Source organism: Thalassolituus sp. (genome assembly GCF_984348125.1).
In genome coordinates, this window is sequence record NZ_CFHJLR010000008.1 from 1 (window position 1) to 57539 (window position 57539).

Consider the following 57539-nt stretch of genomic DNA (forward strand, 5'->3'; position numbering starts at 1 on the left):
TCTTCCAGAATTCTCAGCACTTTCGCGGATGGCGTATGACTGGCGTCAGCGATCTTAAGGCGTTGCTGACCAAGAGTATCTATGTGGAAGCTGTGATGGTTGGCTTCGTCGAGCAAGGCTGCCACGGGCTGCATGCTGTCGAGAAGTTCGCTTGCCCAGTCTGCCAGAGTGGTTTCGCCGCTGGCGCTTTCGAGCATTAATCCCGGGCGACGACCTTCGTAAACCACTTTACTGAAGTTGCGCTGAATACGTTCGTATTCGGCATCATCAATCTCACCACTGTCCTGCAGAGCACACCAGGTCAGGAATATATCCATAAAGTGCATCTGTGGAACGTCGATACCCAGTGGCAGGAACGGATTCACATCCGTGCTGCGGACTTCAATATACTGAATACCGGCACGAGCCAATGACTCCAGCGGCTTCTCGCCGGACTCGCCTACCCGCTTAGGACGGATATTGCTGTAGTACTCGTTCTCGATCTGAAGCAGGTTGGTATTGAGCTGCTTATACTGGCCGTTCTCTTCCTGCATACCAATGGCTTCGTATTCAGCGACAGGAATGGTCAGCGCTTTACTCAGCGTGTCGATGTACGACTCAAGGGAATTGTGACAGATCACTAAGCCCGATTGAGCATTATTCTGGTAACCCAGATCACTCATCCGCAGCGAGGTCGCGTACGGGGCGTATAAGGTGTGCTTGTGAAGCTTCTGCAAAGAGTGCTTACGGCCATCAAGAAATGTGCTGCATACCGCCGGTGATGCCCCGAACAGATACATCAGCAGCCAGCCATAGCGGCGGAAGTTACGGATCATGCCGAGATAGCGGCGGGATACGAAGTCTTTGTCTGCTTTCTGACCTTCCTGCTCCGCCAGCAATTGCAGCAATTCATCTGGCAGCGAGAAGTTATAGTGGATACCTGAAATTGCCTGCATCACACGACCGTAGCGGTGCCAGAGGCCATGGCGATAGGCATGCTTCAGACGTCCGATATTGGAGCTGCCATACTCGGCAATAGGGATGCTCATTTCGCCTTTCAGGATACAGGGCATCGACGCTGGCCAGATCAGCTCTCCTTCCATTTGCTGGTAGGCAAAGCGATGGGCGGTTTCGAGGTAAGCCGACGCCTCATGGGCGCTGGTAAAAACCGGCGTAATGAACTCAAGTAAGGCTTCGGAGTAGTCGGTCGTAATAGCCGGGTGCGTCAGCGCAGAGCCCATTCCCTTAGGGTGAGGTGTCTGAGCGATTAGTCCGTCATTGCCGCAGCGCAGGCCTTCCTTCTCAATTCCCCGTTGCAGTCGGGAAAGCATGGGTAGGTGCCGGGAGTCGGCCAGTAGCGCCAGCAGTGAATTGTAGGAAGCCAAGAGCACCTCTGCATCAGGTTGGAAGTCAGCGGATTATAGGAGGAATCGACAGGATCTTATACATGCTTGTATCAGAAATTGGTCTCAGATTATTCGCTCATAATGAACAGTGTTGTGTATAGGCCTACTAATTGTTCGTCAGATCGATTATCAGAATGCAACACTGGCACTTAACTGAACGCGTACAGCCTGCTCGTAGGGTTCTGAGTCCGGCTTGAAGGTATTTGACGTAAAGTCTCTCTGTGCTCTGAAACCTAACCGGGTTGTTGTCTCTGCCGAGGCAAAGTCACGGTATATATTCAGTTCCAGTGTATGCAGATCATCGCCGTCATCGCCACGGTTCACCCGGCGTCCGTCTTCAATAACAAACGCACTGAGATGAGTGAAAATCTGCGCTGGCCATGGCTGGAACCACGAGGCAGAGTGCGAGCGTGGCGAATACAGGGCGACCAGATCGCTGTCGCTGAGATCCTCTGTTGGATCTACCTCTGCGCGCAGCCATGCGCTGGTCAGGCGGAACTCTGCGGTGCTTCGCGTCGTGAACGTTAACTGCCCTTCAGCGCCGGTGTAGACAATTTCATTCCCATCATTGACCGTATCGAGACGAATGGATGGGTAGTGATAGATGACATTATTCAGCTCTTCCCGGAACAGCTTAACGTCCCACTCTATATTGCCTTTCCAGAACGGTTTGCTGGCGAAATACCCTAACTCGACTGAGTGGATGATCTGGGGTTTGAGGTTACCCGGTCCTTTGAATCCATCGTAATACTCGACACCCGCGTATCGCGATTCTGTTTCGGCATTATCAACGACGTATATCCAGTCTGCTCTTTGTTCGAGTATGTCCGGCGTACGCCCGGCACGACTGAACACCAGCCTGACCGATTCGACTGGGCTGATCAGGTAGTTGGCCGCCAGTTTTCCAGACCAGACGTCAGTACCGTCCTCTTCATATTCATACATAACACCTGAATGCAGGGCCCAGCGGTTGCTGGCTCTCCAGTTGATGTTGCCGAACCCGCGGAGTTGATCTGAGTCTATGTAGCCGCCATAGAATGGCTTCGAGTAAATCTGTTCTCTGCGATATCCGAGACCGCTGATCATGATCAGGTTGTCTGCGAAGGCGACCGTATCCTGTATTTCCAGGTCGATACGTCGTTCGTTCGTATCAGCGTGCACATCACCGCTGATCGGTATGAAGAAAGCAGCCGGGTCGGCTCCGTAGCGAGTGAGGAGCTGTTGAGCCAGTGTCAGCTCTTCCGGGTTGGTGGTATCCAGTGCGGTGAGAGATTCGCCCTGAACAAACTGATCGGCGGCTTCCGGGTTTACCTCATCCAGTTGTCTCAGAAGCGGATCAAAGAAACCGGAAGGTCCACTTTCCAGCACACCATGCTGGCGACGCTCAAAACGGGTTGCGTGAACCGACACTTTCAACTCATGTAGATCCGACAGGTCATGATCATAAACGACGCTGGCTTCAAACTGGTTGGACTCAACGTGATTACTCGTAAACTCGTAATCAGGCACGTCCCGGTAAGCGTTAGTCATCGTGAAGGCAGTGTTCAGGCTCTGAGCATCACTCAGTTGATGGCTGGTATTTAGCATAACTGCCGCGAAATCACGGTTGTCGTCACAAGGGGTTGTACAGCCTATGCTGGTGTCATCACTGTCGCGCAGGTGTTCTGTGGAATAGGCCTTGGCCGACAAGCGCCAGTGATGAATCCCCTGATCGCCGGTCGTTCGTGCGTAGAGATAAGTATCCCGATTATTACCTTGCTGGACACCGATTTGGTCGTCGAAGGCATCCTGTGGGTAATTCGTGATGATATTGATTACAGCCTGATAAGCGTTGGTGCCAAAGCTGGTGGCCGCAGGGCCGCGAACGACTTCGATCCGCTGAATATCCTCGACCGCAACAGGTAAGTCTTCCCATGACACCGCGGCCAACCCGGCGAGGTATTGTGCCCGTCCGTCTATGAGGACCTGAAAGCTCTTGGGCAGGATGGATGGCCCACCGTGATAGACCACCGCGTCGCTATTATCCCGGATGTCGTGAGCGACCAGCATTCCAGGAACGTAACGCAGAAGCTGAGAAATACGTTTGACGCCCGTGCGTTTTATAAAATCAGCATCCAGAACCGTCACACTGCCTGGCACCTCTGCGGTGGCCTGATGCAGTCGCGCTGGTGTCAGTACATGCGGGATATCGGCTGCTGAGGCATCCCAGCTTGAGGCATCCCACGAGAGGGAAGAGAAGTTATCCGGGTTGTCATCTGCTGTGACGTGCAAAGGCTGGCAAAGGTTCGCGGCACACGTGAGTATGATGAGTAGAGGTCCTTTTTTTTGCACGATAACTTCTCATTATTCGCTTTATTTCTTTCTGGCGTTTGCAAACGCGGCTGCGAAGGCCCCCGCCATAGCACCGTTTCCGGCAGGTTGCTGCGTCGGTTTTGAACCACGCGGCTGGCGCTGAGGTCTGTCTTTAGCAGGTCGGCTTCCGGTGTCGCCCGAGGCGTTGATATCATCCCCCAGTCGCATGGATAAACCAATGCGCTTACGCGACACATCGACCTCCATTACCTTCACTTTTACGATGTCGCCGGCTTTCACAACGTCGCGCGGATCCTTCACGAAGTGATCGGCCAGCGCTGAAATGTGTACCAGACCATCCTGATGTACACCGATATCCACAAAGGCACCAAAGGCGGCAACGTTAGTGATCGCGCCTTCGAGAATCATACCGGGCTTCAGGTCTTTGATGTCTTCTACGCCCTCTTTGTATTCCGCAAAGCGGAATTCAGGACGAGGGTCGCGACCGGGTTTCTCCAGCTCTGAGAGGATATCTTTTAAGGTGAGTTCGCCGGTATGTTCATCCGTGAACTGGCCTGCATTGACAGATTTCAGGAAGCTGCCGTCGCCAATCAGGCTGCTGACATCGCGTGAGAATTCATGGGCAATGCGCTCCACTACAGGGTAAGACTCAGGGTGAACGCCGGAGGCATCCAGAGGGTTTTTACCGTCCATAATGCGTAGGAAACCCGCCGCCTGCTCGAAGGTTTTGTCACCCAGGCGCGGCACTTTTGCCAGGTCTTTGCGTGAGGTGAAGGCACCATTTACATCGCGGAAAGCGACGATGTTATTGGCCAGTGTGGCGTTCAGCCCGGAAACTCGTGTCAGCAGTGGCGCAGAGGCGGTATTCAGATCGACGCCCACCGAGTTAACACAGTCCTCTACGACGGCATCCAGTGTGCGCGCTAATTGGCTCTGATTAACATCATGTTGATACTGGCCCACACCGATGGACTTGGGCTCGATTTTTACCAGTTCTGCCAATGGGTCCTGCAGGCGACGAGCAATGGATACGGCGCCGCGAATGGTCACGTCCAGATCCGGAAATTCTTTGGCCGCCAGCTCTGACGCTGAGTACACCGAGGCACCGGCCTCGTTGACCATGATCTTCTGTACGTTCAGATCTTTGTGCTTTTTCAGCAGATCGCCAACAAACTTATCGGTTTCGCGCGAAGCAGTACCGTTACCAATCGCGATCAGCTCGGCATTGTGCTTCTGAATCAATGCCAGCAGTACGGCTTCGGATTCGGCGATGCGATTTTGCGGAGGTGTCGGGAAGATGGCGCAGTGATCGAGGACTTTGCCGGTTTTATCGACGACCGCGACTTTCACCCCGGTACGCAGGCCGGGGTCCAACCCGATGGTGGCTTTTGGCCCTGCTGGTGCAGCTAAAAGAAGGTCTTTGAGGTTGTCGGCGAATACTTTAATCGCTCCTTCTTCTGCCTGCTCTCGCAACTGGCCGATCAGCTCGGTTTCGAGACTGGTGAGCAGCTTGATGCGCCAGGTCCATTTTACGACCTCGGCCAACCATCGGTCGGCGGCGCGGCCTTCATTTTTTATGCCTGAGTGTTCGGCAATAATGGCCTCGCATGGGCTGGCGGCCAGCTTGTCTTCAGGGTCGCCGGTCACCAGTGAAAACGACAGAACGCCCTCATTGCGACCACGCAGAATAGCGAGCGCACGGTGACCCGGTACCGACTTCAGAGGCTCGTCGTGCTCAAAGTAGTCGGCAAATTTTTCCCCTTCTTTCTCTTTGCCCGGTACTACGCGGACAGAGAGTGTGGCTTCCTGCTTCAGGAAGCGGCGCAGCGCCGCGAGCAAGTCGGCGTTTTCGGCAAAGCGCTCCATCAGGATGTATTTAGCGCCGTCGAGTGCGGCCTTGGTATCGCCAATGCTGTGCTCGGCGTTGAGATACTTCTCCGCTTCTTGTTCGGGCGTCAGGTTCGGGTCGTTGAACAGGGCATCGGCTAATGGCTCAAGGCCTGCTTCAATGGCCATCTGACCTTTAGTGCGGCGCTTTTTCTTGTAGGGTAGGTACAGATCTTCGATGCGGGTTTTGGTATCCGCCGTCAACAGCGCCTGTTTCAACTCATCGGTGAGTTTGCCCTGGTCTTCGATGCTTTTGATCACAGACGCACGACGATCTTCCATGTCGCGTAAATAGCCCAGACGCTCTTCAAGAGTACGCAGCTGGCTGTCGTCCAGCGCCCCCGTGACTTCTTTCCGGTAGCGAGCGATGAAGGGAACAGTAGCACCTTCATCAAGAAGGGCGACGGTGGCGTCTACCTGTTGTGGGCGGATATTCAGTTCAGTAGCGAGGCGTTGGGTGATCGAAGGCAGGGTCATAACTCATAAGTACATTATTCACGAGGGCGTGAGTATACCTGTGACATGGCGAGGTGAATATCACCCGATAATCAGACGCAAAAAAGGGCGCCGTAGCGCCCCTTTTCATGCTCGTAAAACAGGTTCAGCTTAAAGCTGAGGGCCTGCGTTTACGATAGCGTCAGATACGTCGTACTTCTTGAAGTTCTCAACGAACTGAGCCGCCAGGTTCTTCGCAGCACCTTCCCAGTCTGAGCTGTTAGCCCAGGCTTTGGTTGGGTTAAGCAGAGTTGCATCAACACCTTCCAGAGAGGTTGGAACCTGCAGGCCGAAGATTGGCAGTTCTTCAGTGTCTGCATCACGCAGAGCACCAGACTGAATTGCAGCGATGACAGCACGGGTCGTCGGGATGCTGAAACGCTCACCGCCGCCACCGTTAGGACCGCCAGTCCAGCCAGTGTTAACCAGGTATACCTGAGAACCGAATTCAGTCACACGCTTCATCAGCAGTTCAGCGTAAACGCCTGCTGGACGTGGGAAGAACGGAGCACCGAAGCAGGTAGAGAAGGTAGACTTCAGGCCTTTAGAACCACCCATTTCAGTAGAACCTACCAGAGCGGTGTAACCAGACAGGAAGTGGTAAGCCGCCTGTTCTTTGCTCAGGATAGACACTGGAGGCAGAACGCCAGTCATGTCACAGGTCAGGAAGATCACAGCTTTTGGTTCGCCAGCCATGTTCTCTTCAACGCGCTTCTCAACGTGAGTCAGCGGGTATGCACAACGACCGTTTTCAGTCAGCTCAGTGTTGCTGTAGTCAGCAACGCGAGTGTTTTCGTCGATGGTGACGTTCTCAACGATCGCACCGAACTTGATCGCGTCCCAGATGATAGGTTCGTTCTTCTGAGACAGATCGATTGTTTTTGCGTAGCAGCCGCCTTCGATGTTGAAGACAGTACCTTTGCCCCAACCGTGCTCGTCATCACCGATCAGGTAACGCTCAGGGTCAGCAGACAGGGTGGTTTTACCGGTACCAGACAGACCGAAGAACAGGCAGGTATCGCCATCTTCGCCAACGTTGGCAGAGCAGTGCATTGGCAGTACGTCTTTTTCTGGCAGCAGGAAGTTCTGTACACCGAACATTGCTTTCTTCATTTCGCCTGCGTAACGCATGCCAGCCAGCAATACTTTGCGCTGTGCGAAGTTAACGATCACTGCGCCGTCAGAGTTCGTGCCGTCACGTTCTGGAACACATTCGAAACCAGCAACGTTCAGGATCTGCCACTCTTCCTTATCAGAAGGGTTGTAGCTTTCTGGCAGGATGAACAGGTTACGGCCAAACAGGTTCTGCCATGCAGTCTGAGTGGTCATTTTAACTGGCAGGTAGTGCTGTGGATCAGAACCCACGTGTACCTGAGATACGAAGCTGTCGTGCTGGGCCAGATATTCTTCTACACGCTCCCACAGGGCATCAAACTTGTCCGCGTCGAATGGGCGGTTGATGTTGCCCCACTCAATCGCGTCTTTGCTGCTTGGCTCTTCAACGATGAATTTGTCCATCGGAGAGCGACCTGTACGCTTACCGGTTTTGATAACCAGAGCGCCGTTATCCTGCAGTTCACCTTCGCCGCGGGCGATGGCTTGTTCTACCAGGAGAGGAGTAGATAAATCGGTGTAAACAGTCATATCGATGCCCCGCAGGGTCCTCGTAAATTCAGTACGGCTTGTGGCCATACTTTGTATCTCAATAATCCGCCCTGAAGGGTGCCCGGGCGAGCCCAAAAGTTTAAGGCGCGCAATTATGCCAGAAAATTCATTGCGCGCTAAGCCCCGCTGGTCGCTTTTTGACCGATAATTATTCGCAGCAGAGCTAAGTTATTGTTTTATCAGGTTTTACTGGAGATTCTGCTCTGGGAAGAGTTCGTTAACCTGCTCTTTGTCGAAACTGTAGGCCTGCTTACAGAAATCGCAGTTGATGCTGATTTTTCCTTGTTCTTCAATGATTTGCATCAGTTCGTCTTTTCCGAGCTGGTGCAGAGCATTGCCGATTCTGTCCTTTGAGCAGGTGCAGAAAAAGCTCAGTTCGCTCGCAGGATAAGTACGTACCTCTTCCTCATGGTAAAGGCGGTGAAGCAGGACATCGTTGTTAAGATTAATCAGCTCTTCTTCTTTGATTGTGCTGGCCAGATGAGTGAGACGATCCCACGCATCCGGATCATCGCTCTGCTCTGATGGCATCTGCTGTAGCATGAAACCGGCGGCATTCTGACCATCGCAGGCCAGCCAGAAGCGTGAACCCAGCTGTTCTGACTGTTCAAAGTAATCTTCCAGCGCGCCAGCGACATTACCGCCTTTGATCAGAGTGATGCCCTGATAGCGTTGGCCGACTTCAGGCTCGACAGTGATGATCATCTGGCCGTCGTCGAAGCTCAGTTCGCTTTCTTCGGTACCTTCTTCATAACGGGCGATGGCTCGCAGCTGACCTTTGTCGCTGGTTTCTGCTTGCAGCAGGCTGATGTTGCCCGGCAGACGAATCTGTAAGGTCAGGCGCCCTGTAAATTTGAGGTTAGCACTCAGCAAGGCGGTAGCGGCCATCAGCTCACCGACGGCTTTAGCTATCCGCGTGGGATACTGATGACGCTTCAGTATTTCGCGGTAGCTCGCATTTACGTGAGCCAGCTCGCCGCGGATATTGGTGTTGTCGAAGCTGAAGCGTTGCAGGCTGTCAGCGCTGTTTGGAGTGTCAGACATTCTTCAGTAGTCCTGATTGTGCTCAAAGCGGCGCATGTCGCGACGCTCTTTCTTGTTTGGTTTATGGTCGGGTGCTGCTTGTGAGGCTTTGACGACCTTGCGGTACTCCGCTTTATCCATACGCGCTTTAATGCTCTCGGGAGTTTCCTCATAGAGCAGGCGTGCTTCTGGGGCGCCGCGGCGTTGCTCAGAGAGCGCTTTAATGACGACGATTTTCTCGTCGAAGCCCTGCCGGATCGTCAGTTTGGCGCCCACGTCGACGGTTTTACTAACTTTGCAGCGCTGACCCTCGTAATGCACCTTACCGCCTTCAATCGCGCCTTTCGCCAGCGCACGGGTTTTGAAAAAGCGCGCGGCCCAGAGCCATTTATCAAGTCGGATTTTGTTTGTCTGTTCGCTCATGCGTCCTCGAAGATCGCGTTGGTAGGGCTGTCGATGACCTTGTGTGCCATGGATGGCACACGAGAGCCTCCATGGATGGATTCACGGCGAGTCAGAGACGGCCCTGGCAATGCAGAATTCGGTTTAAAATTTGAATTCGTCGAAGTGGTGAATACCCGGAAAGCGACTGTCGGTATTTGGCGCTTTCTGGCTGTCTGGATGAAAGATCGTCAGCAGCCAGCGGATACCCCATTTCTCTGCCGATTCTAACACAGCCTGACTGTCGTCAATCAGTAGGGAACGCTCTTTATCAAAGGGTTCTTCGCGTTGCAGGTGGTCCCAGAACGCCTGACTTTCTTTCGGTTCTTTATAGTCATGGGAGCTGATGACGTGATCGACCAGTCTATCCAGGCCGGTGCGTTCCATTTTCAGGTTCACGCTGTCGCGGTGTGCGTTGGTGACTATCACGGTGCGTTTGCCAAGCTTCTTCATGGTATCGAGGAAGTCTTCCACATGCGGGCGAAAACCAATTTTGTCCTGCACATCGCGCTTAAGCTCAGCGATGGGCAGGCCCGTAAGGTCACTCCAGTGATCCAGACAATACCAGTTAAGCGTGCCACGCAGGCCGACAAAACTTTTGTTCAGCTCTGCGAGCGCTTCTTCTTCTGAGAGGCCGTGATGCTCGGCGTATTTACTCGGCACGTGCTCCAGCCAGAAGTAATTGTCGAAATGCAGATCGAGCAGGGTGCCGTCCATATCTAACAGAACCGTGTCTATCTCTTGCCAGTCTGGCATCGTCATGCGCTAATACCTTACGAAAAGTGTTCACCGACTATTTAAACAGGGCTGTCATGCATAAAAAACCCGAAATCCTGAATCGCCACATGGTCGCAGAAAGTCGCCTGTTCCGGGTGGAATCCATTGACCTCAGGTTCAGTAACGGCGTTGAGCGAACTTACGAACGACTGGTGCCCGGTGGCAGCGGCGCCGTCATGATGGTCGCTCTGCTGGATGATGAAACGATTGCCCTGATACGTGAATATGGGGGCGGTGTTGAAGATTACACCCTTACCCTGCCAAAAGGTGCGGTGGACCTGGGCGAATCGATGCGTGATGCCTGCAACCGCGAACTGCAGGAAGAAATCGGCTTTGCTGCGCGCGAGTTCGTTTATCTGAAGAAAATGAGCCTGTCGCCAAGCTACATGCGAGGGGGCATCGATGTGGTGCTTGCCCGTGACTTGTATCCGTCAAAGCTGGAAGGCGATGAGCCAGAGCCACTGGAGCTGGTTGAGTGGAAGCTCAAGGATCTGACCGAGCTTTACGGCCGCGATGACTTTAACGAAGGTCGTGCAATCGGTGCCTTAGCGGTTGCTGTTGAATATCTGAATGGCCGCTTTGAGGGCACGCCGCTCTAGCGGAATTTGGGTGTAACTTCTGATGTCGAGCAGCGAAGACGAGAAGCTCCGTCTTGAGCATGAAGCGGCCAAGCTGTTTATGCGGTCGTACGAGAAAGAAACCGGCCATAAAATACGGCATTTGTGGCACAACCTTCCGACCAAGCCCGATGTGTCCTGTCTGCTTGAAGGAGATAAGCTCGACATTGAAGTTGCTCATTTATACGGCAGCGAGGCCGAGGCCATGAAAATTCTGGGTCGGTCGCTGAGTGCTGAGACACAGTCGGCTTTGGCGGAACAGGAGCTGGAGCACAATACCGATCAACGCCTGGTCAGTGCACTGAACCGGATACTGCGCCAGAAAGCGGAGAAAACCTATCAGAGCCAGCGTGCCTGGCTACTTATCCGCAACGCACACCCGCAATGGAATGCGCGCAAGATCATTCAATTCATCAATAAAATTCAGGTGCCCGCATCTCACCCGTTTGAGCAGATCTGGATACTTGGCGACATGCATGGCAAATCTGGCATCCTGCAACTGGCCTGAACAGACTATCCCGCGCGCCGCCTGTTAAGACTGTGGTACTGTGCAGCCGGTCATCTTTTATTAATTCTGGGGTTTTATGAGCGTCGAAGGCGCATTACTTACCAGCGGCTCTGTGGGGCGCCACCTGTATCACCAGACGTTGCCTATGGTGATAGGCATTCTGGCACTGATGTCGGTCGGGCTTCTGGATGCTTATTTTATTGGTAATTTAGGCAAGGACCCTCTGACGGCCGTTAGCTTTATCTTCCCGGTGGTGTTTGCTCTGTCCTCGCTTGGTGTCGGAGTGATCGCTGCCATTGCTTCTGTTGTTTCGCGGGCGTTAGGTTCAGGGCAGAAGCACAAGGCGCAGAGTCTGGTGGCTCTGGGAATTGTGGCAGCGGGTATTTTTGGCATTGTTATCACGGTGCTCCTGTTGCTCTTCAAACGCCCATTGTTTGAAGTGATGAATGCTTCTCCAGACCTGTTGCCATTAATCGATTCCTATATGACCCCCTTTGCGTTCGGCTTCCCAATGTTGTTGATTAATATGGGCGGTAATGGTGCTCTGCGTGCTCAGGGCATGGCGGGTAAGGCGTCCCTCATTCTGATGATGATGGCACTGGTCAACCTGATACTCGACCCTATCCTGATTGCCGGTATTGGTAGCTTCGAAGGTTTCGGTATTAAAGGCGCGGCTTACGCCACGGTGGCGGGTTGGACGCTGGCATCCATTCTGGCACTGGTGCTGATTGCGCGAAGCCCTGTCGGCCTGAACTTCTCTCGCCTGAAAGAGGCGCATCCGGGTGAGGATATTCGTGCTCTGTTGAGGGTGGGTGCCCCGGCGGCAGTATCTAATTCCGTAAACCCCGTCGGCCTGTCTATCATGACGGCATTACTGGCGAAGTACGGCGATGCCGCAGTCGCGGGGTTTGGCGCCGGTGGTCGCTTGCAGGCGCTTGCCGTCGTACCTTTGTTGGCGCTCTCGAGTTCGATTGGCGGAATCGTTGGTCAGAACTGGGGGGCAGGCTATGGCGACCGGGCTCGTCGGGCGTTGTGGATGGCCATTGGCTTTTGTGTGGTGTACAGCCTGACGGCGGGCGCTTTGCTGGTAACCTGGCGTGAGTCTCTGGCGACAGTATTTACTGATAGCCCAGCAGTAATTGATGCTATTTCAACGTATCTAATGATCTCTGTCTGGGGGTATGCCGGCTTTGGTGCCCTGATCGTTGTGAATGGTGCGTTTAACGCAATTGATCGTGCTTACTGGGCGCTGGGGCAATCGGTTGTTCGTGTTGCTTTGATTATGGTACCTGTGGCGGTTGGCTTGAGTCTGGTGCTTGAGTCGCGTTCGATTTATGCCGCAGAGCTTATTGCTAACCTGGTCGGTGGCTTAGTGGCTATCATCCTTGGTCGTGCGTTACTGGATGATCGTTGGTTGCGGGCATAATTTCATACTGTTTCCGGGACGATGGTTGGTAAAAATTTAAGCTTTTAAATGAATTCAGTCGAAATATATTGCTCGATAGTTCCGTTTTCAGAATGTAAACGTATAGTCAGGTGATATTGCCAATATACAAGGAGTTAAGATGTCTAAGATAGACGATATCCTCGGAAAAATTGAGTCGTATGAATATACGCGAGAGGAACTGTTGAAACTGAAATTAAATGCTATTCGCGCCAGAACTTGGGGAGAGGAAGGAAAAAACAAACTTCTCGCCGCCATTGAGTATGCGCTTGAGCATATGCCAGTTGATAAAAACAGAAAGACTGATCGAGAAGTTATCATCGACAAAGGCGATTATAAGATCAGCCGTGGGGGGCGTGATGGAGGAAACTTAGCCAGGTTAGAGGCTATTGCGATGAGCTTGTCGAAGGTTCCTGGTATATCGGACATGACGATACTCAAGACTCAGATCAGAATTTATTTATATGGGAAACACTTTTTTGCTGGACTTAAAAGTACAGCTAATGACTGCTGGATTTCCTGTCGCGAGGATCACGGAGTTTCGGAAGAAACCATCTCTGCATGGGGTGAGATTGGCGTAGTAGAGAAGAGCAAAAACTACGATAAACCTTGTATCGGCTTGCGAGCAGATTCGCCAGAAAAACTGGCTGCGGGTATTGCAGCAGTCCAATTTATTTAGACATTGGTAGGCGCGCCGGCTTTAACAATGCTGAATCCAGGGCTAACTATCTTTGACTGATATTAGATATAGCTCGATATTCCCCGCACTTCAGGGAGGCGTCCAGCCGGATGTCTCCAATCGCTACACGATGTAACCTCAATACCGGATTTCTAAAGTGCCCGAACATACGTTTTATCTGGTGGTACTTGCCTTCAGTTAACGTCACTGTTCCAGTATAGGGAGTCAGTCGCTCAAGGGTTGCTGGCTTAGTAGTAATACCTTCGAACGAAAAATAGATGCCTTCTTTAAAGGCCTTCACACACTCGTCGCTTATTGGGTTCTCCAGTGTCACTTCGTACACCTTTGCGACTTTTCTATCGGGTGCCATGAGCGCCTCAGACCAGTCGCTGTCGTTAGTCAGAAGCAGTAAGCCGGAGGAGTTCAGATCCAGTCGCCCGGCAATATGCATATCGCAAAGTTCAGCTTCAGGGAACCCTGCATCACGGAGCACATCAATGACGGTTGGATGAATATCGTCTATTGTGGCACTGACGACACCAACCGGTTTATGCAGCAGGACATAACGGCGAGTGCGATTCTGTAGCTCTTTGCCATCCAGAGTAATACGCGAGAAGTGATCAACCGGTTGATTGATGTCGGTCGCTACCCGTCCGTCTACCGTGACGCGGTTCTGCGCTAAGAGCGAGCGAACCGAGCGCTTCGGTGTGCCTGTGGTAACACTTAAAAACCGATCCAGGCGATAACGCTTCGCGGTCGCCATGTTCAGCGATTTTTCCAGATGTTGGCGACCGCCTTATCATTGCCTAGAAAGCCAACAATTAAACAAACCAGACCGATCAGCCCGAAAATAATCGCCGGGAATGCGCCGCCCGCCTGACCTGCCTGAACAGCAACCCAACCGCCGGCACCCGACAGCACGAGAAACAAACTTCCTACGGCAATCAGAATGGTTCGGTGAGATTCTTTATAAACGTATTCATCTTCGCTGTTTTCAAAAATATTCAGGATCGGAGCAAAGAGTTTTCTTAGAGCGTTTTTCATAGTAAATACTTTTTTATTGTGGCTTTTTACATCACTAGCGGTAACAGAACCGCGTGCAAGGTTGCGGTCAGAGTCATCGCCATCGCGGAATAAGCCGCTTGCTGATTTCCCAGCTCAATCGCACGGCTGGTACCAATGGCATGAGCACAGACACCCAGCGTAAGTCCCATGGCTTTGGGGTCATCGAGTTTAACGGATTTAAGCAAAGGCGGAATCATCAACGCACCGAACACGCCGGTAATGATGACAAACGCAGATGCCAGCGCACCAATACCGCCCAGTTGCTCACTGACCGTGACCGCTACCGGCGTGGTCACCGACTTGGTCGACATCGTAACTGTGATCGTGTCATTGCCGATCCAGAAATGCGCCATCGCCACCGCAACGGCCACCGTGGTACCGCTGCCCAGACTGATCGCCAGCGAGATGCGCAGCCACTCCTTCTTCATCACATGAATAAACTGATAAAGAGGCACAGCCAGCATCACCACCACTGGTCCAAGCATCAAGTGCAGGTACTGCCCGCCCTCCATGTAGGTATCAAAACTGATGCCGGTGACCTCAAGCGCCACAGAGACCAAAATGATGCCCGTCAGAATCGGCGGCAGAAACGCCGTATTACCTAACAGGCGATAGATGTGCTGACCCACAGTAAATGCCGCAATGGTCAGCATCGCCCAGAACAGCGGCATATGCAGAAGCTCATTCAGCATCAGACTTCCTCCGGAACCTCATAATGGCCGCACAGACAATCGCGCCGGGCACAATACTAACCGCCATAATCACCAGCAAGGCAACGCCGTTCTCTGCCAGCAGCTCCTTCTGAGTCACGAGGCCCACACTCACCGGGATAATAAACAGAGGCAACAGCGGCGACAGCGTCTTACTGATCTGCGACAGCGACTCAGGCGCACGCCCACGAATCATCAGGAACACTAGCAACAGCAGCATACCGATGATAGAGCCGGGGACAGGCGAATCCAGTTGGGACTGGAGCAGGTTGCCTGTGACAAGAAAGAAAAGAAGAATTAAAAGACCAGTCATCTGACAATCACCATGACTCAGGCAGCTTACGGGATGAATGAAAAACGCGAAGTATCTCGACGCGTTTGAGCCTCGCGTTAACGCGGTAGGGCACGATGTATCGTGTGGCAGGAACTATCAGCTCGCGTGTTCCGGGAATCCGGCCGGGGTGTCCTAGTGCAGGGTTATCTGCCAGAAGGCCAATGGCAGAGGTTGTGCTTTCTACGACTCTCATCGCTTCGCCTGGATCTGTCTCAGCGATGTAATCTGCTTCCTGCGTCAGATTGCTGAGCGCTTTGCGTAGCCACTTGATTTCCATCTATGGGGTCACTTCTTTGGCGTCTGCCATTTGCTAAGCGCGTCTGTCACCTCGGTTTCTGAAGCAAAGTCACCAGCATCCGCCTCCGTGAGGGCATCGAGAGTTTCCTGAATCTGCCATTCATTCAGCTCAACGAACTCACGCAATGCCTCGCTCGCCAGAAACGATTTAGAGCGATGTGTAGCAGTTGCTAGCTTATCCAGCCGTTCTTTGAGCTCAGGTTCTAGCCGTATAGTCATGGTTGTGGACATAGGGCACGCCTCACTATGCTGTGTTCAAGTGTACACAATGTAGCACGGTTTGATCGGAAGTGGATAGTTCGCCATGCAGGTTGACTCTTGTGGGTAATAGGAAAAACATGGGCACCAGCGTGAGAACTTCCCAGGCGTCAAAGGATTGTTGAAATGGAATTGTTTATAAGAGTATTCGTGTCGGTGCTGACCGCGTTAACTTCTTTTGCTTTGTTGTTGAGCGGCTTATTTTCACTAATTGTTTGGTACGACGACGGTGAATTGGCGGATTTATTACCCGCTCTTGGTGTCGCCGGTATGATTTGGGTTTTTGGTCTCGTCTTATTTGGATTCAGCGGCCCCTTCTTCTGGTGTGTTTTCTATTTTCTTCTTCAGAGGCTAAAGCTTTCTGAGTTCAAAAAACATTTTCTGGCTGCACTTTTATCCACGGCAACAGTCTCCACCCTGCAATTTAAAGTAGTCTTTAAGGAAGATATTGATCTGGAGAACTCAACTATTTTTCTGCCATTTATTCTGCCGGTTGTCGTTTTAAGCCTGGTTTTGTACAAGCGTTGGTACATAAAGAAGCCTGCTTGACCTGATTATGAAGTGGGCGACCATAGCAATAGTCACGGTTGATGGTTGTTGCAGAGTTCGCTGATTTGAGATTCCTATCAGTCGCGGGTATTTACCCAAGAAGTGCGAATGATATAGCGTGGTGCTACTTCCATCTATATGAGTGATGCAGGAGCTACAGCCCCTGCACAGTCTCCAGTATTTTCGCGTACTGCTCATGCTTATCAGGAAACACCAGCATCGCTTGCAGGGTCTGAATTGTTGCTGCCATTTTTACCGTATTCATCGCGCTTTTGTGTTCACTCTCTGCGATTGCCTGCAGTGAGCTTATGAAGGCACCCATGACTTCACGCACGGCATGGTTAAAACGGTCGGCTGAGCCCAAATTACATTCGAGTGCGAATTTCACGGCTTCTTCGATGGTTTTATTCAGGTTTTCTTTGATGTTTTGCTGCGCTTCTTCTGACTGTGTTTTCAGAGCCTCGATCTGTTGCTCAGCTACGTTTTCTATCTCAGCGCTCTGAGCGCTGTCGCTGAGGGTATTCTTATCCGTGCTCCTCTGCGCCAGTGGTACTTCTTTAGACGCGTTGCTGGCATTAACCGGCGATGTTGCTTTCTCTTCTGTAGGGTTGGTCTTTTTGAATTGAGCCGCGGTACTTGCCGTGTCGATGCTATACAGCGTCGATATGCCCTGGGTCAGTGCGGCTTGTGCGATGATTCCTGCCTGCTGCTGGGCGCTAGTGGCATTATGCGCTGCGTTTGAAAGCGCCTGAGCGGTCGCCTGATACAAATTCCCCATGGCCATTGCAGGGGCGTCGGCCAGAACTTTTACATTGCTTTGGGTGATGGAATCAGTGATCTGATCATTAACTGCGGTAGGGAAGGCCATGGGGTTAATCCTTTAAAGACGGTTAACCCCACAGTAAAGCGATCTCTGTTTCAGAGTAAAGTCAGAATGCGCCAGCTACACGGAAGAATATCCCGTAGGTGGCGAAAAAACTCTCAGATCCGTACTCTGCTTCAACACCCGGGCCGATATCGTAGTCGGACTCGAAGGTGTAGGTGTTGAGAGTGCCTTCGACACCAAGGCTGGCACCAATGATGTAGTCGGCAACGGGAGCGACGGCTTGAAAGCCAACACCATAAGTACTACTTATTGAAAACAGTGAAGAGGCTCCGGATACGTTCAGTGCCGTGCCCTCACCAGGATTGCCTGTGTCTGCGGCAACTTGCTCCGTCGCGATTTCGTAGTCTATTTCTACTTGATCACCGGGTGTGTAGGTTGAGAACCCCATAAGGATATCAAGATCCAGGAACAGGCCTATGTCCCGCTTTCCCGTGCTTGCTACTTGATCGAAACTGTTTTTGAGTGAATCAACCCGAAGCCATAGGCCAATCGTTTCAATGGTGCCCTCAGCATCAATCGCCTGATACGGATAGTTACCTTCTTCGTTGTATCTTTCAAATTCGCCGGTACGGGAGTTAAAGCCAAATTCGGGATTCTGATTTGTGTCTACATCGAGGAGGACAGGAAATACGCTTTTCTCGTAACCAATACCGACGTAGCGGTCGCCGTAGCGCTGGACACCCACGGCAAGAAACTGAGACTTACCGTCGAATTCGGGATCTTCCGGGAGGAGTGTCTGAAACAATTCATCAGGGTCCTGATTACCGGGAAATCTTGCTTCGTCAGTTTCTGAAAAGCGCCCTTTGATCGAGCCCTGGCTAGTCACCAGCATGATCCCGCCCCAGTTGAATATCGCTTTCAACTGATCGATCTCCTTGTCGGCATCAAGTAGTGCAGATACCTCTACGGAGAACTTTTTACTGGTTGGGCTGGAGTAGGTCAGCTCGGTAAAGGTGGTTGAGTCGAAGGTAACACTGTCGCCAGGGAAGACGACTGAGTCCTCGTCGCCAAACGGTGTGACCTGGGTTTGTTTGTAGGCGACAAACTGTTTATCGAGAGCGTGACTACTGAGAGGCAGTGCTGCCCCAAGAACTGTGGTTGCTATTCCAAGGCCAATGCGGCCGGCTGGCGTGCCTTTGCGTATCATCATGATCCCCTGCTTATCTTTGTTCTATGACGACATTATGAGACAGATAGAGACAAATTTCAGATGGCATCTTGGGACACTTGGCAGGAATGATATGACTGTTTGGGAATATTCTCCTGCACAGCGGTGATTGCAATGCAGGAGGTTAGTGAGTGCTTGCGAATTGTAAGCGTTACTTCACCGTTCAGGCGGTTGTTGCTTCCCGCTCAGTAGTTTCAGTTACTGTCCCAGACTCCATGGACGCAAGACTTCCCAGCTCCTGGTCGAATTCGCCAATAAAGCTTTCCATTTTGTCATCGGAAAATTCAGCCGAGGGGTATGACAGGTTCACATTGAAAACGCCATCAATGTTGCAGAGCGTCATAAACATCCCGAAGGTCGGCACTGTAGCGATAACATCTTTTACCCTCGCTGCTTCGCCGGCTTTGTTCAGAAAGTCGAGACTACCAACCGTAGAAAAATGGATGGTCGGTACTGGGATCGTTCCTTTTCTTTTGCCTGCCAATATCCCCAGAGAGTAAAGCTTCTTACCGACGAGAGTGAATGCTTTATCAAGAAGCCAGGGGTAAGAAAGCTTTTTGTGCTTCAGTCTGTCGATTGCGGTAGTGAGTTGGCTTTGCAGGTTTTCCATCATGCGCTGCGGGGATTCCATATCTTTACGGTACGCCCTGAGTATGGAAGTAGTAACGTAATTACCAAATACAGGCGCATCTTTTTCGAAATAAGTGCGCAGATCGTATGAGAGGCGGATGGATACAGTATCGCCGTGCTCTTCGCCGTATCGCTCAAAGAAACTTCGTGCAAGCGCAGTGAGGAAGTAAATATTAAGGCTGTAGCCCATTGATTTGGCTTTCGGCTTCAGGTCGGCCAGTTCATTCTGGAGGTACCGGTGCTTCATAGAAACAGAGCCGATAAAGTCTGTTTTTGTTTCTGCCGGGCTGATGATTTTGTCGTGAGCCGTTTTTTTATTTTCGGCTGAGAGTAATTTCCAGGACTTAAATACCTGGATGGGTGCGGTGATGTAGGGTTTCTGGAATACGCCCGGCACCATTGATGGGTCTTCAAGGGCTTGCGCTATGGTTTCTTTGCCATTCAGGTGCGCCATCAATGACGAGACCATATTAATCCAGCCAACACCGTCACAGGTCATGTGGTGAACTGATATCAGCAGGATGTTTTCTTCGGGCAGGAAGCGGATTTTAATCGGCAGTGCCTGCTGAAGAGTGAATGACTCGTTGAGAAACTCATTCTGGTAATCCTTGAAAGCCTGTGAATCAAAAGGAAGATCTCTCTTTATCTTGAAGGCGTCATCGAATAAAGCGTTGATATGAATTTCATCAGAGATAACTTTCAGGCGCTGCGAGAAAAGCGTCGGTTCTACAATTGTTCTGAGTTTCGGATAGAGATCCATTATGTGCCTGAAGGCGGATCGGATTTCCTCCTCAGAGTGCACCGTCGCAAGCCTCAGCGTAATCATCTGTGAGACGGAGGGTGCAAGGTCCTCGACGACCAGATAGAGAAATTCAGATTTGTTCAGCTTGAGGTATTTGCTGTCGGTTTGCATGATCAAACTCCTTTTGGTGACGTGCACCCCTGATCGTCTTGCCAGGCACTGCATGCGCTTTGGAATCGGTGAGAGATTTTTTCTTTAACAATACTGCGGTTTAAAGAGGCTTGCTACCGTAACGAATGGCTTGTGCTGCTGATGTCTGTCGATTGGCGTGAATAGGCCAGCTAAGGAAAGCGAGACGGGTACTGCGTGGAGTTACTATTGAAAATCACCTACTCAGAGAGAGTAAGTGGTGCGGAAGGAGAGACTCGAACTCTCACACCTTACGGCACCAGAACCTAAATCTGGCGTGTCTACCAATTTCACCACTTCCGCAAAGAAGAGGTGGCGATTCTACTGATTATTGCGGTTATTGCAAGCCTATCTTGGCGCGTTCTGGTGTCTGCGGTATCGTACTGGCATCTGACAACAGGAAGTTCTCTATGAACCCAAGCGATACCCGCCTGAACACCAATATTCTGCTCGTAGCTGCTGCTTTTGTGATTGTGATCGCGGGTGTTAAAAGCGCTGCGAGTATTCTGATCCCGTTTTTGTTGTCGATCTTCATTGCGATTCTGAGTGCTCCCGTGATGCGCTGGCTGACGCATCACCGCGTACCCGAAATCGTCGCTGTGATTCTGATTCTTGTGGGATTTCTGCTGTTCGGGACGATTCTGGCCACCTTTGTTGGTCGAACGATTAATGCGTTCTACCAGGATATGCCACTGTACGAGAGTAAGTTGCAGGCGCTAGTCGATCAGTCGGTTGCCTGGTTGCAGGCCAACGGTGTGGACGTCTCTGATAATGTGCTACGAGAGTACGTTAATCCGGGCGCCGTAATGAAAATGGTCGCCAACGTTTTCAATGGCCTGGGCGGCGTTTTAGCGAATACCTTCCTGATCCTTTTTACGGTGATCTTTATTCTGCTGGAGGCGGCGGGCTTCCCGGCAAAACTGAGAAAAGCCTTGGGTGACAAAACTCAGGCGGTTCAGCACTTTGCCCGTTTCTCTCAGCTGGTTCAGAAGTACCTGGTGATTAAGACTCTTGTGAGCTTAATGACGGGGGCCAGTATTGGTATCGCGCTCTGGGTTATTGGTGTTGATTACGCTGCTATGTGGGCGTTGGTCGCATTTCTCCTGAACTACATCCCGAATATCGGCTCTATTATTGCGGCGGTGCCAGCTGTGCTGGTGGCGCTGATTCAACTGAGTGTTGGTGAAGCCGCGCTGACGGCGCTTGTATACGTTATTGCCAATACTTTCTTTGGCAACATCGTTGAACCCAAGATGATGGGGCGGACGTTAGGTCTCTCGACTCTGGTAGTGTTCTTATCTCTGGTGTTCTGGGGATGGGTGCTTGGCCCGGTAGGTATGCTGTTGTCTATTCCGCTCACCATGGTTGTGAAGATCGCGTTCGAGGTTAACGATCGCACTCGCTGGGTCGCCACTTTGCTGGATCAGTGACCGGGCGATCAGAGTATATAGCCAAGGCCGATCAGTCAGCGTAAATCGGTAAGCGTAAATAAGGGTAAAACCGTGTGGGCGCAGTTACAGCGCGGGGTTACTCTGAATGTAAAGATTAAGGGTAAGCTATGAAATCTGTACTGTTGATTGATGATGATGTTGAGCTCGGTGAACTGCTCAAGGAATACCTTTCGATGGAAGGGTTCGAACTGACTGCAGTGCACGATGGTGAAACTGGCTTACAGCAGGCGCTGTCGGGTGATTACAGCCTGGTGCTGCTCGACGTAATGTTGCCCAAGAAAAATGGTTTTGAAGTTCTGCGTGAGCTGCGCCAGAAGTCTTCTATTCCGGTCATTATGCTGACTGCCCGTGGCGAAAGCGTTGATCGTGTTCTGGGGCTCGAACACGGTGCCGATGACTATATTCCCAAGCCTTACCACCACCACGAGCTGATGGCGCGTATCAAAGCGCTGTTCCGTCGTATCGAAATGTCAGCGGAAGAGCCTGAATCGACCTCAAATGAGCTTAAGGTTGGTGAGCTTGAGCTGAATCCAGCGACCCGCACTGCCACGCGCAGTGGCGAAGAACTGCCCCTGACGGGCGCAGAATTCGGTGTGCTGCAGTGCCTGATGGAAAACGTCGGGGATCTTGTGGATAAAGATAGTCTGTCGATGGCGGCACTGGGTCGCCAACTGATGGCCTACGACCGCTCGATTGATATGCACGTCAGTAACCTGCGTAAAAAACTCGGTAAGCGTGACGACGATTCAGATTGGATCAAGACCGTCCGCAGCCGTGGCTACATGCTGGTGCGGGTGTAAGGTCTGTTTTGCTGACTAGCTTTATTACTCTCTGGGTAGTGGTGAGCCGCTGATGGTGCGCTGGTACCGCTCTCTGTTTCTGCGCATCTTCCTCTGGTTCTGGTTGATGGTGTTTTTCTCCATGACGGTGGCGATTGGTGTCATCGTCTGGCTGGAAGATGACTACTACCGCGAAGCCAACACGCAGGAAATCCGCTTGTTGCGCACCATTGTAGAAACTCAGCGTCCGATTCTTGCTGAAGAGCGTCGCTTTTGGCGCCGTTTGCGGCCGGGCTGGAACCTGGTCATCACCCCCCTCGATAACATCAGTCAGCTTCCACACGACATTGAAGAGTTCGCCGACGAAGCGGCAGAGCGTTCTCAGATCCTCTGGGGGCAGGACGACGGCTGGCAGATGATCGGCCCTGTGAGTCGCGGTAATTACCTTTATGTCGCTGTTGCACGGAGTGGCTGGCAGGGCGTGCTCGAAGACGAGAACCGCTGGTTGATCCCCGTGACTGTGGTTCTGGTAGTTACACTTATGTGTTCGCTACTGGCCTGGTCCATGACACGTCCGGTCCGACGCCTGCAAGGCGCTGTGAAACGTCTGGCGAAAGGCGATTTTGATATGTCTGCCCTCAGTAAGACTTATCGACGCCACGACGAAATCGGTGCACTGACACAGGAAGTCATCGATATGGCGGATGCTTTGCAGCGCCTGCTGCATAGTCATCAGCAATTGCTTCGCGATGTATCACATGAACTCCGCTCGCCACTAACCCGCCTTCAGATTGCTTTAGCGATTGCCCGCAAAAAAGACGAAGGCAGTAAATTGATCGCAGAGCATGATCGTATTGAACGCGCTGTCGGTCAGGTAGATAACCTGATCGGTCAAATGCTTGATCTGGCACGTCTGCAACAACAGGATCAGGCAGAGTTGCTGCGCGAAGAAGACATTGTGCAGGAGCGCTTACAGGAGTGGCTGGATGATGCTGAAATCGAGAGTAACGACCATAAGCTGAGCATCCGCTGTGACATCGATTCAAAACCCATCAAGGCTGACTGGGACTGGCTGCTGGTTGAGCGGGCCTTCGATAATATTCTGCGCAACGCCATCCGTTTCTCGCCTGAAGGAGGTGAGTTAGTCATCCGCTGTCACGAGCGCAGCGGAGTCGTGGCTTTGTCCGTGCGTGATTCTGGCCCCGGTGTTCCGGAAGAAGAGTTGTCACGTATTTTCGATGCGTTTGCGCAGGTGGACTCTGCCCGTGATCACGCCTCTGGTGGCTATGGTATCGGCCTTGCTCTGGTGAGTCGCATCACCGAGCTACACAATGGCACAGTAGTCGCCGAAAACCAGTCGCCGGGCCTGCGGGTAACGCTTTCTATGCCGGTATCTGATAAAAAATCCGCCTGACATCATGAAATGTTCATAAATCATCCAGATTCCCCCTTTTCTTCTGGAGTTTCCCAGCTGTTTTTGGTATTAAATACGGCCCTTTTGCCCCAGCACCTCCGGAAGAAGCGGTGTAAGAGGCGAAATTACACAAACAGCGACGAAACTGGACACCGACTATGTCAGAAGATTTCAAACAAGCGGCATTGGATTACCACGAGTTTCCAAAGCCGGGTAAGATCAGCGTTGAGCTGACCACGCCAGCACAAACCTCACGCGACCTGTCATTGGCATACAGCCCGGGTGTGGCTGAGCCTGTGAAAGAAATCGCTGCTGATCCTGAAAACGCTTACCGCTATACCGCCAAAGGCAACCTGGTTGCAGTAATCACTGACGGTTCTGCCATTCTTGGTCTGGGTAACCTCGGCCCGTTGGCGTCTAAGCCAGTTATGGAAGGTAAGAGCCTGCTGTTCAAGCGTTTTGCCGGTGTAGATTCAATCGACATTGAAGTTGAATCTGAAAGCCCACAGGCCTTCATCGATACAGTTCGTCGTATTGCTAATACTTTCGGTGGTATCAACCTCGAAGACATCAAAGCCCCTGAGTGCTTTGAAATCGAACGTACTCTGATCGAGCAGTGTGAAATCCCTGTATTCCATGACGACCAGCACGGTACTGCGATCGTAACGGTTGCTGGTGTACTGAACGCTCTGGAAATCGTTGGTAAAGACATCGCTGACGTTAAAATGACTGTACTGGGTGCAGGCGCGGCAGCAATCTCTTGCTCCAAGCTGCTGATCCTGGCAGGCATGAAGCCAGAAAACATCTTTATGTGTGACCGTAAAGGCGTGATTCACTCTGGCCGTGACGACCTGAACCAGTACAAAGCTGGCTTCGCTATCGACACTGACAAGCGCACTGTTGACGACGCTCTGAACGGTTCTGACATCTTCCTCGGTCTGTCTGGTCCTAACATGGTGACTGGTGAGCAGATCAAGACGATGGCGGCTAACCCAATCATCTTCGCTTGTGCGAACCCTGTCCCAGAAATTATGCCTGAAGAAGTAGCAGCAGCACGTGACGACGCCATCATGGCGACGGGTCGTTCTGACTTCCCGAACCAGGTAAACAACGTACTTGGCTTCCCATTCATCTTCCGTGGTGCTCTGGACGTACGTGCTCGTCGCATCAACGAAGAAATGAAGCTGGCTGCTGCTAAAGCGCTGGCGGGTCTGGCGAAAGAGCCAGTGACTCAGGAAGTTCTGGATGCATACGGTCTGGATTCTCTGGAATTCGGCCCTGAGTACATCATCCCTAAAGCGGTTGATAGCCGTCTGCTGGGTGTTGTGTCGACTGCAGTTGCACAGGCTGCGATTGATACTGGTGCGGCTGATGGCCCACTGCCAGCAAACTACCCACTGAAGTCTATTTCAGACATCTGATCTGAATTTCAGTGAGTAATAAAAAGGCCGCTATTCGCGGCCTTTTTTGTGTCTGACTCCCGCCTGTTCAGCACAGCCGGGCAGGGGCTGGAATACTGTAGGAGCGCAACGCGAAGCTTGCGCGAGATAGACGTCATTCTGGTCGCGCGTATTTCTTATCCCAAATAAATCGCTACCAGATAGCAAATAAAAAGCCCGGCAGATTTCTCGGCCGGGCTTTTTTATTCAAACGTCGTTGCTATCAGCTCTTCTTAGGCTTGGCGCGCTTACGTTCGTTTTCGGTCAGCAGTTTCTTACGCAGACGGATGCTGGTAGGAGTCACCTCTACCAGTTCGTCGTCTTCGATGAATTCCAGTGCCTGCTCCAGGGTGTGTTTCACTGGTGGTGTCAGGTTGATCGCTTCATCGGTACCGGATGCACGGACGTTGGTCAGCTGCTTTGCTTTGGTTGGGTTAACCACGAGGTCATTATCACGGCTGTGCAGACCCACGATCATGCCTTCGTACACTTCAGTCGCTGGTGATACGAACAGACGACCACGTTCCTGCAGAGTGAAGAGGGCATAACCCAGAACCTTACCAGCAACCATAGAAACCAGTACGCCGTTGTGGCGGGTAGAGCCCAGACCGGTCTGAACCGGACCGTAATGGTCAAACACGTTGGTCAGGATGCCTGAACCGGACGTCATGGTCAGGAACTGGTTACGGAAACCGATCAGACCACGTGCTGGCATGATGAACTCAAGACGCGTACGGCCTTTGCCATCAGGAACCATGTTGGTCATTTCAGCGCGACGGTTGCCCATTTCTTCCATAATGGAACCCTGGTGCTCGTCTTCGATGTCGATAACAACCTGCTCGTATGGCTCCTGCAGCTCACCGTCGACTTCTTTCTGAACCACTTCCGGCTTACCGATGGCCATTTCGAAGCCTTCGCGACGCATGGTTTCAATCAGTACCGACAGGTGCAGTTCACCACGGCCAGAGACTTTGAATTTCTCCGGGCTGTCACCTTCTTCAACACGCAGAGCCACGTTGTGGATCAGTTCCTGTTCAAGACGGTCTTTAATATTACGCGAGGTAACGTACTTACCTTCTTTACCAGCAAATGGCGAGTCGTTCACCTGGAAGGTCATGCTTACGGTAGGCTCATCAACCGTCAGTGGCGGAAGAGCTTCAACATTGCCGACAGCACACAGGGTGTCAGAAATGTTCAGGCCGTCGATACCCGAGATACAAACGATGTCACCGGCCGCAGCTTCATCAACGTCGACACGGTTCAGGCCGTGGAAGCCTTTTACCTGCTGGATGCGACCTTTGCGGGTGTTGCCTTCCGCAGTGATCAGCTGGATGTCAGTACCCGGCTTCAGCTTACCGCGAGTGATGCGGCCAACACCGATAACGCCCACGAAGCTGTCGTAGTCGAGTGCAGAAACCTGCATCTGGAACGGGCCATCGAGCTCAACTTTTGGAGCTTCAACGTGGTCAACGATCATCTGGAACAGTGGCGTCATGTCGTCAGCCATGTTCTCAGGATCATCGCCAGCAATACCGTTCAGGGCGGAAGCGTAAATCACAGGGAAATCGAGCTGTTCTTCGGTCGCGCCGAGGCGGTCGAACAGGTCGAAGATTTCGTCCATTACCCAGTCAGGACGTGCACCCGGACGGTCAATTTTGTTGATAACAACGATAGGACGCAGGCCGCGCTCGAATGCTTTCTGAGTTACGAAACGGGTCTGAGGCATAGGGCCATCAACCGCGTCTACCAGCAGACACACTGAGTCAACCATCGACATAACACGTTCTACTTCGCCACCGAAGTCGGCGTGTCCAGGGGTGTCGACGATGTTAATACGGTAGTCGTTCCATTTAATGGCGGTGTTCTTCGCCAGAATGGTAATACCGCGTTCTTTCTCCTGATCGTTGGAGTCCATCACGCGCTCACCGCCCTGATTGCGGTCCAGAGTACCGGACTGCTCTAAGAGCTTGTCGACCAGAGTAGTTTTACCGTGGTCAACGTGGGCGATGATGGCGATGTTTCTGAGATTCTCAATCACAACAGTAGCCTTCAGAATTGTGAGCCCTGATGGCACTGCGTCAGCAGAGTCAGGAGCAGGTTAAAATTTGAGCGCGGAGTATACCTGAAACACATTACAGCTGGGATATTTCTTTCATGCCGTGTCGCAGTAATACACAAGAGGTTTCGGTACGCCAGAAGGCAGGATAAAAAAGGCGTGGATTTGCACCAAAGAGCATATACGGCAGGGGGGCTGTGAACATATACTGTGCGGGCCTGAAATCGCACACCGATGGAAGGAAATAATTGCATCAAAATAGTGCACATTGCCAGATGTGTGATTCATAGAGGTGCATTCAGAGTGTGCGACATTCCGGTCTAGCCCGTAAGTAGTGGGTTTGCAGTGATGTCCAAAATGGCACACTACTTGCTCTAACAGTGAGCATGGAATCCGGGGCGAGCCCCGAACTTAATAGAACCAGCATCTGGAGAAAGACAATGTCAGAGAACACTCTGAACCTGATCAAAGAGAATGAAGTGACGTGGGTAGACCTGCGCTTCACTGACACCAAGGGTAAAGAACAGCACGTTACTATTCCGGCTTCTTATGTTGACGAAGAATTCTTCGAAACTGGCCAGATGTTCGATGGTTCTTCTATTTCTGGTTGGAAGGGCATCAACGAATCTGACATGATCCTGATGCCAGATGACGAAACTGCGTACATGGATCCGTTCACTGAAGACGCTACTCTGATCCTGCGTTGTGACATCATCGAGCCTTCAACTATGCAAGGTTACGAGCGTGACCCACGTTCTGTTGCTAAGCGCGCTGAAGCTTACCTGCAGTCTACTGGTCTTGGTGACACTGCATTCTTCGGTCCAGAGCCAGAATTCTTCATCTTTGATGACGTAACCTGGGGCTCTGACATGCAGGGCAACTTCTACAAAATCAACTCTGACGAAGGCGCATGGGCAACTGCTTCTAAAGTAGAAGGCGGCAACCTGGGCCACCGTCCACGTGTTAAAGGCGGTTACTTCCCAGTACCACCAGTTGATAGCCTGCACGACATCCGTGCTGCTATGTGTAACACACTGATCGCAATCGGTCAGGACGTAGAAGTACACCACCACGAAGTGGCAAACGCTGGTCAGAACGAAATCGGCGTTAAGTTCAACACTCTGGTTAAGAAAGCTGACGAAGTTCAGATGCTGAAGTACGTTGTACACAACGTTGCAGCTGCTTACGGCAAAACTGCTACCTTCATGCCTAAGCCAGTTGTTGGCGATAACGGTTCTGGTATGCACGTACACCAGTCTTTCTGGAAAGACGGCGAAAACATGTTCGCTGGTGACGGCTATGCTGGCCTGTCTGAAACTGCCCTGTTCTACATCGGCGGTATCATCAAGCACGCTAAAGCACTGAACGCGTTTACCAACCCGTCTACTAACTCTTACAAGCGTCTGATCCCAGGCTTTGAAGCTCCAGTAATGCTGGCATACTCTGCCCGTAACCGCTCTGCTTCTATCCGTATCCCATACGTTGCAAGCCCTAAAGGTAAGCGTATTGAAGCTCGCTTCCCAGATCCAACGGCTAACCCATACCTGGCGTTCGCAGCTATGCTGATGGCTGGCCTGGACGGTGTTAAGAACAAGATCCACCCTGGCGATGCAGCTGACAAAGACCTGTACGACCTGCCAGCTGAAGAAGCTGCTCAGATTCCACAGGTTTGTGGCTCACTGCGTGAAGCTCTGGAAAGCCTCGAAGCTGATAAAGACTTCCTGACTGCTGGTGGCGTGTTCACCGAAGACATGATCGAAGCTTACATCGAGCTGAAGATGGAAGAAGTTCACCGTGTAGAACACACTACTCACCCAGTAGAGTTCGACATGTACTACTCTGTGTAATCTTCGGATTATCTGAGTTGAAAGAGGGTCGCTTCGGCGGCCCTTTTTTGTGCCTGTAGAAAATACGATTTCGCGGGTGTTTGTAGGAGGGGATCTTATCCCCGAGAAGAGACTAAGGCGACATCGCTTCCCAAAACTGGATAATGGCGCACAGATACTCTTTTCCGGTGCGCCACCATGCAGATCAAGGTCAACTTCCTCGACAACCTCCGACTCGAAGCCAAGTTCGATGACTTCAGCGTAATCGCTGATCAGCCGATCCGTTATAAAGGCGATGGCTCAGCGCCCGGACCATTTGATTACTTTCTGGCATCGTCGGCGCTCTGTGCGGCCTACTTTGTAAAGGTGTACTGCAACGCCCGCGATATCCCCACTGAGAATATCCGCCTTTCCCAGAACAATATCGTTGACCCAGAAAACCGCTATAACCAGATCTTCAAAATCGACGTTGAGCTGCCAGAAGATATTTCTGACAAGGACCGAACCGGCATTATCCGTTCGATCGATCGTTGCACGGTAAAGAAGGTGGTTCAGACGGGGCCTGAGTTCCAGATCGACGTGGTTGAGAACCTCGATGATGATGCGCAGGCGCTGCTTGATGTCCCTGAACTGGCGGGTGAAGGTACCCACATTACCGGTAAGGACCTCCCGCTGGAGCAGACTATTGCGAAGATGACGGGCCTGCTGGCGGATCTTGGTATGCGAATTGAGGTCACATCATGGCGCAATATCGTGCCGAATGTGTGGTCGCTGAATATCCGTGATGCGGATTCTCAGATGTGCTTTACCAATGGTAAAGGTGCGACCAAAGATGCAGCGCTGGCATCCGCATTGGGCGAGTTTATGGAGCGTCTTAACTGCAATTTCTTTTACAACGATCAGTACTTCGGTGAGGAGATTGCTAATGCAGAGTTCGTGCATTATCCGAACGAAAAATGGTTCCAGCCCGGCCCGGCAGATGAGTTGCCCGAAGGTATTCTTGATGAATACTGTCTCGAAATTTATAACCCGGATGGTGAGCTTTGTGGCTCTCACTTAATCGATACGAACTCGGGCAACATCGAACGGGGAGTGTGTTCTTTGCCCTATGTTCGTCAGTCTGATGGTGAGACGGTGTATTTCCCATCTAACCTGATTGAGAACCTGTTTCTCAGTAATGGTATGAGCGCAGGCAATACCATCGAAGAGGCGCAGGTTCAGTGCTTGTCTGAAATATTTGAGCGCGCTGTAAAACGCGAAATCCTGGAGGGCGAACTGGCCCTGCCTGATGTGCCTGAAGAGGTTCTGAGTCGTTATCCGAATATCGTAGAAGGTGTTAAGGGCCTCGAAGAGCAGGGCTTTCCTATTCTGGTGAAAGACGCTTCGCTGGGTGGTCAGTTTCCGGTGATGTGTGTGACCCTGATGAACCCGAGAACCGGCGGTGTCTTCGCCTCGTTTGGTGCTCACCCGGATTTTGAAGTGGCACTGGAGCGTTGTGTGACTGAGCTGATGCAGGGCCGCAGCTTTGAAGGCATGAACGATGTACCTAAGCCGACATTCGAGTCTCTGGCAGTAACCGAACCAAATAACTTCGTCGAACATTTTATTGATTCGACGGGTGTCGTTTCCTGGCGCTTTTTCAGCAATAAGGCTGACTTTGATTTTGTAGATTGGGATTTCACCGCGGGCGGCACTCTCTCAACTAAAGAAGAGTCGAGCGCACTGTTTGATCTGCTTAAAGATCTTGGAAAAGAGGCGTATATGGCAACCTATACCGAACTGGGCGTGCCCGCTGTTCGTATTCTGGTGCCCGACTTTTCTGAGGTCTATCCAGTTGAAGATTTAATCTGGGATAACACCAATAAATCATTATTTTTCAGAGACGATATTCTGAATATCCATTCGCGCTCTGACGACGAACTTGATGCCTTACTCGAACGTCTCGAAGAAAGTGAGCTGGATAATTACACCGATATTATTACCCTGATTGGCGTTGAGTTTGATGAAAATACGGTGTGGGGCCAACTGACGATTCTGGAGTTAAAGCTTCTGCTGTGTCTTGCACTTGGACGTTTAGAAGAAGCGAAAGAGTTTACGGAAACATTCCTCCAATATAACGACAATACCGTCGAGCGAGGCCTTTTCTATCAGGCAATGGATGTCGCCCTTGAGGTGACACTCGCTGACGATATGGACATCAGTGAATACGAACACAACTTCCGTCGCATGTTTGGCAATGCGCGCATGGATGCAGTGTTGGGCTCTATCGCAGGTACTGTTCGCTTCTATGGCCTGACGCCAACCAATAATCGCCTCGATGGTCTGGATAAGCACCTGCGCTTAGTCGAAAGCTACAGGAAACTGCACGCCGCACGTGGTGCGGTACATACGGGCTGAGAACACGCGACCTGCGGGGTATGAAAACATCGTTTTAAACCCCGCAATCCCCCTCTATACTTGATCTCAAAGTTAAACTACTCAACAGGATCATCAGGCCACTTATGAGCTGGAGCCGTGAATCAGTTGTCGCTGAGCTGAAAGAATTTGACTGGTTACTGCCTGATGCCGATCCCGGCCCGGAGCTGAGTGCCTACAGCGCACATTACCACCTAAATTTTGAAGATTCGGCCGAGGCCCTTTCTCATCAGGCGGGTTACCTCAATATCGCGGAATTTCAGATTGTTGTTCAACGCTGGATGTGCCCGAATGCACGTGGCACGGCGGTAATCATTCATGGTTACTATGACCATCTTGGGCTGTACGGTTCGCTGATTGATTACTGTCTGCGTCAGCAGTTAAACGTGATTGCCTTTGATTTGCCGGGGCACGGACTGTCGAGCGGTGAGCAGGCGACGATTCGGGATTTTCAGGAATACGATGCGGTATTCAGTGGGTTGATGGATCAGGTCACTGAGAACATGGATGAAGGGCCAGCTTCTAATCTGGTGGCATTTGGCCAGAGCACCGGCGGAGCCATCCTGATTAATTATCTGCTTAAACGCGGTTTCACAGTCAACGACTGTCCGTTCAAGGATGTGATTCTGCTTGCACCTCTGGTGCGTCCTGTCGGCTGGCGCAAGGGTATTATCTTTCACCCTGTAGTAAGTCTGTTTATGAAACAGATGAAGCGTAAGCATGGCGATTCATCGTCTGATGAAGAGTTTCTCGATTTCGTCCGCTCACAAGATCCGCTCCAGTCGCTCTATCTGAGTGTGCAGTGGGTAGGTGCATTGATCCGTTGGATGCGCTTTATCGAGGCTCAGCCTGCAACCGATGTGAATTTGTTTGTTGTGCAAGGGGATAACGACGGCACCGTCGACTGGCGCCACAATATGAAGGTGCTGGAAGCTAAGTTTACTGCTCGCGAGTTGTTTATTCTTGAAGACGGCCGCCATCACTTGGTGAACGAGTCACGGGATAAGCGGGCGGATATGTATCAGCGGATAACTGAGCGCTTAAAACAGACCCTGAATACACCGGTTTCTGCGGCTTAGTATCGAGGGGGCGCTGACGCAGTTACAGCAACCTGGCTGAGAGTATTTTCTGCCTCGCCGTAAATACATCCCTGTAGGCTCGGGTGCAGCATCCATGCTGCACACGGCCAGAAAATACTCTCAGCCAGGTTGTTGTAAGCCCGAACGGTTACTCCAACCCCAGAATATATTCCCACTCACTTTCTGATACGGGCTGCACGGATAGCCGTCCGCGATTCAGTAACACCATTTCACTCAGTGCTTCATGCTGGCGCAGCTCTTTCAACGTGATGACCCTCTTCAGGGCACGATCAGCCACGACATTAATTGTTATCCAGCGTGGATTGTCCGGTGACGACTTTGGATCATAATACTTTGATGCCGGGTCAAGGGAACTCGGGTCAATGATACCCGTCTCAGTGATGGCGCAGATTCCGACAATTCCGGGTTCTTTGCAGCTGGAATGGTAAAAAAAAGCCTTATCGCCCACGTTTATGTCGTCTCTGAGGATATTGCGGGCTTGATAATTACGCACACCATCCCATACTGTGCCCTTGTTTAGGGCATTCTCCAGGTCATTGTAAGAGAATGCGTCCGGCTCGGATTTGAGTAACCAGAATTTCATAATAGCGCCTTATCTTGGCTCGCTGATTGCTTAGGGCTAAATGCGCCTTTGGTTGCTAAAGACGATAAACGTCTACTTTCGGTCGCAATGATAAAAAATAATGGGGAGCACGGGTTATAGCCGATGACTCCTCAAGTAAGAATAACAGCTTAAAATTGGGAACACTGAGTAATGAGAAAGCCAGATGTACTTATATTTCTCTCACTCCTCGCCATTATTGGTTCTGCCGTCACCAGTATCGCCGCTGAAGAGCGCCGCGACCCGACAGTGCTTGCCTCAGAGGCGAGTATCCGCTGAATAACGGCGGCTGATATCTGTGGGTTTCGGTTAATTCGAAAGGGACGTTATCCCTTTCTCTGTTGCTATAAACTGCAGTGGGATGTCCCATGACTCGGCAGGCAGCATTCTGATCTCCTGAAAAGCGTACGCACAACCAATCAGGACGGGTTTCTGGCCTGGCCGACGGCTAAATGCCAGCGTGCGGTCGTAAAAGCCACCGCCCATCCCCAGACGATTGCCGCGTTCATCAAACGCAACCAGTGGCAGACCAACCATGCTGAGAAAGCGCGCTGGTACATGGGTACCCCGGCGGAAGTCTGGTTCTGATATACCGAACCGGTTGCGACGCATGGGCGTCTCAGGTTGGTACCGTATAAATGTCAGGTAGCCTTTGCGCAGAGGGTGCAGTACTGGCAGGTAAACTTCTTTTCCCCGGTTCCACAAATCTTCGATGGCCCAGTGTGGATCAATTTCACCATCATTGCTCAGGTAAAGAGCCACCCGGTTAGCGCTCAGGTACTGAGTGCTGTGGTGTAGGCTACGGGTCAGGCTACGGCCAGCTTTATGACGTTGCGCAGGTGTCAGGGCACGGCGCTTTTTGCGGATCAGTTTACGGAGTTCTTGCTTGTTCACGGAGAGGCTTCCAGAAAAGAAAAGCTCCCTGGTGCGCCCTTATGTCGGATAAAGCCCTTGAACCCTATGGTTCAAGGTGGGGGGTTCGGTCATCGAATCAGGCTTTCCGGTCATGCCGGACATGCTCACAACAACGAGAGAAACCCTCCTGGGTAATAAGCATCGGCTCGAGGTCTTTACCGACCAGGCACTCCAGGGAGCAAATGAAGTATAGCAAAGAGCGGGGGGCGAATGTCACGGAAAACCAGGTGAGAATTTGTGAAGTGCTGCAGAAAAACACTATTTTTCTGCAGCGAAAGGCTTACAGCTCGAGTTGTGAGTCTTCTTCGAGAAGGGCATCGACACGCTTGTTCAGGCGCTCGATGTCGCTGTTAACCTGCACCTGGCCGTTCTCTGCTTCGCGCAGCTGGTGGGTGATGTTCAAGGCTGCAATGACAGCGATACGGTCAGCGCCTAAAACCTTGCCGGCTTTCGAACTGGCTTCACGGATTTCGTGCATCTTGTCGTTCAGATAATTCGCAGCTTCGCGCAGTTCGCTCTCAGCCCCTTCTGGGCAGTTGATGCGATATTCGCGCTCCATGATAGTCAGGGATACGGTATTTGGGGTCTTAGCCACTGTTACGCTCCAGAGTCTGCAGGCGGGTGATCATTTCAGAGACTTTGCGGCGCGCGATTTCATTCTGCTGAATCAGCTTCGCACGCTCTGCCTGCCAGGCGGCTTCGGCATTGCGCATGGCCTTATTCTGCTCGCGCAGATCTTCATGAATATCGAGCAGTTTCTCGATCTTCTGTAGTAGTGCTTGAATCTCGGCCTCTTGCATCGCGGTCCGTCACCTTATTTATTGTCGGGCACAGGGCTGCCAGATAGTGGGTACTATAAGAGGCAGTCGGGCAAATGGTCAACGTGCGGCCCCGGTTTTGGGACGCATCTTCTTACTCAGGTCGCCCCAAGTGGTACAATCTGACCATAAACTGTTTCTGAGGTTCTTATGGCACTGAATTATCCCGAACTCGCCGACCAGTGGGAAGACGATAAATGCTTTCAATCGCCGTCGGCATTGCATGGCTGGTTAACGGGTTTTCTCTCTGCAGGTGCTCGCCTTACGACTGACAACTGGCTTCAGGAAGCTGCCGATTACCTTGAGATTGAAGAGGTTTCGGAAGGGCTGCGCCCCCTACTTGTTGGGTTCTACGCAGACGTTGTCGACACCCTCGGCGCTGAAGATATGGCGTATCAGGTTCTGCTGCCCGACGATGAAGAAGCGGACGTCGATGAGCAGGTTGAATGCCTGGCACAGTGGAGCAAGGGTTTCCTTGATGGCCTGGGGGCTTCGGGCAAAATTACCGGGCGCCCTGATAAAGACGTGATGGAAGTACTGCAGGACCTGGACGCTTTCTCACAGGCGCAGGTTGATGATGTGAACGACCCTGAAAATGTGCAGCTGCTGAACGAGCTGGCAGAGCACGCTCGTGTTGCGGCGCTCACGGTCTTTTACGCATACAACAAGCCAGCGCAGCCGCCTGCAGGCGCCACCCAGAAAACACTGCACTGATTCGCGAGACAGAAAATCAATCTGGATATTCACGATAGCAACGCACACAAGATGCTGAGAGAGATCACTATGATCAAGCTGGATTCTGCCGAGTACGCAAAACGTCGTAAGGCGTTAATGGAGAAAATGAGCCCGAACAGCATCGCGATTCTGGCTTCTGCGCCCGTCACCGTGCGCAACCGTGATGTTGAACATCCTTTCCGCCAGGACAGCGATTTCTATTATCTGAGTGGCTTTGATGAAGAGCATTCGGTGCTGGTGCTTATTCCCGGGCGTGAACATGGCGAATACGTGATGTTCTGTCAGGAAAAAATCAAAGAGCAGGAAATCTGGACTGGACGTCGTGTCGGTCCGGAAGCGGCGCCTGAGGTTTTAGGCTGCGACGATGCATTCCCGGTAACTGATATCGACGATATTCTGCCAGGGCTGATCGAAGGCTGTGATCGTATTTATGCGAATCTGGGCACGAGCCCGGAGTTTGACCGCCAGCTGATGCAATGGGTAAATCACATAAGGGCTCAGGTGCGCAGTGGTGCAACACCTCCTCACGAATTCAGTGCGCTGGATCACCTGCTTCATGAGCAGCGTGTGATTAAATCGGATGCTGAGGTGGCGGTGATGCGTCATGCAGCCGAGATCAGTGCCGAGGCACACACCCGTGCTATGCAGACTGTGCGCCCGGGAATGCGCGAGTATCAGCTGGAAGCTGAAATTATGCAGATCTTCATGGCGGCGGGTAGTCGCTGGCCTGCCTATCCGTCGATTGTCGGTTCGGGTGACAACGGTTGCATACTCCACTATACGCGCAATGATGACGTCATTAATGATGGCGAGTTGGTACTTATCGATGCAGGATGTGAGCTGGATTACTACGCTTCTGATATTACCCGTACGTTCCCGTCTAACGGGCGTTTCAGTGAGCCTCAGCGGGCACTGTATCAACTGACGCTTGATGCGCAGCACGCAGCGATTGAGGCGACTAAACCAGGTAATCACTGGAATCAGCCTCACGAGGCTGCAGTTAAAGTACTGACAACCGGTCTCGTTGAGCTCGGTCTTTTGAGTGGTGAGGTTGACGAGCTGATTGAGTCGCTCGCGTATCGCCAGTTCTACATGCACAAAACCGGACATTGGTTGGGTATGGATGTGCACGATGTCGGTGAATATCGGGTGGAGGGCGAGTGGCGCACGCTCGCTCCGGGCATGGTACTGACCATTGAACCGGGTATTTATGTTGCACCTGACGATGAATCTGTCGATGAAAAATGGCGTGGTATCGGCATCCGTATCGAAGATGATGTCGTAGTAACTCAAGATGGTTGCGATGTTCTGACCAAAGACGTCGTGAAAGAGATCGCAGATATTGAAGCTCTGATGAGTGCGTAAAGCTATGAGTACAGATAACAGCAAGGTAGACATCACCATTCTCGGTGCCGGTATGGCCGGCGCCAGTCTGGTTCATTTGTTGGCACCTGCACGTGCGGCTGGACTTAGCATTGCCCTGATTGATCGTCAGCCCCTGAGCTGGGATAAAGACGACAGAGACCGACCTCCATCGTTCGATGGCAGAGCAACTGCACTCTCTTGGGGAACGAGACAGATACTTGAAGAGCTGGACATCTGGAACAGCATTGCCCCCTACGCCTGCAGTATTGATCACATTCAGGTCAGCGATGAAGGTCGCTTCGGTCAGGCTCAGCTGCATGCTAATGAACAGAACACCGAAGCGCTCGGGTATATCATTGAGAATCATCGCCTTGGTCAAGGCTTACTGGCGGGCCTGAACGACTCAGACAAGCTGCATGTGATGGCGCCAAACTGTGCAGAAACTGTGTGTATGACCGCAGAGGGCGCTGAACTGAAGTTGGATGATGGTCATACGCTGACTACAAAACTGTTGATTATGGCCGATGGCGGCCGCTCGCCACTGCCGCGCCAGCTGGGCATTGAGCAAAGTCGCAAAGACTACGGTGCGCAGGCACTGGTGACTCAGGTTAAATGTGATAAGCCTCATGACCATTGGGCGTATGAACGCTTCAGTAGTGATGGACCGATCGCTTTTTTACCATTGAATAAAGATGAATACGCCGTTGTTTGGACTCTTAGCGATGATGAGGTCGATGACGTTCTGGCGTTGGCGGATGACGCACTGATCGAACGGTTGCAGGCCCGTATCGGATACCGGGTCGGTAAGATATCCGCCATGGGCGAGCGACTGACTTATCCGCTGGCGTTGGTTAAGTCATCCGAGCAGGTCAGGCGCTCTTTGGTTTTACTGGGTAATGCCGCGCACAGCCTTCATCCTGTAGCAGGTCAGGGGTTTAACCTCACACTGAGAGATGCTGCGGCCCTTGCTGAACATCTCAACCGGGCGGCGATGCAGGGGCAGGATGTGGGCAGTCTGGAGGTATTGGAAGCCTACCTTCAGCAGCAGTCGGCTGATCAGCGCAATACCATTACAGCCAGTGATCTTCTGCCGCAAATATTCGGCAGCAAAGTACCGGCAGTTGCATTTCTGCGCGATGCGGGTCTGTTGACCATGGCAGCTGCTCCGGTCGCTCGACGTCTGTTTGCTCGTCATGCTATGGGGCTGGGTCATACAGCCGCGAAACTGGGATAAATATTATGCAGTTTGATGTTGCCATTGTAGGTGCGGGGCTGGTTGGGCAGGCCATTGCCGCGGCCCTGAGTCAGGGCACGGATGATATACACGTTGCTCTGATTGACCCATCTGGGCCTGTGCCCGCGGGCGAGTGCGATGGTGTGAATGATTATGATCTACGGGTCAGTGCACTTACGGCCCAGTCTCAGGCGTTCCTGACAGACATCGGTGCCTGGGAACTTATTCCGCACCAGGTGCTGAGTGGTTATACCCGGATGCACGTCTGGGACGCAGAGGGGACGGGCTCGGTCACCTTTAATGCGACCGACCTGCACGTTCCGGCGCTGGGGCATATCGTTGAAAATCGACAGACGCTGACGGCATTGAATCAGGTGACAGAGTCGGCTCGTTCAATCGAGCGTCTTCAAACCGCGGTACAGAGTTTCGATAACCCAGATGCAGACGGCTGGGTACCAGTGACTCTGGCGGACGGAAATACACTCAAAACCCGTCTTCTCGTGGGTGCTGATGGTGCGCTATCTAACGTGCGTCAGATGGCCGGGATGACGACCCGTGAGTGGGATTATGGCCATCATGCGATCGTAGCGACTGTACGTACTGAGCAGAGCGTCGCACAGACCGCCTGGCAGCGCTTCCGTCCGGAAGGGCCTCTAGCATTCCTTCCTCTGCATTCCGATGATCATCTTGCCTCAATCGTCTGGTCGACTTTGCCAGATGAAGCAGACAAGGTGCTGGCGATGTCTGACGAAGACTTCTGCGCTGCACTTACCGACGCCTTTGAAGGCAAGCTGGGGAGAGTCACTGAAGTATCACGCCGACAGCGCTTCCCGTTGCGCCAGCGCCATGCATCGCAGTACTACGAAGCGGGAGTTGTTGTGGCCGGAGATGCTGCCCATACGATTCACCCGCTGGCTGGTCAGGGCGTGAATCTTGGCTTTAAAGACGCTCAGGTGTTATCTGAAGAGATTCTTAGAGCGTTTGATAAGGGGCTATCTCCGGGTGCTGATGCGGTACTGGCTCGATATCAACGCCGGCGACAGGCCGATAATCTGGCGACCATGGCAGCAATGGAGGGCTTTAAGCGTTTGTTTGCGTCAGACCAGCCTCTGGTGCGCTTGATACGCAACGAGGGAATGCGCCTGTTCGATAAAATGATGCCGATAAAACAGCACGTCGTTATGAAAGCGATGGGCTTGCAGTAAGCTACTAGCGGCGCTTCAGTAGTTCTGAGCGCCCACGCCGCTCTCATCGTACGAGAGCGTCAGTTGTTCTACGTCGTATTCGCCAAGGCCAAGGTGAGCGAGAATTTCACTTCCTGATGCTTGCCATTCAAGGTCTTCGTCCTGTTGGCCAAGAATTCGGTAATTTCCGCAGATATGCTCCGCGAGCTTGAGAATGCCCAGTAGTGTTTTGCGCTCATCGTCGCTCGTATTTTCCGGGCGGAAGTAATGAGTGGCATTGTGGTGCTCTGCAATCACGTCGCAGATGGGTTTCGGAACCCGCCACGACTTGGCCGTGTAATAGCCAATCACAGCATGGTTGGTGTTGAGTATGGCATTTTCAGTATCCACTACGCGCCTGTCAGGGTGCGCATAAGATTCCTCCATAACATCAAAATAGTTATCGAACCGCATCATCATCAGTGGAATGCCACAATTGTGAAATAAGCCGAGCATGTAGGCCCAGTCGGTAGGTTCAAAGTTGATGGTACGGGCGATATCCACGGAGATATTGGCAATGTCGGTGGCGGTATCCCAGAAGCGGTTGAGCTGCACAATGTTGGCATCACTGAGTTCGCTGCGGATGGCGAGACCATTGATTACGTTGATTACGCTATCGATCCCGATCAGATTGACCGCATGCTCGACTGACGTGCTTGGCGCACTGAGATTGTAGGCTGCCGAGTTAACTACCTTAAGGATGGCACCGGTAAGGCCGACATCCTGGCTGATCAGCTTTGCGATACTGCGCGGGTCCGGGTCGGGGCACATCTGCTCCATTTGCAGATCAACCAACACCTGCGGCTGCGGTGGCACGCGGATGCCCTGCATGATGTCGCTTATCTGCTGATCTGTAAGAGGTTGCGCCATGGCTGCCTGCCGAAATCGGGACCGGAAAGTAGTGAACTAAGTTTAGTCAGAACTCAGCAGAGGTGTTTGTTATTTTGTAATCAATGTGCACCTGTGCGTATCTGCTTCACAAGGTGTCCGGGCGCTGCTGGTGCTCCCCGCCGGGGTGTCAGCAGCATTTACTCCATGCCCGGCAGGTTGTTGCGCTAAGTGGAGCAGTAACCTCAGATCCGGAACTTAGAGGTTGAGTCCTGCAGATGCCCGGCCGCACCTTGCAGGTTGTCTGCAAGGCGTGCGAGTTCAGCAAATGATTGTTGGATCTCGCTGACCGTGTCGTTCATTGCACTGATGCTTGAGTGCGTATCCCTCACAACCGCCGTTTGCTCTTCAGTCGCCGCAGCAATGGTCAGCCCCATCGAACTCACACTTTCTACGCGGCTTTTTATCTGCGAAATATGTTTGCCTGTCTGCTCTGCATTTTGCTCATTCTGTTCAGACTGGGTTTTCGCTAATGTCATCGACTGTACTGTCTCGTTGGCGGCGGACTCCAGGCGGTCCAGGACATCGCGGATCTCGGTCGTCGCAGACGCGGTTCTGGAAGCGAGGGCACGGACTTCGTCAGCCACCACCGCAAAACCCCGGCCTTGTTCGCCTGCACGAGCTGCTTCGATTGCTGCGTTCAGAGCCAGCAGGTTTGTTTGCTCAGCAATGGCTGAGATGACGTCGAGAATGGTCGATACATCGCCGGTGTCGCGTACCAGTCGTTCGACCCGCTCAGAGGCCTCAAGAATCTGTGAGTTCAGTTCACGAGAGTTATTGATGGTCGATTCAACGATCTTCAGGCTCTCGGCAGATTCATCGCGAGTCTCCTGCATAACACCGCTGGCTTCACTGGCTGACTGGCTGACCTCTTCGATTGATTTAGCCATTTCATTCATCGCATAGGTCGCTTCTGAGGCTCTGTGGCTCATATTTTCGGTGACAGAGCGGACGTGCTTTGTACTGCCACTCATGGCGTTTGCGGCGTCTCCCACCTCTGGAGCCACTTCTTTAACCTTACGGATAATCTCATTGAGACGGTCCATAAAAGCGTTGAAGTTACGTGTCATGACACCCAGTTCGTCAGCGGTTTCTACTTTCAGGCGCGTATTCAGGTCACCGCTCCCATCGGCCAGATCGGCCAGAGAGTTCTTCATTGAATTAACCGTGTTACTGAACAGGCGACCGATATAGAAAATCAGCATGCTGAGCAAAATCAGAAATGCGACATTGGTCACTGTCACCATGTTCAGGGTGCGGGAGCTGCTCGACAGGGCTCCGTCGATCGCCGAGGAGAATTGCGTATCAACGTTCGCTTTGTGCTGCTTTAACAGCGCATTGGTCTCGCTCAGAAGATCGGATTTTTGCGAACCGAGACTTTGCAGTTGTGAGAAATCAGGGTTATCGCTGAGCAGGTTATTCAGCAGTTTGCTGGATACGCTGAGATATTCCGCAGCACTGACTTTGATCTGGCTGAGTAGATCTTTGTTGGAGGTATCAATGGTGAGCAGGCGATCAATATTGCTGAGGAGATCACCAACGGTTTCTTCACCTAACGTCTGCATTTCAGGGTCACCGGCGGTCACCGACTGAGTGAACATTTCATCGGCACGCTGCAACAGGAAGCTGTTCTGTGTTGCCAGCTGTACGGATTCGTATATACGTTCTTCAAGATTAACGATGTAGCTCTTGGTGTCGTTAACGCCCTTGATACCAATCGTGAAGTTGATAGCACTGGAAATCGCGTAAACGCCGAGTATGAGCATGATTTTGTGGAACACGCTGAGGCGGCTGAACCAGGTCATGACTGCTTACCTTTGTGTAAATCTGTCAGTAAACCATAGTCACGAAACTACCGATCAGCCAGCCACAGACAATAAAATTGACGAATCAGATCAAGCTATTTTTGAATTAGGTGAACGGTGTTACAAAAGTCAGGTTCTCGCGCTGGTCATTCCTGGCGGGACATATTTAAGAAGCTAAGGTTAGTGGACGATGAATACGGAGTAACCCGATGAAATTACACAATCTGAGCAAAAGCGGCCTGACAGTTCTGGCTGCCGCGGTTGCAAGCACAGCCTCTGCAGCTGACCTGAGAATTAATGGTTTTGCCTCCTTCTATTACGGCAATGTGGTCGATAACAAAGAGATCCCCGGCGAACTGTATCGCGGTTACGGAGAGACCGGGAACTTCCAGTATGACTCTCAGTTTGGGCTTCAGTTTGCATCTGATCTGGGCGATGGCCTGACGGCAACAGCACAGCTGACGGCAGAAGGGCGCAGTGGCTATGACGCAGACTTGAGCTGGGCGTTTCTTAAGTACCAGTTCAACGATGAATGGAGCGTTAAGATGGGCCGTCAGCGGGTGCCTTTCTTCCTGTATTCAGATTTTCAGAAAGTGGGTTACGCCTACTCCTGGGTAACGCCACCACCTGAGGTTTATAACCTCGGGGGCCTCGAGAATACGGATGGCGTTATGTTTGAGCACCTGACGGATATTGGCGATTTTACATCACGTCTGAATTTCCTTTTTGGCAGCACGAGCCAGACGGCTAACTTCGGTGAGCGTGACCTTGTCATCGACAATGAAAATCAGATCGGCCTGTTCTGGGATCTGACATACGATGCTCTGACTTTTCACCTGACGTATACCATGTCTGATCTGACGATTTCGGCCTATAACGAAGTTGGTAATGGTATTGGTGATGCACTCGCGGGTATCAATCCAGCGCTGGCGCTTACCGATGATGAGCTTGATCTGTTAACGGTCGATGAAGATACGGTCACCTATTTAGGCGCGGGTTTATCGGGTGACTGGGGGACCTGGGTCGCTGCGGCTGAGTACGCAAATATTGTGATTGATGATTCACCGACTTCAAATGACCGTCAGGCCTGGTATGTATTTACCGGTTATCGCTGGGATGCCTATACGCTGGGCCTGACTTATGCGAATTACAGTTCACCGAATAACGATGACACGATTGACCTACTTTCTCAGAAAAATATCGAAGCTACATTGAATGCTGCGGCTGGTGGAGCCACTAACGATGTTTCTGCGGCTGGAATCGAGCAACTGGTTGGTGCAATTCCCGATATCTATCGCGCAGGAGAAGAATCGTCGGCAGTGACCGTGAGTCTGCGTTATGACTATCACCCAGCTGCGGCGTTGAAGTTCGAATACACCCAGGATGATGTCACCCTAAAGCCTGAGGATGGCTCTGGCGATCGTGAGTTTTCACCGTCACTCGTACGTGTCGGCGTCGACCTGATGTTTTAATTGAGGAGTAACTTAATGAATGTCGTAAAAATTATTCGTGTCGTATTCAGCGGGATGTTGCTCTCATTGTTTTCGATCGCCAGCATGGCGGAAATTGCAGTGATTGTTCATCCGTCTAACGAAGCCGGAATTTCAGATGCCGATATTAAGAAAATCTATCTTGGTAAAAGCTCGAAATTCCCTAACGATATGCAGGCAGAACCACTGGACCAGAAAGAAGGATCGGATATCCGTCAGCAATTTCTGGATGCAGCGGTCGGTAAATCCGAGCCTCAGATGAAGTCACATTGGTCGCGCCTTATCTTTACCGGTAAAGGCGTACCGCCAAAGTCTCTGGACAGTGACGCTGCCGTGATTGATGCCGTTGCAGGTGATCCGAAAGCCATTGGCTTTGTGGATTCATCAGCGGTCACGGATGCGGTTAAGGTGGTAATGACCTACTGATAGCCTGACAAGCTAACGCTATCGAGATAGCGGCAGTAAACGCTGAAAAGCACCTATAAGGCCCTGGCGAATCGTATGATGCGCCGGGGCTTTTCGCGTATACTCCCGGGCTCTGCACATCATTGTTTCCAACTCTCTATTTCTACCGGAGCCTGTTTCATGCTTACCTCTCTGCGCCTGAAGCCAAAGACGGAGCGTCGTCTGAAGTCTGGTCACCTTTGGGTGTACAGTAATGAAGTCGATACAGCACAAACTCCGTTGAAAAATATCACGGCCGGGGAGCAGGTAGTTATTGAGGCGGCGAGTGGTAAGCCACTTGGCGTTGCAGTGATGAATCCGGATCAATTAATTTGCGGGCGTCTTATTAGCCGAAGCCCTTCGCAGTTGCTGGATGCTTCGCTGATAGTTCACCGACTTCAGGTGGCGCTTAGCAGTCGTGAACTCTGGTATCCACATCAGTGTTATCGCTGGGTGTATGGTGACAGTGATGGCCTGCCGGGTCTGGTGATTGATCGTTTTGGTGATGTTGCTGTGATTCAGATCTCCAGCGTTGCGATGGAGATGCTGCGCGACGACATCATCGATGCGGTTCATAAAGTGGCGTCACCTGCGACGATTGTGCTGAAAAATGACGGTAAACTGCGTGCGGTCGAAGGCCTCGACGAGTACGTTGATATTGTTCATGGTCAGTTGGAAGACGATTGCGCTCCGTTAATCGAGAATGACACACGCTTTATGGCGCCGGTCATTCATGGTCAGAAAACCGGGTGGTTTTATGATCACCGTGAAAACCGCGCGCAGCTCAATCGCCTGGTGAAGGGTAAGCGTGTGCTGGATGTCTTCAGTTATGTCGGTGGCTGGGGCGTTCAGGCGGCTAACCATGGTGCAAGTGAAGTACATTGTGTTGATGCTTCTGCACAGGCGCTGGATTGGGTTGAAGAGAATGCGGCACTTAATGGTGTCGAAGATAAATTGCACTGCTGGGAAGGGGATGCTTTCGCTGCCCTGAAACAACTACGCGATAACGGTGAGCGGTTTGATATCGTTGTTGTCGATCCACCTGCGTTTATCCCACGTCGTAAAGATGTTAAAGCGGGTGAGCAGGCGTATAAGCGCATCAATCAGATTGCGATGAGACTTCTTAACAAAGACGGCATGATCGTCGCGGGCTCATGCTCTATGCATCTGGCCGATGACCGCTTGCCGGATATTCTGCGGGTTCTGGGGCGTGAGCTTGATCGTGAAGTATTGATTCAGCATGTGGGCTCTCAAGGGGCAGACCACCCAGTGCTGCCAGCTATTCCTGAGACACGCTATCTCAAAGCGGTGTTTGCTCGCGTATTGCCAACGCGCTGAGCCTGATCAGCCACTCGCTGGGATCTTAAGGCCCAGCTGATCATTGATCTGCTTCAGGGTAATCAGCAGTTCCAGCATTTGTTGGCGGCATGCTGACTGACCTTCCAGATAAGACACTGCCGTTTGCCAACCTGCAATGCAGGCGGTGTCTGCACTGGTCTGAGCAATTACCTCTGCCAGAAGCGCCAAGTCCTTTTCCTGTTTGCGCGCTGTCAGCAGTGGCTGAAGGCCGCTTGTCCCATCTTCTGAAATCAGTACCTGACGAATTCCACGGAGTATCGCTTCCACGTCGGCCTGTGTCCCTCCACTGAATGGGCTACTGCCGATGTCTGTCAGGTAGTTCTGCAGCAGGTCTTGTTCAATAATCCGGTTCACGTTCAGCAAGCTGGCCTGTAATGTTTCTGTAGGGGTCGCTGTAGAGAGCAGTTGCGCATAATACCCCTGAGCTTCCGGGGACGGTGTCCAGCGCATCTGCAGTCGTTGCAGGTCAGCAATCAGGATGCCGACCAATGTCGTCAGGTAGTCTCCGCGGCGCTCGTGATGAGCGACCGGACTGCTGTCGCCTTCTTCGGGTTTCGCAGCATTCATATCGAAATCAGACGCCGGGCGCTGACCATTCTCTCCCCAGAGGACGAACTCAATCGCGTGGTAGCCCACACTCACGTAGGTCACATCGGAAAACTGATGTTGTGCCAGCAGAGATTCTCTGTCGATAACCAGAGTCGTGTCATTAACGATACCAGTGAAGGGGTAACCTTCGAGGTAATCGATATAGCCGGGTTCGACGGGCCAACTGTTTATCTGTTCTGCCAGATGTCTTCGTGTCAGTTTGGCGGCAAACCACTCGCTGGGTTCGCGTACCGGTATGTCAGAAGCAGCAAGCGACGACAGGTAGGCGGAGTAACTGGCACGCCAGTGGTTCCGGGCTTCTGCAAGGCGTTCTGGTGTTGCGTTCTTACGCAGTGCTTCAGCACTCGACTGAAGTGCCTGTGCAGCCTCTACTGACTTTGAAAGCTGGGCATAGGCAATATTAATCAATCGCTCGGGGTAGGCTTCATCAACAGCCAGGCTTTCCGGCTCAGGCAGGCCCGATACCTCGGTGCTCATGGGCTTGTTGTGCTCTCCGTCAGTGCAGGCGGAGAGTAGTAGCATTGATCCCAGTAATGCGGAGGCCAGGCGCTTCATCGATTCAGTCTTCTCAATCTACCCGCAGGCTGATGACTGGCCAGCCATTGGCTTCCGCTTCTGCCTGAAGTGTTGGGTCAGGGTCGACGGCGACCGGATGATCGACCAGACGCAGAAGCGGCAGATCGTTGTGCGAGTCACTGTAAAAATAGCTGCCTTCCATGTCGTGGCTATGCTCTTCCATCCAGCTTTTAAGGCGAGTCACTTTGCCATCCTGAAAGCTCGGGATGCCGACGGTTTTACCGGTGTAGCGGCCATCAATGACTTCTGGATGCGGCGCAATAATGTGTGTAATGCCCAGTCGCTCGGCAATCGGGTAGGTTACAAACCCGTTGGTGGCTGTAATGATTAACAGGGTATCCCCGCGCTCTTCGTGATGGCGGATCAGGTCTCTTGCTTTCTGACTGACCAGAGGCTCAATACGATCGTTGAGGAATATGTCGCGCTCCGCATGCATATGATCAGCGTCGTATTCCGTCAATGGGCGCATGGCAAATTCAAGATATTCGTGGATATCCAGACTGCCCGCTTTGTACTGTTCATAGAAATGATCGTTGCGGCGCTGGTGGACTTCCGGGTCGACCAGACCACGATCAACAAGGAATTGCCCCCAGGCGTGGTCGCTGTCACCAGAGAGAAGGGTATGGTCGAGATCGAAAATTGCTAATGCCACGGTAACCGGCCCTGTATTGGCAGATGAATCAGAAACAGATCGCTATTCTAGCGGGAACAAGCCATACTTTCCTTATTATGTTTTACGCACCCGACGTGCGCCCTTGATCTTTGCGATAAAATCGGCAAGGTTGAGTGAATAGATAGAGTTGGATGGCATTGTGATAGACGAGCATGGGTATCGTCCGAACGTCGGCATCATCATCTGCAATGCAATGGGGCAGGTGCTGTGGGCCCGTCGGATTGGTCAGAATGCCTGGCAATTCCCACAGGGGGGAATAAAGCGCGGAGAGTCGCCGGAGAAAGCACTGTATCGTGAGCTTCAGGAAGAAGTGGGTCTTTTACCCGAGCACGTACAGATCATCGGTTCGACCCGCGGTTGGCTGCGCTACCGCCTGCCAAAGCGGATGGTCAGACGCGACAAGCGCCCTGTGTGTGTTGGGCAGAAGCAAAAATGGTACTTGCTGAAGTTGTTGGCAGAGGAATCAGAGATTAACCTCTCAGCGACGGGCAACCCCGAATTTGATGGGTGGAACTGGGTGAGTTATTGGTTCCCTCTTGGTGAAGTCGTTGCCTTTAAGCGCGATGTCTACCGTCGCGCACTGGCGGAACTGGCACCGCGTATTGCAAGGTTGCAGCGTAAGTCCGGCTGAGTCCGGAGATAATAACAACGAACGAGATAAACTGAGCCTAATAGCGAGGCCAGAACAGAAAACATGCTCGATATACTGAGACGTATCGTACAGGAGGTCAGCTCAGTCACCGAACTGAGTGAGGCCCTCAAGGTAGTGGTTGCCCGTATCCGCGAGGCGATGCAGACCGAGGTATGCTCAGTATATCTGTATGAGCCTGATGAAAAGCGCTACGTTCTGATGGCGACCGAAGGTCTGCGTCAGGACGCTGTGGGTAAGGTCAGCCTTGCTGGCTCACAGGGCCTTGTTGGCCTCGTCGGTACCCGCGAAGAACCCCTGAATATCGATAATGCTCCTGAGCATCCCCGTTTTCAGTACCTGTCTGAGACCGGGGAAGATCCTTTTATGTCCTTCCTTGGCGTACCGATTATCCACCACAAACGCCTGTTGGGCGTGATGGTGGTACAGCAGCGCGACAGCCGTCAGTTTGATGCTGGTGAAGAGGCGTTTCTGGTGACCATGTCGGCGCAGCTGGCGGGCGTGATTGCTCATGCCGAAGCGACCGGCAATATCCTTCATATTCCACAGACAGCCACCGAACCGAAAAAGAGTACCCGCTTCACCGGTGCTCCGGGTGCGCCGGGCGTTGGCCTTGGTACGGGGGTGGTTATTTCACCCGCGGCAGACCTCTCGGGAGTGGTTGATCGTGAACCTGAGTCGGTCGAGATCGAACTGGAGCGCTTTGATCTCGCGCTGGAAGCCGCGCGAGAAGAGATACGCTCGTTAGGCGGCAAGCTCAAAGGCGAACTGCGCCCCGAAGAAATGGCTTTGTTCGACGTGTATCTGAACATGTTGGACGACAACGCTCTGGGTGCTGAGGTCAAAGTTTCGATCAATAAGGGCAACTGGGCGCAGGGGGCACTGCGTCAGGTAGTCATGGAGTACGTCGGTCACTTCCAGATGATGGAAGATGCTTACCTGCGCGAACGAGCTACCGATATTCTCGACCTTGGTACACGTATTCTTGCGCATTTACAGGGCAACGAAGCGACCTCGCGCCCGGACGATTACCCTGATGATACTATTCTGGTCAGCGAAGAACTGACGCCCGCCATGTTGGGTGAAGTGCCGACTGAAAAGTTGCGCGCTATGGTGTCGGTGAAAGGCTCTTCCAACTCTCACGTGGCGATTCTGGCGCGTGCTATGGGTATCCCGACTGTGATGGGTGCCGTAGACTTGCCGCATGCTCAACTTGATGGCAAAGACCTGATCGTTGATGGCTACCGTGGCCTTCTGTTCTCGAATCCAAATGATGAATTGCGTGAGCAGTACTATGCCATCTACGAAGAAGAGCAGGCGCTTGCCGAAGATCTTGAGGGCCTGCTGCATCAACCGGCCGAAACTCTCGATGGACATCGCATTCCCCTTTGGGTGAATACTGGCCTGATTACAGATGCGTTGCGCAGTCGTGATCGGGGTGCCGAAGGGGTGGGCCTGTACCGTACCGAAGTGCCGTTCATGATGAAGGATCGCTTCCCGTCGGAGAGTGAGCAGCAGGAGATTTACCGGGAGCAGCTCGAGACGTTCAGTCCAGACCCGGTGACTATGCGTACGCTGGATATTGGTGGGGATAAGGCGCTCACGTACTTCCCTATCAATGAGGCAAACCCGTTTCTCGGCTGGCGCGGTATTCGCGTTACCCTCGATCATCCTGAGATTTTCCTGGTGCAGGTACGCGCCATGATGAAGGCCAGTGAAGGCCTCAATAATCTTCGTATCATGCTGCCGATGATCAGCAACGTTGCTGAAGTGGATACGGCATTGCACCTCATTTACCGTGCGCATGTAGAAACACTCGAAGAAGGTTTTAAGGTCGAGATGCCTGAAGTTGGCGTTATGGTGGAAGTTCCTGCGGCTGTTTATCAGATCAAGGATCTGGCTCAGCGCGTCGACTTCCTGTCGGTCGGCAGTAATGACCTGACGCAGTATCTGCTTGCCGTTGACCGCAACAACCCTCGTGTTGCTGATCTCTATCAGGCGTTTCATCCTGGGGTTCTGCAGGCACTGAAACGCATCGTCGATGATGCCAAAGCGGAGGGTAAACCTGTCAGTGTCTGTGGTGAGCTGGCAGGTAACCCCATGGGTGCTGTCCTGCTGATGGCAATGGGCTATGACTGCCTGTCGATGAACGCGACTAACTTGCCGAAAGTGAAGTCGGTCCTGCGTGGCATCAGCCGTGAATGGGCAGAGAAACTACTCGAAGAAGTCATCACCATGGAGAGTGGTGAAGTCATCGCATCAACCTTGCAGCTGATGCTGGAGAAGGCCGGTTTCGGACGTATTATCGGCCCGAATGTCGGCCTGAATTAAAACCTTCTCAGGGGATTAACCCTGCCAGCGGCGAACCCGTCCGGTGTCAAGGTGAACGAACCCGCTGTCTGGATAGTAACCAACGCCACCGCTTCTTAATTCCAGCGCCGCACGATGCAGTTCTTTATGAGATACGCCAGGGATGCGCAGGTCGATTGCGCGACCCTGCATATGCAGACTTTTCTTCGCGACGCCTGAAGAACCGTTACGCAAAGCGGCATTGGTTTTCGGCGAGCGGTAACCCGAAATGATGTACATCGGCTTGTTGGGTGAGAGGCGGGTCTGTAGTTCGTACAGATCCTGATACAGATTTCTGTCCATTGCCATTACATCGTTGGCGCGAAAATCACGTACCAGCATATCGATCATTTCAATTTCACTGTCGATAAACTGCCCCTGAGACCAGAAGGTACTTTTGACCGTTTCACCCGTGTGAATGTTGTACAGACTCAAAGTACGATCAGGGCCGGGATCAATGATTGATTCTGAGGCGGCGTAAGCATTTGTACTGAGGCCTGTCATACCTGCAGCAGAAACAGCGGCAAACTGTTGCAGAAAACGGCGACGGTCCAGCATGTTCTGACTCCTGTTACATTGGGATTACAGTGAGAGGTCAGTATGCCAAAAGTCCAACGGGAAAAATCAGGCGTAGTTCATCAGTAAGTTCGTCACGACAGGTGTGTCATGTCCGTATTTCGTAAATACGCGCCAGCGTGTAAGTAGTTGTTACAGGCTGGCGTGGGTGGCGGTACCGCCGATGAGGTCGCGCTGATAGACATCATCGCGTATCTGGAGGCTGCCGTTGTCATCGACCCAGGTAGTCCAGTACATCAGATGTACGGGTACAGGATCTTTGATGCGGATACGGCTGGTACGGTTGTGATCAATCGCTTCGTCGATGCGTCCGCGATGCCAGCCATCCTGTGACTGAAGCAGTTTCTCAGCCAACAGTCGGGGCTTCTCTACCCGGACACAGCCTGAGCTGAGAGCACGTTGATCTTTCGTGAACAGCTCCGGATTAGAAGTATCGTGCAGATAGATGCTCTGATCATTCGGGAACAGGAACTTCACCGTGCCCAGTGCGTTCAGTTTCCCTGGACGCTGTACAAAGGTGTAAGGCAGGTTGCGAGCGCTGTATTTCTTCCAGTTAATTTCATCCGCTGAGACATGCACGGCTGAGCCGTTTCGCCACTGTAATACGTCAAAGCCTTTTTGCTTCAGGTAGTCAGGGTTACGCTTCAGTTTAGGAAGCAGGTAGGAACTGGCGATACGTGGAGGCACCGTCCAGGTCGGGGCGATTTCAATAATGCGCATCAGATCTGTCATGACGGGCGTACGCCGATCGAGTCGGCCAATGATCACCTTCATCTCCAGCTCGGGAGATCCGCCATTCATCAGGCGCATTGAGTAATCCGCCATATTGACCATGATGTGACGATGGCCAAGGTCGTTTGGTAACTGGCGCCAACGCTTCATGTTCAGAGCGATGCGCTGAGCTGTCTGGTAGGGCGGAATGTTCAGGCGATCAATGGTTTCTTTATTGAGCTTGCCCGTGCTTTCTAACTTGTGTCGCTGCTGGAAGCTACTAATGGCGGCCCGCATTGGTCCATCGAACAGATACTCTGGCTTGCTCAGATCGGGATTTTTCTCCCGCGCTGGGGCGCGTAAAGTCTTTTCGCTCTTATCCCCGAGGAACCAGGCCAGAGTGCCTTTGGGCAGATCGCCATACTGGTCGAGCAGCCAACGCAGATACGGGACCTCGACATGGCGGTCGCCAGCATTCAGGGTCAGCTCGTGAGAAATAGGGCGCCATCCGCCGCTTCGGTCGATATCACGATAGCGTTTCAGCTCGGCGCGAAGGCGTCGGTAGCCGTCGTGCTGGGGGGCCATGCCAGCCAGTAGTTCATCCAGTTTATTCTGGCGTACGGACTCATGCAGCAGGGTGATGATCTGTTCTTCTGTGATCCGGTCCTCGCCAGACAGAACGACCTTACGCATGGTTGGATGGTCATTCTCGTCAGCGTTGGGGATCAGTTCGTTATTGAGAGCCTGCTCTGCGTATGTCACGAAGGCATCGGTGAGCAGTACCTCCATGGCGGTGGCCTGCTCCGGCAGATTAGTAAGCTTGCGCATCTCGCGTTCAAGCGTATCCAATGAATAACCGTAATTGCGCCAGTCATCGACGGAAGTTTCTCGCAGAAGCTCGATGAGTTCATGTGCTTCCGGGCGCAGTTGGTAACTGTCCAGCCAGATAGGTTGGTAGTTACGTTTCAGGTAAAAGGGTTCCATGTTGCGGATGTGCCGGAGCCTGACTTCACCGGCGACCTTGCGGGCACCCTCAATCAGCCAATGCTCCATGTGTTCCTGCGCAACACTGGGTGGCATAAAAGGTCGTGTATGGAGGCTCGCTGCCAGCGCCGCAAACAGCAGCAACGCGCATACCCCGCCAACAATCAGAGGCACGCGGTGTGTGTGGCTGTTCGGTGTTCTGCGATTTATACACGTCATAGCTTTAGTATGGACGTGCTTTTCGAACTCGCTCTCACACTTGCGTATTCGTTTGTAACAAACGGGGACAGACTACCTGTCTTTAATGGCTAATCTGTAGCTTCTCTCGCCGACGTTTTCGCCTTGCTCATTCCAGGTGATTTCCTGTAATTGGACATCGTTTCCTGAAGCGAGAATGCCGGTACTGCAACGGGTACCGTATCCTGGTGCGATGATAAACTGAGCCGAAAGAAGCCGCTCCCAGAGGATGGGGACGCCAGTCGCAGGCAGAACTTCGTCGGGCCAGGGATCACGACGGTTCAGCAGCGTTGCGAATCCGCTGTCAGCCTGAGCGAGTTGCTCTTTTGCTAACTCGGCCTTTGGCCACGGGCTATCAAGTTGGGCGTTACTCAGGCTGTAGCGACCGGCTTGTAGTCGCCTCAGCTGGCGGTCAGGATGGTTGCTCAGATACCAGAGTTCTGTGGCTGTACCGGCGAGCAGATTGAACGGCGCATAGTCGTCGCAGTTAATTCTCTGCAGCCAGTCTTCTACTGGCAGGTCTGATTCAACAAAGTCTGTGACCAGCTCACCGCGTGATCTGGGATTCTGAGGGCCTGCTCCCGGGGCGCGAACATTGGTCAGTGCGGCCCAGCGACCAGTGTCTCTGAATCCAAGCCAGGTACCGCCCTGCTCCAGATCTTTGCCAGCGTACAGCCCGGGAATATTTTCCCATGGGTGCATCGGCGCCGCAGGGCGTTGATAAAATTCATCGCGGTTTGCGCTCAGGCGCAGCCACTGAGATTGACCGGGTTGCCAGTCGAAAACGATTAAGCACATAGCGGCAGTGTACACCAAGCACGAATGCTTCATAATGCCGCGACCATGAAGAAGAACCGATCTGTATGACCTTTTTACTCTATTTATTGGTGGGGGCATTTGCTGGCGTGCTTGCCGGACTGTTTGGAATCGGCGGGGGCATGGTGATTGTTCCTGTACTGATTTTCAGTTTCGCAGCACAGGGCGTTTCCGCCGAGGTGCTTACCCATATGGCCGTGGCTACCTCTCTCGCCACTATCGTATTTACTTCACTGAGTTCCGTGCGTGAGCATCACCGCAATGGCGCGATCGACTGGTCATTGGTGCGCAGTATGGCCGCCGGAATTGTTATTGGTACGGCGGCGGGTGTGGTCCTTATCAGTGAAGTTCCTGGTCCGGTATTGCAGAACATCATTGGTGTCTTTGCGCTGCTGTTGGCGTTGAAAATGTTCACCGGCTGGGAGCCGCCAGGCAAGGGAGATCGACCTTCTGCTCTTGGCTTGATGAGTGCGGGTAGTATTGTTGGCTTCGGTTCTTCATGGTTCGGTATCGGCGGTGGGACGTTTACTGTCCCTTATTTGTCATGGATGCGCTTCAGTATGCGTCAGGCAGTAGCGACGTCTGCTGCATGTGGGATTCCGATCGCTCTGACCGGAGCAGTCACCAATATCATTGCCGGGCAAGGGAATGATCTTCTGCCAGAGTGGTCTACCGGATTCGTATACTGGCCTGCTGTTCTGGGGATTGCTTTGACCAGCGTACCTTGTGCTCAGGTGGGTGCGCGCCTGGCGCATAAGCTTGATGCGGCGCTGCTGAAAAAGTTGTTCGCTGTGTTACTCTGCGTCGTCGGAATCCGCTTTATTTTCTTTTAACTGTTTTACCGTCAGGGAAGTACCATGCTGACTTATCCGGATATCAATCCAGTCGCGTTTGAACTTGGTTTTATCAAAGTACATTGGTACGGCCTGATGTACCTTGCGGCATTTGCCTCCGCATACCTGTTGGCAACATGGCGCGCTAAACAGCCCGGCAGTGGCTGGACGACCCAGCAGGTATCGGATCTGATCTTCTACGGCGCGATGGGGGTCGTGATTGGTGGCCGCATGGGCTACGTGCTGTTTTATAACTTTCCGCAGTTTCTTGAAGACCCGCTTTGGCTTGTCCGGGTATGGGAAGGGGGAATGTCCTTCCATGGCGGTTTGCTTGGCGTTCTGACCGCCATTCTGATCTTCTGCAAAATTCATAAGAAGAGTTTCTTTGACGTCGGTGATTTCGGTGCGCCTTTCGTTCCTCTGGGCTTAATGTTCGGTCGTATCGGTAACTTTATTGGCGGCGAGTTGTGGGGGCGTGTTGCCGATCCTGAGCATGTGCCCTGGGCGATGGTATTTCCACGTGCTGACGAGTTTGCCCGTCACCCTTCGCAGCTCTATCAGGCGGGTTTGGAAGGCCTGCTGCTGTTTGTTATTCTCTGGTTTTATTCATCCCGTCCTCGCCCGCAGAAAGCGGTCAGCGCGATGTTTCTCATTGGTTATGGGGTTTTCCGTACTATTGCCGAGTTCTTCCGTGAGCCGGATGCGCACATAGGGTTCGATATGTTCGGCTGGATGACCCGAGGGCAGATGTTGAGCCTGCCGATGATTGTATTTGGTCTGATTTTATTGATCTGGGCCTACCGTAACGGCACAAACAGTGGAGCCAATAAAGCATGAAACAATACCTCGATCTGATGCGTCACGTTCGTGAAAACGGTGTATTTAAAGAAGACCGCACCGGAACGGGTACCTACAGTTGTTTCGGCTACCAGATGCGCTTTGATCTGAGTGAAGGCTTCCCGCTGGTGACCACCAAAAAGCTGCACCTGCGTTCCATCATTCATGAACTTCTCTGGTTCCTGAGCGGTGATACCAATATCAGTTATCTGAAAGAGAATGGCGTTTCTATCTGGGATGAGTGGGCAGACGAAGAAGGAAACCTCGGGCCCGTATACGGTTCGCAGTGGCGTAGCTGGCCGACAGCGGATGGTCGCCACGTGGATCAGATCACCCAGATAGTTGAACAGATTAAGAACAACCCTGATTCCCGCCGCCTGATTGTCAGTGCCTGGAATGTGGGTGAAATTGAAAACATGGCGCTGCCGCCGTGCCATGCTTTTTTCCAGTTCTACGTCGCTGACGGCAAGCTTTCCTGTCAGCTCTATCAGCGCAGCGCAGATATTTTCCTGGGTGTTCCATTTAATATCGCCAGCTACGCTTTGCTGCTTCATATGATGGCTCAACAGTGCGACCTTGAAGTGGGGGATTTCGTCTGGACGGGCGGTGACGTTCATCTTTACGCTAATCACCTTGAGCAAACGGATCTGCAGCTAAGCCGTGAACCATTGCCTTTGCCTAAGCTGGTGATTGAGCGTAAACCAGAGAGTATCTTTGATTACAAATTCGAAGACTTTGTCATCGAAGGGTACGAGTCTCACCCACATATTAAGGCACCAGTCGCTGTCTGATCGGTTGTTCTCGGGTGCCTGTTTTCTGGCGTCATTTTCCGTCTGAGAACTGACGCCTGACTTTTGTGTGTCTCCCGGGCTAATACCGGGAGGCCTTCTACACTCTCTGTATACGTCACAGGGAGGTTCTGTAGTGTCTTTCATTAAACCCGTTAAGTTCGAAACACCTATCGTTTTCTGGCATTCCATCGATGAAGCTGAGCCAGCTTTGCCGAGAGCTGTCCGTGTTTGTCTCTGTGAGGATGGTAAATCACTCGCCGAAAGCTGGATGGAGTCAGAAGGCGTAATCGTGCTGCATGCCTCGACTTACAGCGAGAGGCTGGCGCAGATTCTCGATTACACCACACAGGCCTTGCCTGAGGCGCCTCTGGTTGTGATGCTGAACTTCCCGGACATGCGTATGGAGCGACTACTGGAATTAGGCGCGCAGGAGGTAGTGACCAGTTCCGCTGAGCTGATTCCTGCTATTCGCACGGCTGCGACAAGAAAAACCCGGGAATGCGCGTTGCGTTCGAACCGCTACCTGGACCCTCTTACCGGGCTGCCCAACCGCTACTTGTTTCAGGATCGCCTTGAACACTCGCTGGAAGCCCATAAACGAAGTAAGCAACCGATGGGGCTGGTGATCCTGGATCTTGATCATTTTCACCGGCTGAGTGAATCATTCAGCCACTCTGCGGGAGATGCGGTGCTGACTGAACTGACAGAGCGACTGCGCTCTGTCACCCGAAAATCCGACACCCTGGCCCGGATTGGCGGCAACACCTTTGCGTTGATCGCCGAAAACCTCCGACAGACGCGTAACCTGATTCAGGTCTGCGAAAAAATCAGCGCCCAATTGGATGCGCCGGTGACCTTTCAGGGAGAAAAAATAAAACTCTCGGGTAGCATTGGCGCAGCACTCGCTGGCGAAGCGGACCACGACGCCGGCAATCTGATTCTGCATGCCGAGCAGGTATTATCTGGCGCAAAACAGATCGGTCAGAACAGCTATGTTATCTACAGCGCCCACTCAGCCGAGGACCGGATTCGCGGAGGTCTGGAGAAGGCGATCTATCATGCGTTGGATAACCGCCAGATATCCATGGAATACCAGCCGCAAATGAGTATGGATGGGCAGCGCCTTTATGGCGTAGAGGCGCTGATGCGCTGGAATCACCCGGTATTTGGTCATGTTCCTCCGGAGCAATTTATTCCGGTGCTCGAAACGACCGGACTGATTGAGAAATTCGGAATGTGGGCTCTCGAATGTGCATGCCAACAGTTTCGTCAGTGGCTGGATGATGGACTTATGCCCGGCGATGCCAGAGTGTCGGTGAACCTGACTTCGCGACAATTCTTTCAGCCAGATCTTGCTGATCAGGTGCTTGGTATTCTTGATGAGGTTGGACTTGCAGGTAAACACCTTACGCTCGAAATTACAGAAGCCATGATCATGGAAGGTAACGACCGCACGGCAGATACGCTTGCGCGTTTACG

Annotated in this window: 54 protein-coding genes, 1 tRNA gene and 1 other RNA gene (1 of these 56 running past the window's edge); 26 read left to right on the top strand and 30 right to left on the bottom strand. The window is 52.3% G+C overall.

All coding sequences use genetic code 11. The features are described 5' to 3' along the window. The 7 genes from gshA to yrfG all read right to left on the bottom strand — a co-directional run. On the bottom strand, positions 1 to 1364 hold a 1364-nt coding region (gene gshA, locus AC5E51_RS07400; RefSeq protein WP_491778382.1), incomplete at its 3' end, for a glutamate--cysteine ligase. Between the two features lie 150 nt (positions 1365 to 1514). Continuing rightward, the gene (locus AC5E51_RS07405; RefSeq protein ID WP_068435803.1) at positions 1515 to 3716 is read right to left on the bottom strand and encodes a TonB-dependent receptor plug domain-containing protein; all 2202 of its coding nucleotides are present in this window, start codon (positions 3714 to 3716) and stop codon (positions 1515 to 1517) included. Positions 3717 to 3737: 21 nt separating this feature from the next. Continuing rightward, positions 3738 to 6062, bottom strand: a complete 2325-nt coding sequence (locus AC5E51_RS07410; RefSeq protein WP_491778383.1) for a Tex family protein — start codon at positions 6060 to 6062, stop codon at positions 3738 to 3740. Between the two features lie 129 nt (positions 6063 to 6191). After that, positions 6192 to 7724 carry a phosphoenolpyruvate carboxykinase gene (locus AC5E51_RS07415; protein ID WP_068434825.1) on the bottom strand — a complete coding sequence of 511 codons (1533 nt, stop codon included), beginning with the start codon at positions 7722 to 7724 and terminating at the stop codon, positions 6192 to 6194. 207 nt (positions 7725 to 7931) lie between these two features. Beyond that, positions 7932 to 8789, bottom strand: coding sequence for an Hsp33 family molecular chaperone HslO (hslO, locus tag AC5E51_RS07420; RefSeq protein WP_491778384.1), 858 nt, complete (start codon positions 8787 to 8789; stop codon positions 7932 to 7934). A gap of 3 nt (positions 8790 to 8792) precedes the next feature. After that, complete coding sequence (gene hslR, locus AC5E51_RS07425; RefSeq protein WP_068434818.1) at positions 8793 to 9191, bottom strand: ribosome-associated heat shock protein Hsp15; 399 nt, start codon at positions 9189 to 9191, stop codon at positions 8793 to 8795. 123 nt (positions 9192 to 9314) lie between these two features. Further along, complete coding sequence (yrfG, locus tag AC5E51_RS07430; RefSeq protein ID WP_301389008.1) at positions 9315 to 9971, bottom strand: GMP/IMP nucleotidase; 657 nt, start codon at positions 9969 to 9971, stop codon at positions 9315 to 9317. 50 nt (positions 9972 to 10021) lie between these two features. Here yrfG and nudE point away from each other — a divergent pair, with 50 nt between their 5' ends. The 4 genes from nudE (at position 10022) to AC5E51_RS07450 (ending at position 13234) form a co-directional block, all read left to right on the top strand. After that, positions 10022 to 10585, top strand: a complete 564-nt coding sequence (gene nudE / locus AC5E51_RS07435; RefSeq protein WP_068434812.1) for an ADP compounds hydrolase NudE — start codon at positions 10022 to 10024, stop codon at positions 10583 to 10585. Between the two features lie 22 nt (positions 10586 to 10607). After that, on the top strand, positions 10608 to 11111 hold the full coding sequence (locus AC5E51_RS07440) for a hypothetical protein (RefSeq protein WP_301377228.1): 504 nt from the start codon (positions 10608 to 10610) through the stop codon (positions 11109 to 11111). A gap of 76 nt (positions 11112 to 11187) precedes the next feature. Beyond that, entirely contained in the window at positions 11188 to 12537 is a 1350-nt protein-coding gene (locus AC5E51_RS07445) for an MATE family efflux transporter (protein WP_301377230.1), read from the top strand. Between the two features lie 139 nt (positions 12538 to 12676). Beyond that, positions 12677 to 13234, top strand: coding sequence for a hypothetical protein (locus AC5E51_RS07450; protein ID WP_273087022.1), 558 nt, complete (start codon positions 12677 to 12679; stop codon positions 13232 to 13234). 46 nt (positions 13235 to 13280) lie between these two features. Here the strand turns inward: AC5E51_RS07450 and AC5E51_RS07455 are convergent, their stop codons facing one another. Genes AC5E51_RS07455 through AC5E51_RS07480 form a run of 6 tightly spaced genes read right to left on the bottom strand, consistent with a single transcriptional unit; the run spans position 13281 to position 15871 of the window. Further along, positions 13281 to 13997, bottom strand: a complete 717-nt coding sequence (locus AC5E51_RS07455; protein ID WP_273087020.1) for a pseudouridine synthase — start codon at positions 13995 to 13997, stop codon at positions 13281 to 13283. Positions 13998 to 13999: 2 nt separating this feature from the next. Continuing rightward, the gene (locus AC5E51_RS07460) at positions 14000 to 14278 is read right to left on the bottom strand and encodes a hypothetical protein (RefSeq protein ID WP_297531449.1); all 279 of its coding nucleotides are present in this window, start codon (positions 14276 to 14278) and stop codon (positions 14000 to 14002) included. A gap of 26 nt (positions 14279 to 14304) precedes the next feature. Next, positions 14305 to 14991, bottom strand: coding sequence for an LrgB family protein (locus AC5E51_RS07465; RefSeq protein ID WP_301377232.1), 687 nt, complete (start codon positions 14989 to 14991; stop codon positions 14305 to 14307). After that, a complete protein-coding gene (locus tag AC5E51_RS07470; protein WP_301377234.1) occupies positions 14981 to 15322 on the bottom strand; it encodes a CidA/LrgA family protein in 342 nt (113 codons plus the stop codon). The genes AC5E51_RS07465 and AC5E51_RS07470 overlap by 11 nt, the downstream gene beginning before the upstream one ends. Positions 15323 to 15329: 7 nt before the next feature. Then, positions 15330 to 15620, bottom strand: coding sequence for a type II toxin-antitoxin system RelE/ParE family toxin (locus AC5E51_RS07475; RefSeq protein WP_491778385.1), 291 nt, complete (start codon positions 15618 to 15620; stop codon positions 15330 to 15332). Positions 15621 to 15628: 8 nt separating this feature from the next. Further along, positions 15629 to 15871: a CopG family ribbon-helix-helix protein gene (locus AC5E51_RS07480; RefSeq protein ID WP_273087009.1), complete on the bottom strand. Its 243-nt coding sequence runs from the start codon at positions 15869 to 15871 to the stop codon at positions 15629 to 15631. 153 nt (positions 15872 to 16024) lie between these two features. On the opposite strand from AC5E51_RS07480, the gene AC5E51_RS07485 reads away from it, so the two are divergent. After that, entirely contained in the window at positions 16025 to 16447 is a 423-nt protein-coding gene (locus tag AC5E51_RS07485; protein WP_076514270.1) for a hypothetical protein, read from the top strand. Between the two features lie 154 nt (positions 16448 to 16601). Here AC5E51_RS07485 and AC5E51_RS07490 read toward each other — a convergent pair whose 3' ends face one another. The 4 genes from AC5E51_RS07490 to AC5E51_RS07505 all read right to left on the bottom strand — a co-directional run bounded on the left by AC5E51_RS07490 (position 16602) and on the right by AC5E51_RS07505 (position 20365). After that, the gene (locus tag AC5E51_RS07490; RefSeq protein ID WP_439849041.1) at positions 16602 to 17315 is read right to left on the bottom strand and encodes a RebB family R body protein; all 714 of its coding nucleotides are present in this window, start codon (positions 17313 to 17315) and stop codon (positions 16602 to 16604) included. A gap of 61 nt (positions 17316 to 17376) precedes the next feature. Further along, positions 17377 to 18483 carry a hypothetical protein gene (locus AC5E51_RS07495; protein ID WP_301377236.1) on the bottom strand — a complete coding sequence of 369 codons (1107 nt, stop codon included), beginning with the start codon at positions 18481 to 18483 and terminating at the stop codon, positions 17377 to 17379. Between the two features lie 181 nt (positions 18484 to 18664). Then, on the bottom strand, positions 18665 to 20044 hold the full coding sequence (locus AC5E51_RS07500; protein WP_301377237.1) for a condensation domain-containing protein: 1380 nt from the start codon (positions 20042 to 20044) through the stop codon (positions 18665 to 18667). A 236-nt stretch (positions 20045 to 20280) separates the two neighbouring features. After that, positions 20281 to 20365: transfer RNA gene (locus AC5E51_RS07505), tRNA-Leu, on the bottom strand. 107 nt (positions 20366 to 20472) lie between these two features. On the opposite strand from AC5E51_RS07505, the gene AC5E51_RS07510 reads away from it, so the two are divergent. The 4 genes from AC5E51_RS07510 to AC5E51_RS07525 all read left to right on the top strand — a co-directional run bounded on the left by AC5E51_RS07510 (position 20473) and on the right by AC5E51_RS07525 (position 25127). Continuing rightward, a complete protein-coding gene (locus AC5E51_RS07510; protein WP_301376790.1) occupies positions 20473 to 21492 on the top strand; it encodes an AI-2E family transporter in 1020 nt (339 codons plus the stop codon). Between the two features lie 128 nt (positions 21493 to 21620). Next, complete coding sequence (locus AC5E51_RS07515; RefSeq protein ID WP_273091850.1) at positions 21621 to 22313, top strand: response regulator; 693 nt, start codon at positions 21621 to 21623, stop codon at positions 22311 to 22313. Positions 22314 to 22365: 52 nt separating this feature from the next. Then, the gene (locus AC5E51_RS07520) at positions 22366 to 23706 is read left to right on the top strand and encodes a HAMP domain-containing sensor histidine kinase (protein ID WP_076514267.1); all 1341 of its coding nucleotides are present in this window, start codon (positions 22366 to 22368) and stop codon (positions 23704 to 23706) included. Positions 23707 to 23864: 158 nt separating this feature from the next. Beyond that, on the top strand, positions 23865 to 25127 hold the full coding sequence (locus tag AC5E51_RS07525) for a malic enzyme-like NAD(P)-binding protein (protein WP_297531466.1): 1263 nt from the start codon (positions 23865 to 23867) through the stop codon (positions 25125 to 25127). A gap of 241 nt (positions 25128 to 25368) precedes the next feature. On the opposite strand, the gene typA is transcribed toward AC5E51_RS07525, so the two are convergent. Further along, entirely contained in the window at positions 25369 to 27183 is a 1815-nt protein-coding gene (gene typA / locus AC5E51_RS07530) for a translational GTPase TypA (RefSeq protein WP_297531470.1), read from the bottom strand. A gap of 458 nt (positions 27184 to 27641) precedes the next feature. Between typA and glnA the strand changes: the two genes are divergently transcribed. The 3 genes from glnA (at position 27642) to AC5E51_RS07545 (ending at position 32521) form a co-directional block, all read left to right on the top strand. Continuing rightward, a complete protein-coding gene (glnA, locus tag AC5E51_RS07535; protein ID WP_297531472.1) occupies positions 27642 to 29048 on the top strand; it encodes a glutamate--ammonia ligase in 1407 nt (468 codons plus the stop codon). A gap of 177 nt (positions 29049 to 29225) precedes the next feature. Beyond that, on the top strand, positions 29226 to 31424 hold the full coding sequence (locus tag AC5E51_RS07540) for an OsmC domain/YcaO domain-containing protein (RefSeq protein ID WP_297531474.1): 2199 nt from the start codon (positions 29226 to 29228) through the stop codon (positions 31422 to 31424). A gap of 104 nt (positions 31425 to 31528) precedes the next feature. Next, a complete protein-coding gene (locus AC5E51_RS07545; RefSeq protein ID WP_301181150.1) occupies positions 31529 to 32521 on the top strand; it encodes an alpha/beta hydrolase in 993 nt (330 codons plus the stop codon). Positions 32522 to 32669: 148 nt separating this feature from the next. Here AC5E51_RS07545 and AC5E51_RS07550 read toward each other — a convergent pair whose 3' ends face one another. Further along, the gene (locus AC5E51_RS07550; RefSeq protein WP_301376973.1) at positions 32670 to 33125 is read right to left on the bottom strand and encodes an EVE domain-containing protein; all 456 of its coding nucleotides are present in this window, start codon (positions 33123 to 33125) and stop codon (positions 32670 to 32672) included. Between the two features lie 171 nt (positions 33126 to 33296). Between AC5E51_RS07550 and AC5E51_RS07555 the strand changes: the two genes are divergently transcribed. Further along, positions 33297 to 33422, top strand: a complete 126-nt coding sequence (locus AC5E51_RS07555; RefSeq protein ID WP_273089454.1) for a hypothetical protein — start codon at positions 33297 to 33299, stop codon at positions 33420 to 33422. 30 nt (positions 33423 to 33452) lie between these two features. Here the strand turns inward: AC5E51_RS07555 and AC5E51_RS07560 are convergent, their stop codons facing one another. The 4 genes from AC5E51_RS07560 to AC5E51_RS07575 all read right to left on the bottom strand — a co-directional run bounded on the left by AC5E51_RS07560 (position 33453) and on the right by AC5E51_RS07575 (position 34858). After that, complete coding sequence (locus tag AC5E51_RS07560; RefSeq protein WP_301376972.1) at positions 33453 to 34037, bottom strand: 5-formyltetrahydrofolate cyclo-ligase; 585 nt, start codon at positions 34035 to 34037, stop codon at positions 33453 to 33455. 21 nt (positions 34038 to 34058) lie between these two features. Next, a non-coding RNA gene (gene ssrS / locus AC5E51_RS07565) (6S RNA) lies at positions 34059 to 34239 on the bottom strand. A gap of 99 nt (positions 34240 to 34338) precedes the next feature. Further along, positions 34339 to 34653: a cell division protein ZapA gene (locus AC5E51_RS07570; RefSeq protein ID WP_217693562.1), complete on the bottom strand. Its 315-nt coding sequence runs from the start codon at positions 34651 to 34653 to the stop codon at positions 34339 to 34341. After that, entirely contained in the window at positions 34646 to 34858 is a 213-nt protein-coding gene (locus AC5E51_RS07575; protein WP_273089460.1) for a TIGR02449 family protein, read from the bottom strand. Before AC5E51_RS07575 ends, AC5E51_RS07570 begins: the two co-directional genes overlap by 8 nt. A gap of 168 nt (positions 34859 to 35026) precedes the next feature. On the opposite strand from AC5E51_RS07575, the gene AC5E51_RS07580 reads away from it, so the two are divergent. From AC5E51_RS07580 to AC5E51_RS07595, 4 genes are all read left to right on the top strand, one after another. After that, entirely contained in the window at positions 35027 to 35590 is a 564-nt protein-coding gene (locus tag AC5E51_RS07580) for a UPF0149 family protein (protein WP_301376968.1), read from the top strand. Between the two features lie 69 nt (positions 35591 to 35659). Beyond that, a complete protein-coding gene (gene pepP / locus AC5E51_RS07585) occupies positions 35660 to 36976 on the top strand; it encodes a Xaa-Pro aminopeptidase (RefSeq protein ID WP_488072722.1) in 1317 nt (438 codons plus the stop codon). A gap of 4 nt (positions 36977 to 36980) precedes the next feature. Further along, positions 36981 to 38210 (top strand): 2-octaprenyl-6-methoxyphenyl hydroxylase, encoded by a 1230-nt coding sequence (gene ubiH, locus AC5E51_RS07590; RefSeq protein WP_301387669.1) that lies wholly within the window; start codon positions 36981 to 36983, stop codon positions 38208 to 38210. A 5-nt stretch (positions 38211 to 38215) separates the two neighbouring features. After that, the gene (locus AC5E51_RS07595; protein WP_491778386.1) at positions 38216 to 39415 is read left to right on the top strand and encodes a UbiH/UbiF/VisC/COQ6 family ubiquinone biosynthesis hydroxylase; all 1200 of its coding nucleotides are present in this window, start codon (positions 38216 to 38218) and stop codon (positions 39413 to 39415) included. 15 nt (positions 39416 to 39430) lie between these two features. On the opposite strand, the gene AC5E51_RS07600 is transcribed toward AC5E51_RS07595, so the two are convergent. Together AC5E51_RS07600 and AC5E51_RS07605 are read right to left on the bottom strand one after the other, a co-directional pair. Beyond that, positions 39431 to 40303 carry an HDOD domain-containing protein gene (locus AC5E51_RS07600; RefSeq protein WP_297531484.1) on the bottom strand — a complete coding sequence of 291 codons (873 nt, stop codon included), beginning with the start codon at positions 40301 to 40303 and terminating at the stop codon, positions 39431 to 39433. Positions 40304 to 40506: 203 nt separating this feature from the next. Next, the gene (locus AC5E51_RS07605) at positions 40507 to 42126 is read right to left on the bottom strand and encodes a methyl-accepting chemotaxis protein (RefSeq protein ID WP_491778387.1); all 1620 of its coding nucleotides are present in this window, start codon (positions 42124 to 42126) and stop codon (positions 40507 to 40509) included. Positions 42127 to 42335: 209 nt separating this feature from the next. On the opposite strand from AC5E51_RS07605, the gene AC5E51_RS07610 reads away from it, so the two are divergent. The 3 genes from AC5E51_RS07610 (at position 42336) to AC5E51_RS07620 (ending at position 45398) form a co-directional block, all read left to right on the top strand. Continuing rightward, positions 42336 to 43598, top strand: coding sequence for a porin (locus tag AC5E51_RS07610; RefSeq protein WP_491778388.1), 1263 nt, complete (start codon positions 42336 to 42338; stop codon positions 43596 to 43598). A gap of 15 nt (positions 43599 to 43613) precedes the next feature. Further along, positions 43614 to 44042 carry a type 2 periplasmic-binding domain-containing protein gene (locus tag AC5E51_RS07615; protein ID WP_488072715.1) on the top strand — a complete coding sequence of 143 codons (429 nt, stop codon included), beginning with the start codon at positions 43614 to 43616 and terminating at the stop codon, positions 44040 to 44042. A 159-nt stretch (positions 44043 to 44201) separates the two neighbouring features. Beyond that, on the top strand, positions 44202 to 45398 hold the full coding sequence (locus AC5E51_RS07620) for a class I SAM-dependent rRNA methyltransferase (RefSeq protein WP_068440957.1): 1197 nt from the start codon (positions 44202 to 44204) through the stop codon (positions 45396 to 45398). 6 nt (positions 45399 to 45404) lie between these two features. On the opposite strand, the gene AC5E51_RS07625 is transcribed toward AC5E51_RS07620, so the two are convergent. After that, positions 45405 to 46583: an imelysin family protein gene (locus AC5E51_RS07625; RefSeq protein WP_491778389.1), complete on the bottom strand. Its 1179-nt coding sequence runs from the start codon at positions 46581 to 46583 to the stop codon at positions 45405 to 45407. Between the two features lie 13 nt (positions 46584 to 46596). Continuing rightward, a complete protein-coding gene (locus AC5E51_RS07630) occupies positions 46597 to 47256 on the bottom strand; it encodes a histidinol-phosphatase (protein ID WP_068440967.1) in 660 nt (219 codons plus the stop codon). Between the two features lie 160 nt (positions 47257 to 47416). On the opposite strand from AC5E51_RS07630, the gene rppH reads away from it, so the two are divergent. Both rppH and ptsP read left to right on the top strand, forming a co-directional pair. Continuing rightward, entirely contained in the window at positions 47417 to 47908 is a 492-nt protein-coding gene (gene rppH / locus AC5E51_RS07635; protein ID WP_068440986.1) for an RNA pyrophosphohydrolase, read from the top strand. A 63-nt stretch (positions 47909 to 47971) separates the two neighbouring features. Beyond that, positions 47972 to 50257, top strand: coding sequence for a phosphoenolpyruvate--protein phosphotransferase (gene ptsP / locus AC5E51_RS07640; protein WP_491778390.1), 2286 nt, complete (start codon positions 47972 to 47974; stop codon positions 50255 to 50257). A 15-nt stretch (positions 50258 to 50272) separates the two neighbouring features. On the opposite strand, the gene mepK is transcribed toward ptsP, so the two are convergent. The 3 genes from mepK to AC5E51_RS07655 form a co-directional block, all read right to left on the bottom strand. Next, positions 50273 to 50833, bottom strand: coding sequence for a peptidoglycan L,D-endopeptidase MepK (mepK, locus tag AC5E51_RS07645; protein ID WP_488045511.1), 561 nt, complete (start codon positions 50831 to 50833; stop codon positions 50273 to 50275). A gap of 150 nt (positions 50834 to 50983) precedes the next feature. After that, positions 50984 to 52642, bottom strand: a complete 1659-nt coding sequence (locus AC5E51_RS07650; RefSeq protein WP_488045512.1) for a L,D-transpeptidase family protein — start codon at positions 52640 to 52642, stop codon at positions 50984 to 50986. Between the two features lie 195 nt (positions 52643 to 52837). Continuing rightward, on the bottom strand, positions 52838 to 53581 hold the full coding sequence (locus AC5E51_RS07655; RefSeq protein ID WP_488072711.1) for an NRDE family protein: 744 nt from the start codon (positions 53579 to 53581) through the stop codon (positions 52838 to 52840). 65 nt (positions 53582 to 53646) lie between these two features. On the opposite strand from AC5E51_RS07655, the gene AC5E51_RS07660 reads away from it, so the two are divergent. The 4 genes from AC5E51_RS07660 to AC5E51_RS07675 form a co-directional block, all read left to right on the top strand. Further along, complete coding sequence (locus tag AC5E51_RS07660; protein WP_068440980.1) at positions 53647 to 54432, top strand: sulfite exporter TauE/SafE family protein; 786 nt, start codon at positions 53647 to 53649, stop codon at positions 54430 to 54432. Positions 54433 to 54456: 24 nt separating this feature from the next. Next, complete coding sequence (lgt, locus tag AC5E51_RS07665) at positions 54457 to 55269, top strand: prolipoprotein diacylglyceryl transferase (protein WP_301388565.1); 813 nt, start codon at positions 54457 to 54459, stop codon at positions 55267 to 55269. Continuing rightward, positions 55266 to 56060, top strand: a complete 795-nt coding sequence (thyA, locus tag AC5E51_RS07670; protein ID WP_301388566.1) for a thymidylate synthase — start codon at positions 55266 to 55268, stop codon at positions 56058 to 56060. The genes lgt and thyA overlap by 4 nt, the downstream gene beginning before the upstream one ends. Positions 56061 to 56193: 133 nt before the next feature. Further along, positions 56194 to 57539, top strand: partial view of a putative bifunctional diguanylate cyclase/phosphodiesterase gene (locus AC5E51_RS07675; protein WP_490364141.1) — the 5' portion only. It continues 325 nt past the right edge of the window; the window shows 1346 of its 1671 coding nt (coding positions 1–1346); the start codon lies at positions 56194 to 56196; its stop codon lies off the right edge, out of view.

Excerpts from the sequence above, each read along its gene's own strand:
- AC5E51_RS07470 (WP_301377234.1), bottom strand. The coding sequence starts at position 15,322 with ATGACTGGTCTTTTAATTCTTCTTTTCTTTCTTGTCACAGGCAACCTG.
- AC5E51_RS07515 (WP_273091850.1), top strand. The coding sequence starts at position 21,621 with ATGAAATCTGTACTGTTGATTGATGATGATGTTGAGCTCGGTGAACTG.
- hslR (WP_068434818.1), bottom strand. The coding sequence starts at position 9,191 with ATGAGCGAACAGACAAACAAAATCCGACTTGATAAATGGCTCTGGGCC.
- AC5E51_RS07455 (WP_273087020.1), bottom strand. The coding sequence starts at position 13,997 with ATGGCGACCGCGAAGCGTTATCGCCTGGATCGGTTTTTAAGTGTTACC.
- AC5E51_RS07575 (WP_273089460.1), bottom strand. The coding sequence starts at position 34,858 with ATGCAAGAGGCCGAGATTCAAGCACTACTACAGAAGATCGAGAAACTG.
- AC5E51_RS07550 (WP_301376973.1), bottom strand. The coding sequence starts at position 33,125 with ATGAAATTCTGGTTACTCAAATCCGAGCCGGACGCATTCTCTTACAAT.
- AC5E51_RS07475 (WP_491778385.1), bottom strand. The coding sequence starts at position 15,620 with ATGGAAATCAAGTGGCTACGCAAAGCGCTCAGCAATCTGACGCAGGAA.
- AC5E51_RS07595 (WP_491778386.1), top strand. The coding sequence starts at position 38,216 with ATGCAGTTTGATGTTGCCATTGTAGGTGCGGGGCTGGTTGGGCAGGCC.
- yrfG (WP_301389008.1), bottom strand. The coding sequence starts at position 9,971 with ATGACGATGCCAGACTGGCAAGAGATAGACACGGTTCTGTTAGATATG.
- AC5E51_RS07500 (WP_301377237.1), bottom strand. The coding sequence starts at position 20,044 with ATGCAAACCGACAGCAAATACCTCAAGCTGAACAAATCTGAATTTCTC.
- AC5E51_RS07615 (WP_488072715.1), top strand. The coding sequence starts at position 43,614 with ATGAATGTCGTAAAAATTATTCGTGTCGTATTCAGCGGGATGTTGCTC.
- AC5E51_RS07580 (WP_301376968.1), top strand. The coding sequence starts at position 35,027 with ATGGCACTGAATTATCCCGAACTCGCCGACCAGTGGGAAGACGATAAA.
- AC5E51_RS07620 (WP_068440957.1), top strand. The coding sequence starts at position 44,202 with ATGCTTACCTCTCTGCGCCTGAAGCCAAAGACGGAGCGTCGTCTGAAG.
- AC5E51_RS07485 (WP_076514270.1), top strand. The coding sequence starts at position 16,025 with ATGGAATTGTTTATAAGAGTATTCGTGTCGGTGCTGACCGCGTTAACT.
- AC5E51_RS07540 (WP_297531474.1), top strand. The coding sequence starts at position 29,226 with ATGCAGATCAAGGTCAACTTCCTCGACAACCTCCGACTCGAAGCCAAG.
- AC5E51_RS07610 (WP_491778388.1), top strand. The coding sequence starts at position 42,336 with ATGAAATTACACAATCTGAGCAAAAGCGGCCTGACAGTTCTGGCTGCC.
- AC5E51_RS07510 (WP_301376790.1), top strand. The coding sequence starts at position 20,473 with ATGAACCCAAGCGATACCCGCCTGAACACCAATATTCTGCTCGTAGCT.
- AC5E51_RS07650 (WP_488045512.1), bottom strand. The coding sequence starts at position 52,642 with ATGCCACCCAGTGTTGCGCAGGAACACATGGAGCATTGGCTGATTGAG.
- AC5E51_RS07445 (WP_301377230.1), top strand. The coding sequence starts at position 11,188 with ATGAGCGTCGAAGGCGCATTACTTACCAGCGGCTCTGTGGGGCGCCAC.
- AC5E51_RS07555 (WP_273089454.1), top strand. The coding sequence starts at position 33,297 with ATGAGAAAGCCAGATGTACTTATATTTCTCTCACTCCTCGCCATTATT.
- lgt (WP_301388565.1), top strand. The coding sequence starts at position 54,457 with ATGCTGACTTATCCGGATATCAATCCAGTCGCGTTTGAACTTGGTTTT.
- nudE (WP_068434812.1), top strand. The coding sequence starts at position 10,022 with ATGCATAAAAAACCCGAAATCCTGAATCGCCACATGGTCGCAGAAAGT.
- AC5E51_RS07460 (WP_297531449.1), bottom strand. The coding sequence starts at position 14,278 with ATGAAAAACGCTCTAAGAAAACTCTTTGCTCCGATCCTGAATATTTTT.
- AC5E51_RS07545 (WP_301181150.1), top strand. The coding sequence starts at position 31,529 with ATGAGCTGGAGCCGTGAATCAGTTGTCGCTGAGCTGAAAGAATTTGAC.
- ptsP (WP_491778390.1), top strand. The coding sequence starts at position 47,972 with ATGCTCGATATACTGAGACGTATCGTACAGGAGGTCAGCTCAGTCACC.
- ubiH (WP_301387669.1), top strand. The coding sequence starts at position 36,981 with ATGAGTACAGATAACAGCAAGGTAGACATCACCATTCTCGGTGCCGGT.
- AC5E51_RS07490 (WP_439849041.1), bottom strand. The coding sequence starts at position 17,315 with ATGGCCTTCCCTACCGCAGTTAATGATCAGATCACTGATTCCATCACC.
- AC5E51_RS07495 (WP_301377236.1), bottom strand. The coding sequence starts at position 18,483 with ATGATGATACGCAAAGGCACGCCAGCCGGCCGCATTGGCCTTGGAATA.
- mepK (WP_488045511.1), bottom strand. The coding sequence starts at position 50,833 with ATGCTGGACCGTCGCCGTTTTCTGCAACAGTTTGCCGCTGTTTCTGCT.
- AC5E51_RS07465 (WP_301377232.1), bottom strand. The coding sequence starts at position 14,991 with ATGCTGAATGAGCTTCTGCATATGCCGCTGTTCTGGGCGATGCTGACC.
- thyA (WP_301388566.1), top strand. The coding sequence starts at position 55,266 with ATGAAACAATACCTCGATCTGATGCGTCACGTTCGTGAAAACGGTGTA.
- AC5E51_RS07410 (WP_491778383.1), bottom strand. The coding sequence starts at position 6,062 with ATGACCCTGCCTTCGATCACCCAACGCCTCGCTACTGAACTGAATATC.
- AC5E51_RS07655 (WP_488072711.1), bottom strand. The coding sequence starts at position 53,581 with ATGTGCTTAATCGTTTTCGACTGGCAACCCGGTCAATCTCAGTGGCTG.
- AC5E51_RS07605 (WP_491778387.1), bottom strand. The coding sequence starts at position 42,126 with ATGACCTGGTTCAGCCGCCTCAGCGTGTTCCACAAAATCATGCTCATA.
- pepP (WP_488072722.1), top strand. The coding sequence starts at position 35,660 with ATGATCAAGCTGGATTCTGCCGAGTACGCAAAACGTCGTAAGGCGTTA.
- AC5E51_RS07415 (WP_068434825.1), bottom strand. The coding sequence starts at position 7,724 with ATGACTGTTTACACCGATTTATCTACTCCTCTCCTGGTAGAACAAGCC.
- AC5E51_RS07660 (WP_068440980.1), top strand. The coding sequence starts at position 53,647 with ATGACCTTTTTACTCTATTTATTGGTGGGGGCATTTGCTGGCGTGCTT.
- glnA (WP_297531472.1), top strand. The coding sequence starts at position 27,642 with ATGTCAGAGAACACTCTGAACCTGATCAAAGAGAATGAAGTGACGTGG.
- hslO (WP_491778384.1), bottom strand. The coding sequence starts at position 8,789 with ATGTCTGACACTCCAAACAGCGCTGACAGCCTGCAACGCTTCAGCTTC.
- AC5E51_RS07625 (WP_491778389.1), bottom strand. The coding sequence starts at position 46,583 with ATGAAGCGCCTGGCCTCCGCATTACTGGGATCAATGCTACTACTCTCC.
- AC5E51_RS07440 (WP_301377228.1), top strand. The coding sequence starts at position 10,608 with ATGTCGAGCAGCGAAGACGAGAAGCTCCGTCTTGAGCATGAAGCGGCC.
- AC5E51_RS07450 (WP_273087022.1), top strand. The coding sequence starts at position 12,677 with ATGTCTAAGATAGACGATATCCTCGGAAAAATTGAGTCGTATGAATAT.
- AC5E51_RS07480 (WP_273087009.1), bottom strand. The coding sequence starts at position 15,871 with ATGTCCACAACCATGACTATACGGCTAGAACCTGAGCTCAAAGAACGG.
- AC5E51_RS07600 (WP_297531484.1), bottom strand. The coding sequence starts at position 40,303 with ATGGCGCAACCTCTTACAGATCAGCAGATAAGCGACATCATGCAGGGC.
- AC5E51_RS07525 (WP_297531466.1), top strand. The coding sequence starts at position 23,865 with ATGTCAGAAGATTTCAAACAAGCGGCATTGGATTACCACGAGTTTCCA.
- AC5E51_RS07520 (WP_076514267.1), top strand. The coding sequence starts at position 22,366 with ATGGTGCGCTGGTACCGCTCTCTGTTTCTGCGCATCTTCCTCTGGTTC.